This window comes from Rothia sp. P6271, assembly GCF_048512995.1.
Classification (GTDB): domain Bacteria; phylum Actinomycetota; class Actinomycetes; order Actinomycetales; family Micrococcaceae; genus Rothia.
Map to the genome: position 1 here is coordinate 57,672 of NZ_JBLXXV010000003.1, position 57,671 is coordinate 115,342.

Genomic DNA, 57,671 nt, shown 5'->3' on the forward strand with positions numbered 1-57,671 from the left:
CGAAAAAACTAAAGGTGAACTTGCCGAAGGCGTTAAACTAAGCCTTTGCCTCAATGATGATGACTACCGTGTTCGCCGTATGGTTTCACGTGCTATAACTCCAGTAACCTATTTTGGTATCGGAGCAAAGAACGAACAAGACGATCGACACTACGAACGTGTATATGCACAAGATCTCCGAACAAGTCATGACGGATGCCCAGAATTCACGATAGTATTCCCTAATAATGCCTCCTACGAAATATACTCACAACTTATCGGAGAGCACCACGTATATAACCTTCTCGCCGCCGCTAGCGTCGCATATCAGGCTGGAATCTCGACAGAGACTATCGCGCAAGTGCTTAACACTTCTAAAGCTATCTCACGTTGGCGTATGCAACGTACTGACCGTTCCGATGGAATTACCGTTATTAACGATGCCTATAACGCAAATCCTGAATCGATGGTGGCGGCTTTACGTACTTTAGCTCAGCTAGGACGCACCCAACAACGACGCACATGGGCTATTCTTGGTCCCATGCTTGAACTTGGCGAGGTCTCTGCTGAAGAACACGATAAGCTCGGACGCTACGCGGTGCGTATGAACATTTCTAAGATTGTAGTCGTCGGCGATATCGCCCAACCTATTTATAACGCCGCACACCTTGAAGGTTCGTGGGGGGAGGAAGCGACGTGGGTTGCTACTCAAGAAGAGGCATACCAGCTCATTAGTCAAGAAGCTAAGCCAGAAGATATTTTATTGTTCAAATCTTCTAATGCTGCTGGTCTCGGAAAACTTGGGGAGCATGTAGCAACTGTTGAAAAGCTACTCAGCGAAGAACGTGACACGAACACCATACAATGGTTGAGCGCCGGTGAGCCCTCACAACAGGTAAACTCAGATTTTGATATTCAGAACATTACCGAAGACACTTTTGTGCAGAACAAGCCGGAAGGCAACACCACAGCATGATTCCCATTCTTTTAGCTGCAACGTTTGGATTGACGATTTCAATTTTCGGCACTCCAATACTCATCAAATATTTAAGCCGTCATAGTTATGGTCAATTTATTCGGGAAGAAGGCCCCGCATCACATCAGAAGAAGCTGGGTACTCCCACAATGGGTGGACTGGTCATGATGTTAGCAACGGCTTTAGGATTCTTCCTTTCACTGTTTATTACAGCAGCATTTTTCAAAGCTTCTTGGATTCCTTCTGCCTCCGTACTTTTGGCTTTATTCTTGATGCTAGGAATGGCTGGAATCGGGCTGATTGACGATGCTCGAAAAATCTATAAGAAAGATTCTGAGGGTCTTAAACCTCGTGAGAAGTTTATTCTTCAGGGTCTAGTAGGAACAATTTTTACAGGTTTAGTTCTACTTTTCCCGAATGCTCAAGGGCGTACCCCTGCATCTAGTGCTATTTCTATTACAAGAGATACCGCTTTTGACTTTTTGACCTTTGGCCCAATAATTGGGATACTTCTTTTCCTGCTTTGGGGCAATCTGATTATTACCGGTACGAGTAACGCGGTGAACCTTACCGATGGTTTAGACGGTTTGGCGACAGGTGTTTCTATTCTGGTGTTTTCTGGATATTTAATGATTTCTCTATGGCAAACTCAGCACCTTTGTGCTGGCGCTGCAGGAGAGTCTGTCTGCTATGAAGTCCGTGACCCTCAGCAGCTGGCGATGCTTGCTGCTGCACTGATTGGTTCACTAGTTGGGTTCTTATGGTGGAATACTTCTCCCGCCTCAATCTTTATGGGAGATACTGGCGCTCTAGGCCTTGGCGGGGCGTTAGCAGCTTTTGCCATTTTGACAAGAACCGAATTGCTCCTTGTACTCTTAGCAGGGCTATTCGTCACTATTACCGTGACCGTCATGATGCAGCTGACCTACTTTAAACTGACAAATGGGAAACGTATTTTCCGTATGACTCCCTTACAACACCATTTTGAGCTGGGGGGGTGGCCTGAAATTCAGGTGGTTATTCGTTTTTGGATTGTAGCTGGAATCTTCGTGATGCTTGGTCTTGGTGTCTTTTATGGTGACTGGCTCATGGGACATGGGGGGATTGTAAACTAAGTTATGTGTGCAACGAACGAGAATCCTATTTATTCATCCTCACGTCTTGAAAGCCTCACCAGCTGGGATGCCTCGTGGGAGGGGCTACGTGTTGTTGTTGCGGGACTTGGTGTTTCAGGTTTTTCTGCTGCTGACACTCTGATTGAGCTTGGTGCAGAAGTATTAGTGATTGATAATGCTGATACTGAAGAAAATCGTTCAAAAGTCCAGACTCTTAAAATTGTTGGTCTATCTGATGCCCTTTTGTCCGATGACGCAATGGATCATTTACCTCTCGTTAACGGGCAACTTCCTGAACTTATTGTGACAAGCCCAGGGTTGCGTCCTCAGCTTGGCTTATTCGTAGAAGCTCAAGAACATGGTGTGCAGGTATGGGGCGATGTTGAACTTGCTTGGCGTTTGAACACTCGTCGAGGAAGAAAAACCCCGCAATGGTTATGTATTACCGGCACTAACGGTAAGACAACTACGGTAGGAATGACCGAATCTATTCTTCAGCAGGCAGGGTATCGTGCGGTTGCTGTTGGCAACGTTGGCATACCGATTCTCGATGCTTTGAGAGATCCCGTAGAATACGATTATTTTGCGGTAGAGCTATCTAGTTTCCAGCTGCATTGGTCGTACTCGATGTCTCCTCTTGCTTCTGTTGTGCTCAACGTTGCTGAGGACCATGTTGACTGGCATGAAGGATACGAAAATTATCTTGCTGATAAGGCACGTATCTATGAAAATACGCAGGTAGCGTGTATTTTCCATGCCGAGCATCAGAATATTATTCGTATGGTTGAAGAAGCTGACGTTCGTGAGGGTTGCCGTGCTATTGGCTTCCACGCAAATTCTCCGGCACTTTCTATGTTAGGTGTTGTTGAAGGATTACTCGTCGACCGTGCTTTTACTGAAAATCGTCAGCATGAGGCATTAGAACTTGCTGAGGTTGCTGATACGGGTGCGCTTCCGACAAAGCACACTGTCGAAAATGCTTTAGCTGCTGCGGCGTTGTGTCGTGCTGCTGGTGTGCCCCCTGAAGCCGTAAAACGTGGTTTGAAAAGTTTCGAACCAGGCGCTCACCGTATTCAACCTGTTGCTCACACACACTCAGTGTTGTGGGTTAATGATTCAAAAGCCACAAACCCTCATGCGGCCCATGCTTCTCTTAGTTCCTTTGACTCTGTTATTTGGATTGCTGGGGGACTCTCAAAGGGTGTTAACTATGAAGAATTAGTACGTTCTCATGTGCACCGGCTTAAAGCTGTTATTATCATTGGCACTGATACGCTCTCGTTACGTGATGCATTGTCCAAGCATGCTCCCAGCGTTCCACTCTATAATGTCACTGATGAGTTGGAAGAATCTGCCAGCGGTGCTCACATCATGTCTTGTGCCGTTGCTAAAGCCTATGAAATAGCATCAGAAAAAGACACCGTACTTATGGCTCCTGCAGCTGCTTCGATGGATCAATTTAAATCCTATGCAGATCGTGGTGACTGTTTCATTGAGGCAGTTACACAACTGGTAGAAAAACTTAGCTCAACAGAGAACGAATAAATCTGATAGATGTAAGATTGACTTTCTTGCCGAATTGGATGTGAAGACACGAACCCTAGCGATGATTGGTTGCTAGGTGAAGGGACAATAGTTTGAGCACGACAACTCCAGAACATTCTTCTGGTGCTTCAGAACCTTTATCAGAGCAGACGCGTAGAAGCTTTCGTAAACGTTTAGCCGCCTGGTATGTGGGTGTTCGTGGACGGGCTGAGAACTCTTCGATTAGTGATGTAGCCTTATTACTTTTTTTGATTGCCGTGGGGCTGACTCTCTTTGGCATCATGATGGTTCTCTCTGCTTCTAGCGTTGAAGCAATTGCTGCTCAGCTGTCACCTTTTAGCCAAGCAGTACGCCAAGCATTCTTTGGTGCTATTGGTTTTATTGCCCTGGGTATTTTTTCTTATCTTCCGGTGACGCTCTATCGTCGTGGCTGGATACTTCATGCCTTATTGGCCGTTATGACCGTTATCCAGCTTTTTACCTCTCAATTTGGTAAGGAAATCGGTGGTAACCGTAACTGGTTGAATATTGGTTTCATTCAAATTCAGCCTTCTGAGCTGGCAAAGATTGTTTTCGTGATGTGGATGGCGTGGACTCTATCCCAACGGAGACTTTCTGAGGAAGGTTCTAAATCACCTTTTCCGATGAAAGTTCTTTGGGGGCTTCCACTTATCGGTGCGATTACTTTAGGTAAAGATATTGGTACTGTCATTGTATATGCCATTATTTTCTTGGGTATGTTGTGGTTTTCGGGAATTACATCCAAATCTTTTGCGACTCTCTTAGGTATTTTTGCCGTTGCCGGCGTTGCTTCAGTTTTAATAAGTTCAAATCGTCTGCAACGCATTTTAGGGCTTTTCGGTAAATGCCAAGGATCGATTTGTGATCAGTCTGATGCTGGTTTAGCAGCTTTAACCACTGGCGGTTTTTGGGGCGTCGGATTAGGTCGTTCACGACAGAAATATAATTATCTTCCAGAAGCTCATAATGACTATATCTTTGCTGTTATTGGTGAAGAGCTGGGATTGGTCGGTACATTACTCACTATCATTTTGTACCTTGGGCTAATTTACTGTTGTGTACGTATTATGCTCCGCAGTGCTGATCGTTTTGTCATTCTTGCTACGGGTGGAATTATGCTGTGGTTGATTAGTCAAGCGACGATTAACATTGCCATGGTGACGGGAATTCTTCCGGTAATTGGTATTCCTCTACCTTTCATATCCTATGGCGGATCATCTTTGGTGACCTCATTGTTAGCAGTAGGCATACTAATTGCTTTTGCACGGCAGAGCCCGTTACTTTCGATTACTGCTGGTCAGGAGCAGCTCTTTTCTACTAAATCACACGAAAAGGATGCTCGACGTCGTGCACGTTTGGGAAGAATTGTTCGTGAAGAGGAACGTCAGCTTCGCCAGCCATTGGCTCCAATATCAGAACGGTATGAGAAATTTTTACGTGTATTAGGTTTCTTTGGGCTAGGACCAGCCGTAGCACCAGCAACTTCACCTCGTCGAGGTTCAGGAAGTTCTTCGCGTCCATCACCACAACGGACTCAACGGCGTCGCCCTCACAATGCGTCTACTCCTCAGCGTAGAAGAGGTCCCCAGAATGAGTCGTCTCCTCGGAATGAACGTCCTCCTACCTCCCGGAATAAGAGAGATAGACCTCTAAGACAAGGTGTTCCTGACGGTAACGGTAGGGGAGAAAGACCTCCTCATCGAAGAGAATCGGCTGAACAATTGCGTCGTAGAGAACAACGGCATAGTACTCGGGCCGTTTCTCGAGGTAAGGGCCGGTATGAGTCTCCAGAAAACTTACGACGTACCGCTTCACGTATGGGCGGGAAGCGTGAAGCTTTGAGACCAGAACAACGTCGTAGAAGAACACCTCGAGAAGAATAATCTTTGGGTTGTGAACGGATCCGGCGTAGAATTGAAGTTCACATAAATTGAACGGAGACTTAACTCATGACGATAAGCCCCTCCATCGTGTTGGCAGGTGGTGGAACTGCCGGGCATATTAACCCTATGTTGGCTATTGCTCGGGAAGTTACTCGACAAGCACCTGACGCAAAAATTCTTATGGTAGGCACCGAGGACGGTCTGGAAGCAGATATTGTTCCTAAAGCTGGATATAAGATAGATTTCATTTCTCGAGCTCCTTTTCCTCGTCGGCCTAATATTGCGGCAGTGAAGTTTCCTTGGAAATTTATGCAGGGGATTCAAAAAGCTCGTCAGATTCTAGTTTCTTCGGAAGCTGATGTCGTCGTTGGTGTTGGCGGGTATGTTTGCCCTCCCATGTATATTGCTGCGCGCTTGTTGTCTATACCTGTTGTGATTCATGAGGCTAACGCAAAACCAGGGATGGCAAACGTTTTTGGTGCGAAGCGAGCTGCTTTTGTCGGAACAGCTTTTGCTGATACTCAGATTGCGCAGGGGCAACATGTTGGTATGCCGATGCGTGAGAATATTGAGTCTCTTGATTGTGAGTCTTTACGAGAAAAAGCTCGAAAGCGTTTAGGACTTGACCCATCCTTGCCGACTTTAGTTGTAACGGGTGGTTCGTTGGGTGCTAAGAGTCTTAACAATACTATTGAGCAGATTCTTCCTAAGTTACCTCAGTGGAATTTTCAGATTTTGCATATTACGGGGCGTGAGAAGTCACTAAAAACTCCTGAGGGTATGCTCAGACAAACACCACATTATGTGCAACGAGAGTTTATTACCAGCATGGAAGATGTGTATGCTGCTGCTGATCTTTTAGTTGTTCGTTCAGGAGCAGCTACAGTCAGTGAGGTCGCTGCTGTTGGGCTTCCTGCAATTTTTGTTCCGTTGCCTATCGGTAATGGGGAACAAGAGATTAATGCTCGGTCTTTGATTCAAGCAGATGCCGGTATTCTTGTTCACGATGCAGATTTTACTGCTTCGTGGTTTGTAGATCATGTTCCTGCATTATTGGCAGATACGAATAGACTCCGTGAAATGTCAGAAAAATCCTATGCTCAAGGAATCCGTAATGCGGCTTCTACCATGGCAACTGAAGTACTAAAGGCGGCACAGCATGACTAATAATTTGATGAATCTTCAGCTAGAACTCCCTCATCCGTTAACTCCTCCTTTCCCAGAGCGTTTATCTTTGGGCTCTTTGGGTAAAGTTCATTTTGTCGGTATCGGCGGAGCTGGTATGTCTGCCATTGCTCGTCTTATGGTTCAGGCTGGCGTGAATGTTTCTGGTTCTGACCGCGCTGAATCATCGGCTACGGATAGTTTGAGAGAACTAGGTATTGAGATTTCTACTCCACAATCAGCTGAAAATATTGTGGGCGTAGATACTGTTGTGGTTTCTACCGCGATTACGGCTGATAATCCAGAACTTGTGAAAGCTCGAGAACTAGGGCTTCGCGTACTTCATCGTTCTGAAGCATTAGCTGCCACGATGGACACTTCTCGTGTTATTGCGGTGGCTGGAACCCATGGGAAAACAACCACAAGTTCGATGATTTCTGTGACGTTGGGTGCTTTGGGTGCTGATCCTTCTTTTGCGGTTGGTTCTACAATTGCTGGATATGATACGAATGCTCGTTTGAGTTCTTGCCAACAGGGTTCGTGGTTTGTTGCTGAAGCTGATGAATCGGACGGCTCTTTTGTTCGTTACCGCCCTGAGATTGCTGTAGTTACTAACGTCGAACCTGACCATATCGATTTTTATGGAACGGCGGATAAGGTGCATGAGGCTTTTGCCCGGTTCGTTGGTTCTATGCCTGATGATGGTGTTCTTATCGCCTGTATTGATGATGCAGGAGCTAGAGATTTAGCGTCGCGTACAAGTGACGCTGGTTATTCTGTGATTACTTATGGTGAGTCTGAGGATGCTCATGTCCGTCTTTCTGAAACTACCAGTGACGGTGTTGTTTGTTCTTCTCAGGTGACATGGGATTTTACGGTCGGAGAGCAGGAGTACCAAGGCACTGGACAGCTCGTATTGAATGTGCCGGGTAAACACAACCAGCTTAATGCTTTAGCTGCTTTTACGTGTGGTGTTTTGGCTGGTTATGATGCTGATTCCAGTCTTAAATCGGTTGCTCAATTTCAGGGTACTGACCGTCGTTTTACTCTGCGTGGAGTGGTTAACGATATTAGAGTTTTTGATGATTATGCGCATCATCCTACGGAAGTTTTGCGTGCGTTAGAGGCCGGACGAACAGTTGCTGCTGGACATAGTCTTTACGTGCTTTTTCAGCCTCATCTGTTTTCTCGTACTCAAGAGTTTGCTAAAGAATTTGCGCAGGCATTATCAACTGCTGACCGCTCATATGTTTTAGATATTTATCCGGCTCGGGAACTTCCGATTGAGGGAGTTACTAGTGAACTGATTACTGAGGCTGGTTTCTCTGAGGTTCATTATGCTCAGCCTGAAGAGGCTTTGGAGCAGATTCTTTCTCAAGCTCGCCCTGGAGACGTTATTATGACGGTAGGTGCTGGTGATGTGACTTCTTATGGGCCAGAGCTTGTTGAGCGTCTTTTAAAGCGTGCGAAAGTATAGGTATGTCAGACGATCGTACGCAGTTTTCTGCTTTGAAAGATGGAGAGTCTTTGAATGATGCTCCTGTCGTTCGTATTAATTCTTCTAAGGTCAAGCCTATAGAGGAAGATTCTTTGGTGAGTGCGCGTTCTCGTCGTTTTGCTCAGTGGCGTTCTGCTCGTTCTGCTGCGAAAGAGTCTTCTTCTGTGGGGCAACAGAATAGTTCTGATGCTATTTCTGTATCGTCTCAGTCTTCTTCTGGCGTGTTGTCGTTTTCTCGTGAGTCAGTTAAACGTTGGATTTATACGTTGCTGGGTCTTTTGGTGATTGCGGCGATTTTTGTGGGAATAGTTTTTTATTCTCCGCTTTTGGCTATTAAAACGATTACGGTGCAGGGGGCTTCTTTACTGTCGACTGCTTCGGTGGAGGAGAAGTTACGTGGTTTAGAGGGTGTTCCTTTGACTCGTGTGAGTGATCAGGAAGTTGCTGATTTGATTGGTCATCAGCAGGTTCTTCGAGGTGTTTCTATTTCTGCTCGGGCTCCTCACGAATTGATTGTTACTTTGCATGAACGTATTCCGGTGGCTGCGGTGCGGGAAGGTTCAGAGTATGTCTTAGTTGATAGTGAAGGTGTGATGCTGTCTCGGGTGGATTCTTTGGAAGCTAGTGGTGTTCCTTTGATTGCTGGGGGTAGTGCTATTGTGAACACTCCGCAGTTTAAGACGGTGACTCGGGTTCTTGAATCTTTGCCTCGTGATTTGTTATCGATGGTAACTGAGGCGAAAGCTGATTCTACTTCGACGATTACTTTGATGATGGGGGACGATCGTCAAGTTTTGTGGGGTACGACTGCTGATAGCGACCTTAAAGCTAAAGTTCTTATTGAACTTATGAAGGCATTGGGCGAGGACTCTCAAATTAAGGTTTTTGATGTCTCAAGTCCCTTGGTTCCTACGACTCGATAGCTCAACTTAAACTTGAACTTTGGGTGTAATTCTTATTTTTTCGAGAAAATATCCTGTTTTTTTGACATGTAGAGCGACAGAACCTCTGTAGTGTTGGTACGCTTCTAGTTGAAATACACGTAAGTCGAATAAATATCATTCAACATAAAGTTGAAGGTTTGGTGTTTATTCATCAATAATTCCTAAAAATCGTTAGAGGGACTTCATGGACGCAAATACCCCCCAGAACTACCTAGCAGTCATTAAAGTCGTCGGTATCGGCGGCGGCGGTGTCAACGCTGTCAACCGTATGATTGAGGTTGGTCTTCGCGGTGTCGAGTTCATCGCAATTAACACTGACGCGCAAGCGCTCTTGATGTCAGATGCAGATGTTAAGCTCGACGTTGGACGTGAACTAACCCGTGGTCTTGGTGCAGGTGCAAACCCTGAGGTTGGACGTCAAGCTGCAGAAGATCACGAACAAGAAATTGAAGAAGTTCTTAAAGGCGCAGACATGGTGTTCGTGACTGCTGGCGAAGGCGGCGGTACTGGTACCGGTGGCGCTCCCGTTGTTGCTCGCATTGCTCGCTCTTTGGGTGCTTTGACGATTGGTGTTGTTACCCGTCCCTTTACCTTCGAAGGACGCCGCCGTTCTAACCAAGCAGAGACCGGCATCGCAGCTTTGCGTGACGAAGTTGACACCTTGATTGTTATTCCTAACGATCGTTTGCTCTCTATTTCAGATCGTAACGTCTCCATGTTGGACGCTTTCAAATCTGCAGATCAGGTACTGCTCTCTGGTGTCCAAGGAATCACTGACCTCATCACCACCCCCGGTTTGATTAACCTTGACTTCGCAGACGTTAAGTCTGTGATGCAAGGGGCTGGTTCTGCGCTGATGGGTATCGGCTCAGCTTCTGGTGAAGACCGTGCCGTAAAAGCAGCAGAGCTTGCTATTGCTTCACCTCTTCTTGAAGCATCCATCGACGGCGCACACGGCGTGCTCCTATCGATTCAGGGTGGTTCAGATTTGGGACTATTCGAAATCAACGAAGCTGCTCGTTTGGTTCAGGAAGTTGCACACCCCGACGCAAACATTATTTTCGGTGCTGTTATTGATGACGCGCTCGGCGATGAAGCTCGTGTGACCGTTATTGCTGCTGGTTTTGATTCTGTCAATCCTGAAACGAACGCTAACGGAAATAGCTCATCTGCCCAGCAATCTGCACAGCAGAACTCACCATTCGGCGCGTCTGCAAAGACTCAGACCTCTCAGGCTCCTGCAGTAAACTCTTGGCAGTCTCAGGGCAACGACGTACCTAACAACGCTGGTTTTGATGTAGATCTTCCACCGGTCGTTGAAGAAGCTCCTCGTAAAGATTCTTTGGACGTTCCTGACTTCCTCAAGTAATCCTGTAAAAGGCAAAGCTCTTGGCATAGACATTTCATCGTATCTATCGCCGGGAGCTTTGCCTTTTTCGTATCCATTTTTCTTCTTAAGGACATCATGAGTTCACCGCTGATTGCACATACGATTGAAACTTTGCACGAACGTTCTATACATATTGCTTTTAGCTCTATATCAGCAGGAAACTTAGGATTACATGTAGGACAGAATTTCTTAGACGTTCTTAAAAACCGTGAACGTCTTGAACAGTATTTAGGTTTGGGTTCAGAACATTTCACGTATGTGAATCAGGTGCACGGTGTTGAGGTTATCGATGTCGATACACAGTACCTTCAGCCAATCATGCCTGATACTTTTCAGGAACGAGAACGTGTGGCATATGCACAGTCTTTGTTGGCGGACGCGCCTCAAGCCGATGCCATGTTTTCTGTTCAGGGAAAACCTCTCGCTATTATGGTGGCCGATTGTATTCCTGTGATTTTTACTGCTGAATGTTCTGCTACAAATTTTCCGTTGATTGCGGTTGCTCATGCGGGTCGACGAGGGCTACTCGATGGTGTCTTACAACAGACCGTAGAATCATTAGTGCGCCAAGGAGCAGAAAAACTGACCGCTTGGATAGGTCCTTCTATTTGCGGCCAATGCTATGAAGTTCCCCCAGCAATGCAGGAGGATTCTGCTCAGATTCTTCCTGATCTTCGATGTGAGAGTCGCTGGGGCACGAGTGCTTTAGATTTGCCGGCCGGAGCTGAACAAGCTCTACGCCAGATGCCCTATGAGATAAGAATTAACAGTTCGTTAGCCTGCTGTACTTTTGAAAACCAGAACTTATTTTCTCATCGTAGAGGGGACCCTCACGGTCGTTTTGCGGGTCTTGTGTGGGTTGAGAATCTTATGAAAAGGGGATTCTAATGTTAACGTATACTGCTGAACGCGCAGAAGAGCTAAAACACAATCTTATACGTGTACAAGAACGTATTAGCCGTGCTGAACAGGACTATTCGGGTTCTCGTAATGCCCAAAGCCATAAAGTTGAGCTCACTGTCGTAACGAAGTTTTTTCCTGTAACAGACGTTTTAGCTCTTTATCATGCGGGGGTTCGTTCTGTGGGCGAGAATCGCGACCAAGAAGCTCATGAGAAGGCGTATGCTATTGAACCGATGAATGATCCTCAGGATTCTTTGCGTTGGTCTTTTATCGGGCAGTTGCAACGGAATAAAGCAAAGTCTGTTGTGCGTTATGCGCACGAGGTGCATTCTGTTGACAGACTTTCTTTAGTGGATGCTCTGGCTAAAGCTAAAGCTCAATGTGCTCAGGATAGAGCAGAATCACGAGTTGCTGGGTCGCTATCTTGTTTTGTGCAAGTTAATTTATCTGCTGATTCTGGTGATAATTCTTCACGTGGTGGCGCTGTCGGAGATGATGTCTTTCGTATTGCTGAGCGTCTTGAACAGTGTGAGGGTTTATCCTGTGCCGGAGTGATGGCTGTTGCGCCTTTGGGGGGTGACGCCGAGAGAAGTTTTGAAACGCTCTACGGTATTTCTCAGGAGTTACAAGAGCACTTTCCTCAAGCATGGGAGATTTCTGCTGGTATGAGCGGAGATTTAGAAGAAGCTATTCGCTGGGGTTCAACCAGGGTTCGTATTGGTTCGGAAATTATGGGTTCACGTTGTTAAGTGGTGGGAGAATACGCTAGTTTATTGTTCTATTTTTTCTTTATTAGGCGCGTTTTCCTATCCTAAAGAACCCTAGAATTGATACTGTGAAACATTGAAGAAGCAACTACACCGGATATTGAGTTTTTGTAGCCGGTTACGTTATAGATGGAGTGAAAAATGGCAGGGCGTACATTTCATCAGGCGATGTCATTCCTTGGTTTAGGGGAACAGGCAGAACCTGCGCGAAATCGTGCACATGAGCGTTACGATGATTTCGATGATTATGCGGAAGAATATGACGATGACTACGGTCAGAATCGTGATGTTCTTTATAATTTTCCTGATGACGAGTACGACCAGTATCCTGTAGAAGAGGATACTTCTCGAGTTATGTCTCATGATTCAGTATCTGACCAGCGAGAAGATTTGTATCTTGCTGGTGAGGAGAAGGACGAGCAGAAGTACGAACCAACGTACGATATGTCGCCTTCAGAGCATCAAACTGAAAAACCTTTGGTATCCTCAAACGCTGTGGAGCGCACTCCTCAGCGTATTCAACCTCATGACGAAAGCGAAGAAGAATTGCGCCTCATCACTACTGTTCACCCACGCTCCTATAACGACGCTAAGACCATCGGCGAAACTTATCGTAGTAATATCCCCGTTATCATGAATGTCACTGAGATGACAGAATCTGATGCGAAACGCCTTATCGATTTTTGTGCCGGTTTAACTTTCGCTCTGCAAGGTAATTTAGAGCGGGTTACTGAAAAAGTATTTCTTCTGACTCCATCGAATGTTGAGGTTTCCGGTTCAAAGGGTACTGAAGTTCCTGTAGCGCTTGACAGTGAGTCTCTCGACTTCTTTAACCAAGGCTAAAACACATGGTTGGTTACCTCTTAGCTTTACTGAATATCCTTGTCTTTACCCTGTATTTTGCGTTGCTTTTACGGCTGGTATTTGACTGGGTACAAATGTTTTCACGTTTTTGGAGGCCTCAAGGTGTGTTCTTGGTGGTGGCCTCTGCGGTATATGCAATAACTGATCCTCCTTTAAATGCTTTGCGGCGTCTTGTTCCGCCGTTGCGAGTGGGAGGCATGTCGTTAGATTTAGGGTTTTTGATTCTTATCTTCGCGATTATGATTATCAATAACTTCCTTTTCCGATTAATCTTTATGTTTTCTTAAAGCAAACTCTCCTTAGATGAACTGGAGGATGCATAAGAGTAGTAGTCTGGTATAAAGAATGTTTTATGGTGGGCGGTTATAAGCTCGAGATTCTTATCCGCTAATATCGGCGACTAACGACGGTGCAACGCAGATGAAGATCTCGTGTTCAAAACAATGGTTCTCATATTTTTTGGGATAATTGAAGAATTTTCCACGATAAAACGGCAATTCTACGTGAACTCACGTGTATCCTAGTTGCTGAGTTTAAAAAACTAGGAAGAATTTTCAGAGAGTAGCGGTGTTTTAGGGATGATGCATCGCTACGTCGGGGAGTCCAGAAAAAGCTTGAATTTAGAGGTGAATATTTAGTGGCACTTACACCAGAAGCCGTCATCAACAAACGGTTCCAGGCAACCAAATTTAAAGAGGGGTACAACCCTGAGGAAGTTGACGACTTCCTCGACGAAATTGTTGTTGAGTTGCGTCGTCTTAACAGCGAAAATGCAACACTCAAACGAAACCTTGAAGAAGCCGAAAGTCGTTTGTCTCAGGCTCAAGAACAGCTAGAGCAGGCAGAAGCCCAAGGCAGCTCCGTTGTTGCTTCTACCGTTGAAGAGCAGACTGCCCCTGTTGCTGCCGCCGCCGCAGTTGCAGAACCTCAGGCTGCTACAAGCACAGACCCCGAAGCTACCGACGCAGCAGAAGCTGCTACTGGTGGTCTCGGCATGGGCACGAATAGTGCGGCTGGATTGCTTGCTATGGCTCAGAAAGTCCACGATGATTACATCTTCCAAGGCGAGACAGAGCGTGAGCGTCTCATTAGCGAAGCACGTGAGGAGTCTGCGCGACTACTGACCTCCGCCCAAGAAGAGCGTTCCAAAGTTCTGGGTGACCTTGAACAGAACAAAGTTAACCTTGAAGCTACTGTCGAGAAACTGCGCGGATTCGAGAAGAAATACCGTGAAGGTATGCGAAAGTACATCGAAGCGCAACTTCAAGATTTGGAGAGTGCTCCTTCTGTTGAGAGTAAACTTGACTCAACAGCTACTCCTACCGGTAGCTCCTTCATGCGCTAAAATCTTAGATTAGAGCTTTTGACGGGATAGTGGGAAGCATCATTATGATGCCTCACTATCCCGTCAGTTTATATAAAATAGTGATTCAGAGCTGATACTGAATCGGTAACAATCGATTACGTCAACTCGATATGCCGCTTGAGGACTTGTCACAGATGGGAAAAGAACACCGGATGTCCAAAGAACAGAATCATCGTGCCCATAGCTCAGGTCCGTCTGAACCCCGCCCATGTGTGCGTACCTTATCTGCCTTCCCTAAACTAATCGTGGTATTGATGACGGTGCTGATTGCCTATGGGGCAGATCAAGGTACCAAGTACCTTGTCGAAACGACGATGACTTTAGGGGAAAAGATTCCTGTCGTTCCAGGGGCTATTCGTTGGTATTACATTCTCAACTCTGGTGCAGCCTTCTCTCTTGGCACTGGCTATACCATGGTATTTACCTTGATGATGGTGGTTGCCGTGCTGGTATGCTTATGGTGTCTTGTCAGAGCACAATCAACAGTATGGGTTTTTTCCTTAGCGTTATTGTTAGGTGGCGTATTGGGGAACTTGACCGATAGACTTTTGCGCCCGCCAGGATTTGGTGTTGGGCATGTTGTAGATTTTATTTCTATCGGAAACTTCGCCATTTTTAACATTGCTGACTCATGTATTTGTATCGCAATGGCACTTATCGTCTTGCAGAATTTTCGTTCTATTCGTCTTGACGGAACGTACGATTATTCTCAGAAGAAGAATTCTCATACCATCGAGCAGGAAAGTCACGAAAGCAACGCATGAGCCAAAGAATTACGTACCAGAGTGTTGTTGAAGAGTTTGCCGGTTTACGTCTTGACGCCGCTCTGTCTGAAAGCCTTAACATCGCAAGGACCTTGGCTGCAAGCTGGATTAAAAATGGCGATGTTCAAGTGACTGATGCCTCCGGGCGTAGAGTTAAGGTCGCTAAAAGTTACAAACTTTCACGTGGTGACCATATACAGGTTGACGCGCCAACACCTCGAGATTTAAGCGATATTACCCCTCAGCTGGTTGATGGGTTTTCCATTATCTATGAGGACGAAGATATTGTTGTCGTTGATAAACCGGCTGGGGTAGCGGCTCATCCGTCTCCGGGGTGGCATGGGCCTACAGTGCTAAGCGCTTTAATGGGCTTAGGAGTGAGTATCTCTACCTCTGGAGCTGCTGAACGCCGAGGCATCGTCCATCGTTTAGATGTTGGAACATCTGGTGTTATGGTGGTAGCAAAGAATGAGCATTCATATAGTTTTCTTAAACGTGCCTTCAAAGAACGTACGGTTAAAAAGCTTTACCACACCTTAGTTCAAGGCATACCAGACCCTTTAGAAGGTACTATCAACGCTCCTATCGGGAGACACCCCGGACACGAATGGCGTTTTGCTGTCGTTGAGGGCGGCCGTGACTCTATCACTCACTATCAGGTGGTAGAGGCTTTTGGTCGAGCCAGCTTGGTGAACGTACACTTAGAAACAGGCCGTACCCACCAGATTCGTGTCCACTTTTCAGCGTTGAACCATCCTTGTTGTGGAGACCTTACCTATGGCGCAGATCCCTCGTTGAGCGCACATCTAGGGCTTACCCGTCAATGGTTACATGCTCATATTCTTGAATTTGAGCATCCTGTCAGCGGGAAGAACATGACATTCACCAGTGAATACCCTCAAGACCTTGAGTATGCTTTAGAGTCGTTAAGAGAAGGAACATTCTAGGATTATCCCTAGAAGAAGAAACCATCGAAGCTAGAGGAAAGAAGAATAACGTGAGCGGTAAAGGTTTTACTCATCTACACGTACACACCGAGTATTCTATGCTCGATGGTGCAGCGCGCCTGACGGAGCTCTTTAGCCGTGCTAAAGAGCTGAATATGGATGCCATGGCAACGACAGACCACGGTTTTCTCTTTGGGGCTTTTGACTTTTGGCAAAAAGCAAATGATGCGGGTGTTAAACCCATTATTGGTCTTGAAGCGTACGTCACCCCTGGTACTCACCGGACAGACCGTAGCCGTGTACGTTGGGGTGAACCAAACATTTCTGAATATGGTGACGTTTCTGGTGGTGGTGCGTATACCCATATGACGTTGTGGGCAGAAACCACTCAAGGTATGCATAACCTCTTTAGAGCGTCCTCTCTAGCCTCTCTCGAAGGCCACTTTTATAAGCCTCGTATGGACCGTGAGCTATTGCAGACTTATGGCAAAGGACTGATTGGGACAACAGGGTGCCCCTCTGGAGAAGTTCAGACTCGCCTACGCCTTGGACAATATCAAGAAGCTCTTCAAGCTGCCTCCGATTTTCGAGATATTCTCGGTGCTGAGAATTACTATTGTGAGCTCATGGATCACGGCATCGGCATCGAAAAAGTTGTTGTTGAAGATTTGATGCGTCTCGCTCGAGATTTAAAGCTTCCACTCGTCGCTACCAACGATTTGCACTACACTCATGAACACGACGCTCAAGCGCACGCGGCGTTGCTCTGCGTGCAATCTGGTACCACGCTGCAAGACCCTAAACGTTTTAAGTTCGACGCTTCAAACTTTTACCTTAAATCTCCAGAAGAAATGCGAGAACTGTACCGTGACTTCCCTGAAGCTTGCGATAACACTCTCGAAATTGCCGAACGTTGTAATGTAGAGTTCAACACCAACGCAAACTATATGCCAGCGTTCCCCACCCCAGAGGGGGAGAACGAGGAATCATGGTTCGTCAAAGAAGTTGAAAAAGGGCTACACTTCCGCTTCCCCAAAGGTGTACCAGATGAGGTACGTCGACAAGCAGAATACGAAGTTGAAGTTATCTCAAAGATGGGGTTCCCCGGCTACTTCTTGGTGGTTGCTGACTTCATTAACTGGGCTAAAAATAATGGTATTCGTGTTGGGCCTGGGCGTGGTTCTGGTGCAGGTTCAATGGTTGCATACGCGATGCGTATTACTGAGCTCAACCCCCTAGAACATGATTTGCTCTTCGAACGTTTCTTGAACCCTGAGCGTGTGAGCATGCCTGACTTCGACGTGGACTTTGACGATCGTCGCCGTTCTGAGGTGATTCACTATGTCACTGAAAAATATGGTGAAGATAAAGTTGCGCAGATTGTTACCTACGGAACGATTAAAGCAAAACAAGCTCTCAAAGATTCTTCTCGCGTGCTGGGTTATCCCTTCTCGATGGGTGACCGCCTGACCAAGTTAATGCCACCAGATGTTCAGGGTAAAGGCATGACGTTGAAAGAAATTATTGATGAGAAGTCAGCACGCTATGGCGAAGCCTCTGATATGCGCGCTCAACTTCGTGAAGACCCTGAATGTCAGAAAGTCTTTGACACGGCTCTTGGCTTAGAAGGACTTAAACGTCAGTGGGGTGTACACGCTGCAGGTGTTATCATGTCGAGCCATGATTTGCTAGATTTGATTCCTATTATGCGCCGTGAACAGGACGGGCAAATTATTACCCAATTTGATTACCCAACGTGTGAAACTCTTGGGCTCATCAAGATGGACTTTTTGGGTCTGCGTAACCTAACAATCATCTCTGATGCTATTGAAAACATTAAACTAAACCGTGACTTCTTCCTTGACTTGGATGCGTTGTCTCTAGACGATAAAGAATCCTATGAGTTGCTAGCGCGCGGTGAAACATTAGGCGTATTCCAGCTTGACGGTGGCCCGATGCGTTCTTTGCTGAAAATGATGCAGCCGGATAACTTTGAAGATATTTCCGCGGTTTTGGCTCTGTACCGTCCTGGACCTATGGGCGCAAACTCTCACACGAACTATGCGTTGCGTAAGAACGGACAACAAGAAGTCACACCTATTCACCCAGAGCTAGATGAGCCGCTGGCTGATATTCTCAATACCACCTACGGTTTGATTGTGTATCAAGAGCAGGTTATGGCTATTGCACAGAAATTAGCAAACTATACTCTGGGTGAAGCAGACTTGTTGCGTCGTGCAATGGGTAAGAAGAAAAAAGAAGAACTTGACCGGCAGTATGAGAGCTTCCATCAAGGAATGCTATCGAATGGATATTCTGAAGAAGCTATTAAAGCGTTGTGGGATGTCCTGCTTCCCTTCTCCGCCTACGCATTTAATAAATCCCACACTGCAGCTTATGGTCTAGTCTCTTATTGGACGGCTTATTTGAAAGCACATTACCCTCAAGAATATATGGCTGCTTTGCTTACCTCTGTGGGCGACGATAAAGATAAACTTGCCTCGTATCTCAACGAGTGTCGCCACATGGGTATTACGGTATTGCCTCCAGACGTTAACGAATCCGAGTTGAACTTTACTCCTGTCAATGACGATATCCGCTTTGGAATGGGCGCAATCCGTAACGTTGGTGCCCCTGTAGTCGCTGCACTAGTTAGTGCGAGAACAGAAAAGGGCCGTTTCGAATCTTTCCAAGATTTTATGAATAAGGTTCCTCTCACCGTGTGCAATAAGCGAACCGTTGATTCGTTGATTAAGGCTGGTGCATTCGATGAGTTCGGGCAAAGTCGGCGTGCATTATCTTCTATCCACGAAGAAGCAGTTGATTCTGCTGCTTCTGTTAAACGTCGTGAAGCAACCGGACAGTTTGACCTTTTCGGTAGCTTAGGGCTTGACGATGAAGGTTTAGGTAACGAGTCTATTCTGCAAATTCCTGATATCCCTGAGTGGGAAAAACGTGATAAATTGAATTTTGAACGTGAGATGTTGGGTCTATATATCTCAGATCATCCGCTCAAAGGTCTAGAAAATCAGCTTGATGCTTTGTCGACTTCGTCAATTTTGTCTCTTTTTGATGAAGAATCATCAGTTCAGGATGGGGCGATGGTCACTATCTCTGGCATGATTACCTCTGTTACTCGACGTATAGCAAAAAAGAGCGGTAACCCGTATGCTCGTGTTGAGTTTGAGGACCGTACTGGATCCATTGAAGTCATGTTCTTTGGGCGCATTTATGAACCGATTGCCCCTATTCTGGCCGATGATCTTATCTGCACCATTAGAGGTCGTTTACAACGTCGAGATGATGGTTCTGTCAGTATTAGTGCTCAAGAAATAAAGGTTCTTGAACTAACTGCCGGTGATGCGACTGGGCCTGTGACGATTTCTATCCCCGAATACAAAGCAACGGAAGAGATGTTGTTAGAGCTTCAGCAGATTCTCAAGAACCATCCTGGGGAAGCTGAAGTACGTATCGCGTTAGGTACCCGTACCGGTAAAACCTTGATGCGTCTTGGCAATCACTTGCGTGTGACTGCTGATTCGTCTTTCTACGGTGACATAAAAGTTCTTTTAGGCCCAACGTGTTTGGAATAAAAGCTACTGTTTGTGCACCGTTCTGATTTTATCTCTCTAACACAGTAGAATGAAACATATGAGCACATCTGCAGAAGACCAAAAATATTTGCCCCCTAAACTTTCTCTTTTAGATGTACGGGGGAAAGATTACAGCTATACGCAGTTGCGTGCTCTCATGCCTCGTCAAAGCTCTGAGTATGTTGGTAATGCTCAACAAACTGTTGAAGAGATTATTTCCGGTGTCAAAAATTCTGGTGCGGATTATATTCGTGAATTAGCGGAACGTTTTGACGGCGTGCACCAGCGTTCTCTTCGCGTGCCTGAATCAGCACTTGAGGATGCCTTGGAAGGTCTCGATTCGAAAGTTCGAGCAGCATTAGAAATTTCTATTGAACGCAACCGTATTTTTGCTCAAGCACAACGTCCTCAAGACACCACGATTGAAGTAGCTCCTGGCGCTCAGCTTACTAATAGGTGGACACCTGTTCGACGTGTTGGTCTATACGTTCCGGGAGGGTTGGCAGTATACCCCTCCTCGGTGATAATGAACGCGGTCCCCGCACAGGCTGCAGGGGTTGAATCTATCGTATTATGCAGTCCTCCACAAAAAGAATTTGATGGATTGCCTCATCCAACCATTTTGGCGGCTGCGGCACTGCTTGGAATCCGTGAGGTATGGGCTATTGGCGGTGCTCAGGCATTAGCTGCCATGGCTTATGGTATAGAAGACATTGACGACGAACTAACCTGTGTCGATACCATTACCGGTCCCGGAAATATTTTTGTTGCTTTAGCTAAGCGTGCCTTACAGGGGGTTGTGGGTGTTGACGGTGAAGCTGGCACCACTGAAATTGCCGTGATTGCAGATGAGTCTGCCCATGCAGAATACGTGGCAGCTGATTTAATCTCACAAGCAGAACATGACCCTAACGCTGGTTCTATCCTGATTACAGAATCCCTAGAATGCGCTGAACAGGTATCTCAAGCTATTGCCCGTCAATCATCAGCCACGAAACACCGAAAACGTGTGAAAACTGCTCTTGAAGGACCCCAATCAGGAATTATTCTGACAGATTCTTTAGAACAGTCCATACGTGTTGCTGATGCTTATGCTGCTGAGCACCTTGAAATTCACACAAAGAATCCCGAAGAGGTTGCTCAACGTGTTCGTAACGCTGGAGCTATCTTTATTGGCCCGTATTCTCCAGTTCCTCTTGGTGATTATGCTGCTGGTTCAAACCACGTACTACCAACCTCTGGTACAGCTTCTTTCGCATCAGGTCTTAACACCTCAACCTTTATGAAGGTTGTCCAGCTTATTGAATATTCTCAACCTGCGTTAGAAGACATTGGCGACCACATCGTGACCTTGGCACAGGAAGAAGACCTCCCTGCACACGGCGAGGCCATTACTATTCGTGCTGTTGATGATTCTTCTGAAGCAAGGAGGTAAAAGCTCTGATGAACTGCCCCTTTTGTCATGAGGAAGGTTCACGCGTAATTGATTCGCGCGTGATTGAAGACGGCAGCGCGATTCGTCGCCGCCGTTTATGCGATAACTGTGGAGACCGTTTCACGACGTATGAAACAACGGGTATATCTGTTGTGAAACGCTCGGGTGTGACAGAACCTTTTAAACGGGAAAAAATTGTGAATGGCTTACGTAAAGCCTGCCAAGGCAGACCTGTGAGCGAAGACGATTTAGCAAAACTTTCACAAGAAGTTGAAGAAAAAATTCGTTCTTTGGGAGATAACCGTGTAAAAGCTCATACTGTCGGATTAGCCATTCTTGAACCGTTATCGCGACTAGACGCTGTTGCTTATCTTCGTTTTGCCAGCGTATATCAGAACTTCGAGAGTCTAGAAGATTTTGAGAAAGCTATCGAAGGACTACGCGATACATATAAGAGTTATTCTGCTGATCTCTCACTCAATGACGAGATACCTCAAAGTGTTGATGGTGAAGGACAAAAAACATCTTCTCACCCTTCAGAAGATATCTTGTCTCAAGGGCAACACGATGAGGGACCAGAACAACCAACTCTTTTATAACGAACACATAAAAAAGAACCTTCTGAGAAAGAAAACGGTCTCCTCAGAAGGTTCTTTTTTTGTCCCAATCAATGAGGGAGCAAACGATGGCCTTTTAGCTCTCTTGTTCAGCTGCTAGTCTTTGGCGCTCGCCTTCAACAAACCCGAAAGCCCATAGTGCGGCTCCTACGATGCCGGCGTTATTCCGTAATGCGGCCATGACCATCGGGATATCAAGATCATCTTCGAAATATGGCATGAATTTTTCAGGATTTTTAGAGATTCCACCACCGATAATAAACAAGTCGGGGGAGAACAACAACGTTAGATGACTGAAATAACGGTGTAACCGTTTACCGTATTTCTTCCATGAGAGGTCATCTCGTTCACGTGCTCGCGCAGAGGCACGAGACTCTGCATTTTCTCCGTCTAATTCTAGGTGACCTAACTCCGTGTTAGGGATGAGCTGTCCATTGAGGATAAGGGCAGAGCCGATACCTGTGCCTAAGGTAATAACAGCGATGAGCCCTTGTTTGTCTCGTCCTTGTCCGTAGTATGCTTCTGCAAGTCCGGCAGCGTCAGCATCATTGAGAGCGTAGACTGTTCGTCCGCCGAGAGCTTCGGACATTAATTGTTCGATGTTAACGCCAATCCATGATTTATCTACATTAGCGGCTGATAACGCAACGCCGTTTTTGACGATAGCTGGAAAATCAACGCCGATAGGAGAATCTTCAGATGGTGCTACAGGCCGTGACTGAAGTTCTTGAACAATGTCAGCAACAACTTGTGCACATGCTGCTGGTGTTGCTGGAGACGGCGTGGGGATACGGAATCGATCTGAAACAAGCTCTCCGGTACGAACATTGACGATACCGCCCTTGATACCGGTTCCACCAATATCAATACCAATGGTGAGATCTTCACATAATACGTGTGTTGTGGCGTTCTCTGAAGTCATAGATTCTCCTGATAGAGGTTGAGGGGAGGCTAAATAGAAGGAAGGGTAAGAATATCTGCACCGTCTTCGGTCACCACGAGAGTATGCTCAAATTGTGCAGAGCGTTGACGGTCTTTCGTGACGACTGTCCAATCGTCTTTCCATAGTTCCCACTCAATTCCGCCGAGAGTGAGCATTGGCTCAATCGTAAAAATCATGCCCACTTCCATGACCGTGTTATACGCTGGTGCAGCATCGTAGTGAGGGATGATGAGTCCTGAATGGAATTCTCGCCCTACACCGTGTCCGGTGAAATCTCGAACGACTCCATACCCAAAACGAGCAGCGTATTTTTCAATTACTCGACCAATAACATTAATTTCTCGCCCAGGTTTTACAGCTTTAATTGCACGGTCAAGAGATTCCTTGGTTCGTTCAACAAGAAGGCGTGATTGCTCATCAACATCACCGATGAGTAATGTCACGTTAGTATCTCCGTGCACACCATTTTTATAGGCTGTGACGTCAAGATTGAGAATATCTCCATCTTCTAAAACAGTGCTATCAGGAATTCCATGGCAAATCACTTCATTGAGCGATGTACACACCGACTTGGGATACCCTCGGTATTCTACGGTTGATGGGTACGCCCCATGATCACAAATGTATTCGTGAACGATGACGTCAAGGACATCAGTTGTGACACCAGGGGCAGCAGCTTTTGCTGCTTCAGCAATAGCGTTTGCTGCAATAGTGCCAGACTCTCGTACTAGTTCAATTTCTTCAGGCGTATACATATTAGAGTCGTAGCCTTCACGAGCTTCGGCTTTTCCCACGTATTCGGGGCGTTCAATATGTGTAGGGACTGGTCTAATAGGTGTGACTACTCCTGGTGTTAAACAGCCGATAGGTGCTTGCCCTGGGGTTGCAGGAAGATTATGTGAAGTGGAAAATTTAGCCATAGATTTATCCTAACTTGTCAAAGAGCGAGGCTCGTTGTTCTACTCTTCTTTCATAGAACGGATATTTTGCCGTATCTTGGCAAATAACGGCAGAAAATATTACTCATGCCAAAAAAATAGAGAATCTATAAGGCATCTTAGAGAACGGTTCTAGAGTAGGCTGTGAGGTATACCTCCATCTTGTGAGAATATCTCACGTCATGATGCTAGAAGTGTCATATATATCATCAGAGAAAGGGACTCCTATGAGTAAAGACTACTTACCCGGACCAGAAGAAAATGAGTACTGGTATAACTTAAAAACACGACAGGTACAACAAGGAAACCTTGGACTAGGCACTGATTTATGGGGACCTTACCCAAGTTATGAGGAAGCCTTACACGCTATGGAAAAAGCAAAACAACGCAACGAAGAATGGGACGAAAACAACGATTCTTGGTAGTACCCTCCAGCTTGAACTTAAAGTGTGAAAGGTATTCTGAGATTCTGCTGAGGTAAATACAGGATGATAGCGGTAGACTTTTATCTATGAGTTCTACACCTGCTTCTGAAGAAAACGCGCCCTATAACGCTCAAAAAACCACGGAATCTTCCACACGAGAAGAACTAACATCTCACCAACCAAGTGTTTTTGACAACGTACGAAAGATTCGTACTGTTCACTTGAACGCGGCAAAAGCAGCTGGCGAAAAATTTGCGATGCTCACTTGCTACGATTACCTGACAGCACAAATTTTTGACGCCGCAGGAATCGAATTGCTCCTTGTCGGAGATTCAGCTTCAAATAATGTCCTCGGATATGAATCTACCTTAGCTATTACTGTTGATGAGATGATTCCACTTGTTGCTGCTGTATCTCGTGGAGCACAGCGTTCAATGGTTGTTGCAGATTTACCTTTCGGCTCATATCAGGCTTCCCCCGCTCAAGCAGTTGAGACAGCAAGCCGGTTCATGAAAGAAGGCGGTGCTCACGCTATTAAAATGGAAGCAAGCTCCGCCTACGCCGAACACGTAAAAGCCGTAACACAAGCGGGGATTCCTGTGATGGCACATATTGGGTTCACCCCACAATCCGAGCATGCCCTTGGTGGTTTCAGAATTCAGGGACGTGGCGAGAGCCGAGAAAAAATTCTTCACGATGCGCTAACCCTCACAGAAGCCGGAGCTTTCTGTCTCCTCATGGAAATGGTGACAGAAGACGTTGCAGAATCTGTGAACAACGCAGTAGGAGATATCCCCACCATCGGTATTGGTGCAGGATCCTCGACAACCGGTCAAGTTCTCGTATGGCAAGATGCTTTTGGGCTACGCCAAGGAAAAATGGCACGCTTTGTCAAACAATACGCACATATTGCTGAAGAACTCACTCATGCCGCAAAAACCTATCGGGAAGAAGTCCGTCAGGGCATCTACCCGGGGCCTGAACATATCTTTAAAAACTCATAGAGATAGACCGTTGATGATATCTCATCAACACCGCTACTGGAGTTTTAAAAAAGAACTCCACTCGTTCTCTGACATGATACGTCTAAAAGCGGAGAAAAAATGAGAGAACTTATACAGTGTAGACAGAAACCTATTACAGTCACCGACGACTAAAAATATTACGAGGAGTACCATGGACCGCCAACAAGAATTTGTTTTGCGCACTATCGAAGAACGCGATGTGCGTTTTGTCCGAATGTGGTTTACCGATGTCGTCGGAACACTCAAGTCAGTTGCCCTCGCACCTGCAGAAGTCGAAAGTGCTTTTGCAGAGGGACTCGGGTTCGACGGCTCATCCATCGAGGGGCTATCCCGTATCTACGAATCAGATATGCTTTTGCAGCCTGACCCCGCAACATTCCAAATTCTTCCCTGGCGTGGTGATGAAGAACCCACCTCCCGTATGTTCTGCGATCTTCTCACACCCGACGGCAAACCCAGCGCAGCAGACACTCGAGGCGTTCTCAAACGTACCCTTGAAAAAGCGGCAAGTATGGGTTTTACCTGCTACACCTCACCAGAAATTGAGTTCTACCTCCTCAAATCCAAAGAGCTAGGACCTAACGGGTTCCCCATCCCTGTAGACTCAGAATCCTACTTTGACCACACACCGGGGGGAGTCGTCCAAGACTTTCGTCGTAGAGCCGTGACCATGCTTGAAGAAGTCGGAATCTCCGTCGAATTCTCTCACCACGAAGCTGGTCCCGGACAGAACGAAATTGACCTCCGCCATGCGGATGCACTGCAAACTGCAGATAATATTATGAGCTTCCGCACCGTCATCAAAGAAGTTGCACTCGCCCAGAATATCTACGCAACATTTATGCCTAAACCTTTCACCGAACACCCCGGGTCAGGCATGCACACACACTTTTCTCTCTTTGAAGGCGATACCAACGCCTTCTTCGAAGCTGGAGCAGAATACCAACTTTCACGTACTGCACGGCACTTTATCGCTGGTATCCTCAAACACGCACCAGAGTTTACATCTGTCACAAACCAGTTCGTGAACTCTTATAAACGACTCTGGGGCGGGGGAGAAGCACCCAGCTACGTATCGTGGGGACACAACAACCGCTCTGCACTCGTGCGTGTGCCACTCTATAAACCTAATAAGATGCAATCAGCGCGCATCGAATACCGTGGTATTGACTCCGCTGTGAACCCTTACCTTGCATATGCTGTTATCCTCGGCGCAGGCCTTAAAGGTATTGAAGGCGAATACGAACTTGGGCCAGCAGTAGTAGAAGACCTACAAGCCATGAGTTCTGCAGAACGTCGTGCAATGGGATACCACGCATTACCGTTCTCCCTACATGATGCCATCCATAAAACAGAAGAATCTGAATTTATGGCAGAAATACTAGGAGAACAGGTCTTTGAACAATTTCTTCGCAATAAGCGCACCGACTGGGAAGCATACCGCGCTGAGGTAACCCCATACGAACTTAAAAACAATCTAGGAATCCTCTAAAAAATAGGGTAGAACCAGCATCCAACGTCTCATGCTAGTTCTACCCTATTCTTCTACTACTATGAGCAAGCACCGGCACCCCTTCAACTATGGGCAGGGAAAGGACACACCGTGCCACCTACACAACCGGCAACAGGAACGCTGAGTATTGAAGAACTCGAACGTCGCGCACAACTAAGCCAAATGGTCGCTATCGGATTCTTTGACGCACAAAAAAGTCTGCGCTGGCTTGACGCCCCCGAGCTTAAGAAGATTGACCGAGAAAAACTCTTTGAGGGACTGCGCTATAGTCCATCACCAGATAGCGCACTCATAAGTCTCGTGCGCCTACTAGAAAAAGCGCCACAACTAGAAAAAACCCTCAACGCAGAACAAACTCCTCTCGCAATATATCGCTTGCTTGGAGCATCTGAAGCTCTCGGAGATTTTTTGCTCCGGCACCCAGAACATCTTGACGTCTTAACCTCCCCTCAAGAACATTTACTTGAAGAACCCTGCCCGCCCACACTATTACCAGAGAAAGACCACGAACACCTCTGCCCACAAGCACCATTAGACACCCAATACCGCCGTTCTCTTCTCAAAGCTCTTGGCGCCAACCCCGAAGACGAAAACCCTACGGCTCAAAGCTACGACAAAAACGCGTATATTACACTTCGTACGCTCTACCGTCGTTACCTCTGCGAAATTGCTGTCTGCGACCTCGCCGCAGACAACCCTCAAAAAATTATGCCTCTGGTGAGTCGAAAACTCGCTGACCTCGCGTCTGCTGCCTTAGACGGAGCACTCGCTATTGCCCGTGCAGAAGCTAACACAAAGTGGGGGGAAAACAATACACAACAAGTACAACTATCTATTATTGGTATGGGAAAATGCGGAGCCCGAGAACTCAACTACATCTCTGACGTCGACGTTATGTATGTTGTCGATACTAAGACCCTACCTGAATCAGAAACACCACTAACCGATGAACAAGTCTCACGTATCGCCTCAGAAATCGTTCAGACTATCTCAAAAGTTATTATGTCCCCAGCCAGTGAACCTGCACTCTGGGAACTTGACCCAAACCTTAGACCTGAAGGGAAAGACGGCGCCCTCGTAAGAACCATCGATTCCTATACCTCCTATTATCAACGATGGGCAGAAAACTGGGAATTTCAAGCACTTCTTAAAGCACGCCCCATCGCAGGTAACGCAGACCTCGGCTACCGATGGATGCAAAAAATTACCGGATTCATCTGGGAATCCTCAAATAGAGAAGGCTTCGTCTCCTCCGTACAAAAAATGCGCGCTCGCGTGACCGAAAATATCCCTGCACAGCATCGGGAACGCCAACTTAAACTTGGGCCTGGCGGACTACGAGACATTGAGTTTACCGTACAACTTTTGCAACTGGTCCACGGGCGTTTTACCCCCTCCGTGAGAACTCAAGCCACTACAGACTCCCTGCAAGCGTTAAGTAAAGCAAGTTTTATCGGGCGTGCTGACGCACAGAGTTTTGAAGAACACTATCAGAAGATTCGTCTGATGGAGCACCGTCTGCAACTTCGGTACATGCGGCGGACGCACCTCATGCCCGAAAAAGATGAAGATATTAGGGTGCTGGCACGCGCTATTACTTCTCCTGAACATATCGGTGAACAGACCGCACAAGGACTCATCAAAGACTGGACAAAAACTAAACGTGCCATTCGTTCTTTGCATGAGCGTCTTTTCTTCCGCCCTCTTCTGGCGGCTGTCTCGCATTTATCTCAAAGTGAAGTTGCGTTAACACCTGAAGAAGCTCAGGCTCGTCTAGGAGCTTTAGGCTATAAAGATACACGAACAGCGATGCGACATATCCAAGCCCTCACCCAAGGTATTAAACGTAGCGCTGAGATACAACGTACACTCATGCCAGTGCTTTTAGGATGGTTCGCGCAAGGTGTAGACCCAGACGCCGGATTATTAGGTTTTCGTCGACTATCAGAGTCCTTAGGTACAACACCATGGTATCTGAGGATGCTCAGAGACTCTCCTGCAGCGGCTGAACGAGTCTGCCAGATTCTCTCGAGTTCCCGTTTCATCACGGACCTTCTTGAAGACGCACCAGAATCTATCGCATGGTTAGACCATCAAGAAGATTTACTTCCGTGTAGTGTTGAGGCGTTACAAGAAGTCTTGCACAATAGTCTGATACGACATGAAGATACCGCCGATGCAATCCGAAGTGTGAGGATGATTCGTCGCCGTGAAATTCTTCGTATTGCTATGGGTGAAGCCATCAATTTCTTGAGCCTCGAACAAACCATGCAGGCTCTAACGACTATCGACCAAGTTACGGTTGAAGCGGCACTGAACATTGTTCTTCGCGAACGTTACACTCGTACTCAACAAGAACCGAAAACTCAAGTGTGCATCATTGCGATGGGACGACACGGCGGATTTGAGATTGGCTACGGATCAGATGTGGATGTGATGTACGTACATGAGCCGTGTGAGGGGATTGATGAAAGTGTTGCTGCCTCTGAAGCAACAGAGATTATTCATCGAATGGTACAGATCCTCAAACAGCCGTGTACGCCACCTTTGAGAGCGGAAAAGATTCTTGATATTGATGCAAACCTCCGTCCTGAAGGAAAATCTGGGCCGATGGTTCGCTCATTGGCATCGTTTAGAGAATACTACGAGCGTTGGGCTGATACATGGGAGTATCAGGCGTTGCTTCGTGCTCGTCCCTTTGCTGGGTCTAAAGCACTCGGAGAAAAGTTTATGAACTTGATTGCACCGTATCGTTATCCTGCCACGATTACCATGCAGCAGGTGATGGATATTCGGCGCGTTAAAGCCCGCGTTGAGAACGAGAGGATGCCACAAGGTGCTGATAGAAACCGGCAACTTAAATTAGGCCGCGGTAGCTTATCTGACGTGGAGTGGCTGATTCAGATGATTCAGCTTTGCTGCGCCTCTAAAATCCCCACTCTTCAAGTGACCAGTACTCTACAAGCCTTAGAACAGGCGAAAATAGCTGGATTATTGAAAGAATCTGATGCGAGGATTCTTAGCCGAGCATGGAAACTAGCAACGAAAATTCGAGGATGCCAGATGCTCAGAACAGGACGTCCTTCTGACGTTTTGACGAGTACACGTATTGACCTTGAAGCGATTGCGAGATGGTGCGCCTACCCTTCAGGTCATACACGTGAACTTGAAGAAGATTATCTGCGAGCAACTAGGCAAGCCCGACAAGTTTTTGAACGCCTTTTCTTTGACACTGATTTTCGCCAGTTGTAGATGACTCTCATATTTTATGAGCTGTGCTTTTCTGCCTTCGAGATTTGCTCTGCAAGGTCTTCTGGAGAGAGATTCGCTTGAGAAAATTCTGGGGTGAGTGGTAACTGTAGCTTGAGAGAGGTTCCCGGGCATATCTCAACGTGGGCTTCTTTGAGCTTAAAATCGACAACGTGCCCACCTGCCTGATAGGTGTTATCGATGAAGTGTGCGTGGCATCCTGGAACCCCAATGCCTTGTTCATAGATAGGCGTCCTAAAACCGACAATGGTTCCTTCACAATGATCAAATTGGACGATATCTTCGTTCTCTGTGGCGTCTACCATCTTAGGGTACGGTTTGGATTGTTTGATGACGGTTCTGGTGCGAACCCATTCAAAAGAGCCAACAATTTTGATGGCATACATGTAGTTTTGTGAGACCGTGAAATCATCGAGCACTTGAGCGGCTGAACGTCGAAGAATGTTCTGTGGAAGCTCGCGCTTAATAACGGGTTTGAAATGAGTAACGACCGCAAAAGGGGTCTTTTGATGCATATGCGCAGGGCTGATAGACCCATCATGCCGCATTTGGTAGCATTTTCCGTCCAGAATGATCATTTCGCCGTCAAGCCCGTTAAACGTTCCGACACCGAAGTCTCCGTGCGTGAGAAGTTCTTCGATGTTCATCTCTCCCTCATAGACTCCATCGAGTAATTGCGCCATGAGCCCTGTTTGAAAAACTTCGTGGGGACGTAACAACACTTGAGATGAGGTGAAATCTGAGATTTGTTCCATAGTTTGATTCAACTCTCTAGACAATAGGGGACAGCTGAGACGGAATATTCTTCTCTACTATTCTAAAGCACTTATATACGTGATGAGCGCTGTACTTAAGCTACGAGAAAGGTCCTCCTCGAGAAGAACGAGGAGGACCTTTCGTGATATTCACCCTACAAGGAAATTAGACACCGTAGTACATGGCGAATTCAAGCGGGTGAGGAACAAGAGAAAGAGGCTCAAGTTCTTGGGTGCGCTTGTAATCAATCCACGCGTTGATGAGGTCTTCGGTGAAGACGTCACCTTGAAGTAGGAACTCATGGTCTGCTTCAAGCGCTTCAAGCGCTTCAGCAAGGCTTGCAGGAGCCTTCTTAATATCTTTGGCTTCTTCTGCCGGTAGTTCGTAGAGGTCTTTATCTACTGGAGCAGGTGGCTCAATACGGTTGCGAATACCGTCTAGACCTGCCATGAGCTGAGCAGCAAAAGCAAAGTATGGGTTGCAGGAGGGGTCTGGAGCACGGAACTCGAGACGTTTCGCCTTAGGGTTAGTGCCGGTGATAGGGATACGAATACCAGCGGAACGGTTACCCTGCGAATACACCATGTTAACAGGTGCTTCATAGCCGGGAACTAGGCGCTTATAGGAGTTGACCGTGGGGTTGGTGAATGCAAGAACTGCTGAGGAATGCTCAATCAGACCGCCAATATACCAGCGTGCAGTATCAGAGAGGTTTGCATAACCGCGCTCGTCGTAGAAGAGAGGTTCCCCATTGTTCCATAGTGACTGGTGGCAGTGCATACCAGAACCGTTATCACCAAAAATGGGTTTAGGCATGAAGGTGACAGACTTGCCGTATGCATCTGCGGTGTTTTTGACGACATATTTGAATTTTAGAAGGTCGTCTGCTGCTTGGGTGAGGGTGGAGAACTTGTAGTTAATTTCTGCCTGACCTGGGCCTCCAACCTCGTGGTGAGAGCGTTCTACCTCGAGCCCGACCTCGTCGAGTGCTACACAAATGGAGTCTCGCAAATCTGCTTGTTTATCAACGGGAGAAACAGGGAAATATCCACCTTTGGTGGGGGTTTTATTACCAAGGTTTCCGCCTTCTTCAACACGTCCAGTGTTCCACTGCGCTTCGTCAGAATCAACAGCATAGAAGGAACCTTGGGGCTGGACGTCGTATCGTACGTCTTCAAAGACGAAAAATTCTGCTTCAGATGCGAAGAATGCTGTATCCGCAATACCTGTAGATTTGAGGTATTCTTCAGCGCGTTCGGCAACACCACGAGGGTCACGGTGGTAAGGCTCTCCGGTGCGTGGATTAACGATGGAGCAGGTGATGACCAGAGTCTTTTCGACACGGAAAGGATCTACATACGCAGAATTGACGTCGGGGATAAGTTGCATATCAGATTCTGCGATGCCTTGGAACCCTCGAATGGATGATCCGTCAAAAAGCTGCCCATTGACGAAGAAATCATCGTCGATAGATTTAGCAGGAAGGTTGAAGTGCTGTTGTACGCCGGGCATATCGCAGAAGCGGATGTCGACGAATACGACTTCTTCATCCTTAATGAAATCTAGAACTTCTTGTGCGCTGGTAAACATGGTCGGTTGTTCTCCTTAGATGAGTTTTGAGGCGACCGTAAAAATTTAGGTAATCCCCTGTGGTTGTTGTTAACCATATTCTGGTATTTTTGCTCAAACGTATCTTTTATGTTTCGTGTTCGTAACATGAATGAGAGATGTAAGTCACCTCTAGGGTGTTCCTCTGACCATATGAGAAAAGTTAGATACTCTTAAACCGTGATGAAACGCGAAGATTTAGGGTCCTGGCTCAACGGCCCACCTACAGACCAAAAATACCCAGGCGAATACATGGGAAGACCTCAACAAGGTCCTGGTTCTATCGCCCGTTTTGGGCGAAGAATTATTGCTTTTTGTATCGACTGGTATCTTTGGTGGGCAGTACTGTATTTTTTGAACGTTCCACACTTACAAATATTCTTACTTCTTGTTGTTTGGGCGTATCAAAGCATCACCATTGGCTTATACGGGCATACTTTAGGGCATTTCTTGTGTGGGATGCAGGTCCAAACTCTTGATGGGCGTCCTGTCGGAGTGAAGAACGCTATCTTACGTTCAACTTTGGTAATGCTTGTTCTCCCCGTTTTTATGATGGATGCAGATACACGGGGAGTACATGACAGAATTCGCAATATGATTCTTGTACGTATCCGTTGATATATGGCAAAGATAAAAATAAGGGTGGTTGGTGACGCGTATACATCACCAACCACCCTTATTTATAAATACTTTTTATCGTCCGCGCATAGCCTGACGGTCAGGTCGCATACGACTTGGATCAATGCCTTTAGGAATAGGTAGCATATTATTTTGCAACGATGACAATCGGTTATTGATAGCGTGAACTTCTTGCTGAGTGAGTTGCTTAGGAAGTTTCTTCATCTGAGGAACAATTTTCTTCAGAGGAGTCTGCCCTTCACCATTGCCAGAATGAATAACATGAACTGGAACATTAGGAATTACTCGTTTAAGACGTTTCTTTTCCTGATTAACCAGTGAAGATACACGGGCAGGCGTACCTTCGGTAACCAAAACAATACCGGGACGACCAAGTGCGCGGAAGACAACATCTTGAGTTCGAGGATTAATAGCTACCGGTTGCTGTTCTACAATCCATCCTCGACGTAGAGAATTCAACGCTGCACCAGATGCGCCGGTCTGACCTTCAATCTGACCGAAAGCAGCTTTTTCTGCTTTTCGGGAAAGAATCATAACAGCAACAAGAAGAGCAAAAGGAACGCCGATAATAGTCCACGTAATCCAGTTCTTGAGCAGGATACCGAGGAGGACAAAGGCAATAAGAACAGCTGCTGCCCAGAAGAAAAGAATCCAACCAATACGAGGCTCAGATGTGCGAGTCATAGCATAGACTTGCTTCATCTGAGCAAACATGCCAGGACCTTTATTCTTTTTCTTTTTGTCTTGTTGTGCGCGCTTTTCGTCGCGTGATGAAGTCACTGTGCGTCCTTCGCTTAAGGTGTTGTGCTGGGGCACCCAACCACGCAGGCTGAGAGCGTACAAATATTTATTCTATATGACGTATCGGCTGAGACGATGTTGGGAGGAGAAAATATCCGTTACAGAGCAAAAGTCGCAGCCAAAATACGTGTTTCTCGGGCCTAATATCCTGCAGCAACTAAAGCGGAAGCTTCTTGCATTGCTCCGCCGTCATCGTCAATATGAGCAAGTTCGGGTGGAATAGGGTAACCGTTATGCTTCATAGCGCGTGCCCAGAGGCGTCCTGCACGGTAGGAGGAGCGGACCATTGGGCCTGCCATAACTCCAGCAAAACCGATTTCTTCTGCCATAGCAGAATATTTAAGGAATTCTTGGGGTTTAACCCAACGATCAATGGGATGGAAGAGCGGACCCGGCCGCAGGTATTGCGTCAAAGTGATGGTGTCACAACCGTAATCGTAGAGGTCGCAAAGGGCCTCGTAAATTTCTTCTTCGGTTTCGCCCATTCCAAGAATTAGATTCGATTTGGTGATGAGACCAGCTTCTTTACCCTGTTGGATGACTTCAAGAGAGCGTTCGTAACGGAATGCTGGGCGAATCTTACGGAAAATTCGTGGAACAGTTTCGAGATTGTGCGCGAACACTTCTGGTTTAGCGTCAATAACTTGCTGTACGTCTTCTGGTGTGCCTTTGAAATCGGGGATAAGGATTTCGACGCCTGTTCCAGGCGATACTTTATGAATCTGGCGGATGGTTTCTGCATAGAGCCATGCACCACCATCGGGTAAGTCGTCTCGTGCAACACCAGTAACGGTGGTGTAACGTAGCCCCATTTTTTTAACGGATAGCGCAACTTTAATTGGTTCAGTACGGTCTAGAGCTACAGGTTTTCCGGTTGCAATTTGGCAGAAATCGCAGCGACGAGTGCATTCTGAACCGCCGATGAGGTACGTTGCTTCACGGTCTTCCCAACATTCGTAGATATTGGGGCAGCCGGCTTCCTCGCAGACTGTATGTAGCCCAGAGCCACGAGCGAGGTTAATCATGTCTTTGTAGGCAGGACCGACTTTGGCTTTAGTTTTAATCCAGTGAGGCTTTTTCTCGATGGGGACTTCAGCGTTACGTGCTTCCACACGCAATAGCTTGCGTCCTTCGGTAGCTACGCTCATCTTTAGTGCTCCTTTTTCTTCCAATGACCTGATGAAATTCTAATGCTATACGGGCCATTCATTAATAATTTATTGCGTGTGTGATGCAATGAAGTCTGTGATGTTTATTGTGCTCGCGGTTCAAAAGACTCGGCTAGTTGGTCGCTGTACCTTAAAAGCTCAGCTTCGAGAGAATCTAATAATTCTTCAGGGGTGAAGCGTCTGCCGAGTTGTTCGCTAATGCTGGTAACACCAGCATCGCTAATTCCACAGGGAATAAATTGGCTAAATGGTGTTAAATCATTGCAACAATTAATGGCAAAACCGTGCATCGTAGTATTTTTAGCAACACGTATACCAATAGCAGCAATTTTGCGGTCTGGAGTATTGCCTTCTCCGAGAATCCACACCCCAGAGCGTCCTTGGACTCTATGTCCTTGTATCCCTAGTTGTGCAAGAACATTAATCATGATGTCTTCACAGATACGAACATAACGTACAACATCAAGGGGCTCCGGCAAACGAACAATAGGGTAGCCGACTAGTTGCCCAGGCCCGTGCCATGTAAGTTTTCCGCCTCTATCAATTGGAACTACGGGTGTACTGGTATCTGAGGGGTATTCATGTGCTTCAGTGCGTTTGCCAGCTGTAATAACAGCTTGATGTTCTAACAACAACACCGTATTTTGCTGTTCATAAGCGGAGACTTTATCGTGAATGCGCTGTTGTAAAGAAAGCGCTTTGACATAGTCTACGTAATCGGGGGCAAAACCAACCCGCTTAATCTCTAAGCTCATATCTTCTACAGTATCCTTGTTTTTCTCTGTTCGGAAATTCCTCAAACGTGAGATTCGTCCGAGACGGAACAAAGGGCATCCTAAGTTTTTCAAGGAACATGACAGAAATATTTCTTAGCTAACCTATTTATCCACATCTATATGACTAGGTGAAATGCTGTTGTGTGGATATCTTCTCTCATAAGAGTTCTCCCTAAGATATACCAGAACTATGAGTAACCAGCCAACGAACTATCCTCATACCATTCCCCTCGACCAATATGCTACGTTTCGATATTCTCTAGGCTCAACGCAACAGCGAAGCCTATGGGCGGTGAGTTACCTTCCCGAAGAACAGAACAACCCCTTATCAATTCCCGAAGGAAACTACACGCTCGAAGAGATACGAGATATTCCGCCAGAAGAAATGCGACCGGCAGAGAGACTATGCTCTCTACCAACCCATGAAGACATCGCAACTGTTTTCGCTATATCCTCCACTGGCGATAAAGAATATATTTGGTATGAACAAACTGATGCTGGAACTTTAGAGAACCTCCTCCTTGTGCGGAATAAAATTACCCCAGAAGAAGTGACAGGCATGGTTGAACAGCTCTGTCGTGGTCTGCGCTGGCTACACGAACAGCAAATGGCATATCATGCGCTGAACCCTCGAAATATTGGTTTTACCGGCGAAGGAAAATTGAAACTATATGCTCCAGAAAGAGAACTCCGCGGAGCAAACAGAACCGTCATCGACGAATATATTCGTCAGGACGAATCAGCCTTTGCCTCTATTATTTGGCGCTGTTTAACTGGTGAAGAACCTGCCACTACACATGAACGGACCCCTTTACATTTTCTGTACCCAACAATGAATACAGAATTAATGCAGCATCTGGAAGCAGCCATCGATAAAACCGAACAGATGCCTCATATGCACGAAATTTACCGTCTATTAGCTCATGAGTTCGTTCCTCGCCCGGTAAACCTTTGTGCCAGTGCCCATCCACAAACACATGGAACTCTACCTGCAGAAGAGCCCTGGCGAACGTCTTCTCCTGAACAGAAGAGTGGCTATCAACGATTCTTTGAACGAGGCTCTATCGAACTATCTTCCTCGGTTGACCTTAACCATGATGCATCACCTTATGGAATCAAAAAAGCTGTCGCTGATGTGATAGCGAAAATCTCTCAGTCGTTTTCACGAGGCAAGATCTTATGGGGGATAGGAGGGATTATCTGCTGTACTGTAGCCATGATACTGACATATGGAGTCACAGAATCATCTCACTCACCCTTGGCAGAACTTCGCCACGAAAATATTCATGAAAGTTCTTCTGCAAAGAGCGGCATGACACCAGCACCATCACACGGTAGCTTTGCCCGTGCCGAAGACGAGGAACGTTCTGCTATCGAAGATGAACCTACGTTAGAAGGAGAAGACCTTGTTGAGCTATTAGGAACGTTATTGCATAAACGTCAGGAATCCTTCTCTCAACAGAACCCTCAGATACAAACTTATGCCATCGAGAACTCTCCACAATACCTAGCTGATATGGACTTACATAAACGCGACACTCAGAAAGAACTTGGACGTCAAGAAGTAAAAATAGCTCATATACAGAAGGTAGATAACAGCCCAAAACGTATAGATGTCCAAGCTGATGTTATCTCTCCGTCTCAAAGTGCAGAACTTTTAACAGAAGAAGAAAAACAACGTTACGGAATTAAAAATATGGGAGAAAACGTTCAGCAAACAGTACGTTTTACGCTTCTGCCTGACGAGACAACCTGGAAAATCTATGAGGCTGTTCCTGTGAATGAAGAATAAAGAACATACAATGCGTATCGAAAACGCGGTGCAAGTATCGAAAGTTTAATCGATACCCACACCGCGTTATGTAATCCTGTGTGTAGAAAAATCTTTTAGTGCCAGAGCGTTGCTAGAGCAATATTAATTAAAGCAAGTCCGCCAACAGCATGTGCTAAGGGGATATTGCGTGCTTTCTCAAGAGTACCTGCAGCTTGTGCCATTTTGTATTGACGTTGACCAACAAACGCCGCTACGCAGATAACGATTGCCAAGAGAATCTTGATACCAATTTTCATGTGGTTTAGCTCTGCATGTTGAGATATCTGAATGAAATACAGGGCAAAGCCTGTAGCTAGCTGCAAAAGTGATGCATAAAATTGTCCGGGAAGAACGATAGCTTGTTTGAAGTATGCTACCCAGATTCCGAAGACTAATGCTGCTCCGACGATATGTAAGAAAACTAAGAATGCAATAACCGTGCTCATGTCTCTAGTCTACGGAACAAACAAATATTTTGCAGACACATTGACACTAAAACTCTGTTCAGTGCTCAAAAACACGCACTCAAACAAGAGTGGGTGTAAGCCGCATTATATATGCGACTTACACCCACCCTGTTCTAGCTACAGACTTATACCTAGAAAACTATCACTAGTTTTTAGAGACCAACCTCAGCCTCAAATGCAGCGCCTTCAAGGCGAGTCTGCAAGAAGTGAAGGAAACGACCAGCGTCTGCACCGTCAATAACACGGTGATCGTAGGTCAAAGAGAGGTATGCCATGCTACGGATAGCGATAACATCGTTGCCTTCTGCATCCTGAATAACTGCAGGACGCTTAACCGTTGCACCAATACCCAAAATAGCCACGTTAGGCTGGTTGATAATAGGAGTGAAGAATACGCCACCGGTATTACCAATATTAGAAATGGTGAAAGTAGAACCGGATAGCTCTTCTGGGTTAATCTGACCGGTACGTGCGCGAGAAGCAACATCACCAATCTTCTTAGCCAAGCCAGCTACGTTCAAGTTTCCAGCATCCTGAATAACAGGAACGAGTAGACCCTTAGGAGTATCTGCTGCAATACCAATGTTCTCAGTATTGTGGTAGGTGATTTCCTTAAGATCTTCAGACATAGAAGCGTTGAATTGAGGGAACTGCTGAAGAGCCTCAGTAACTGCCTTAGTGAAGAATGGCAAGAAGGTGAGCTTAGCTCCCTCACGTGCAGCAAAACCATCTTTCGCTTTGTTGCGAAGAGCAACAAGGCGAGTCAAATCAACTTCAGCAACCTGAGTAAGCTGAGCAGAAGTTGCCAAAGACTCCACCATACGCTTTGCAATGGTCTGGCGAATACGAGGAGCCTTTTCAGTTGTACCGCGCTTTGAAGATACCTTAGGTGCAGCCGGAGCAGCCTTCTGCTCAGCAGCTGCTGCAACAGGTGCAGCCGCAGCTACAGCTGGGGCGGTAGCAACAGGTGCGGCAGGAGCAGCAGACTTCTTAGCCTCTACAGCTGCTTGAATATCCTGCTTGCGGATACGTCCACCAACGCCTGTTCCCTTAATCGTTGAAAGGTCAATGCCTTCTTGCTTTGCCAACTTGCGGACAAGAGGAGTGACGTATACTTCGCCCTGTGCAGCAGGAGCCTCTTCAGTAACAGGAGTTGCAGGAGCTACTGTCTCAGCAGCAGGTGTAGCTGCAACAGCTGGAGCCTGTTCTGCAGGTGCGGAAGGTGTAGCAGGTGCAGCAGCAGAAGCGCTACCGATAACAGCAAGAACCTGGCCAACTTCAGCTTCTTCATCTTCTTGAACACGAATCTCTAGGAGAGTACCTGCAGCAGGAGAAGGAACCTCAGTGTCAACCTTGTCGGTGGAAACTTCCAAGAGTGGTTCATCAACCTCAACGGTTTCGCCGACTTCTTTGAGCCAACGAGTGACCGTACCAGAAGAAACAGACTCACCCAGTGCCGGAAGAACAACTTCTTGTCCTTCTGCAGAACCGGCAGCTGGCGCCTGCTCAGCAGGTGCAGCAGGAGCCTCTTGCTGAGAAGCAGCTGGAGCTGATTCCTCCGCAGCAGCTGCAGGCGCAGCAGGAGCTGCAGCGCCAGAACCATCGCCAATCACGATGAGAGGAGCGCCAACCTCAACGTCAGCATCTTCTTCAACAAGAATCTGCTCTACAACACCAGCTACGGGTGAAGGAACCTCAGTATCAACCTTGTCGGTAGAAACTTCAAGAAGGGGATCATCAACGGCTACGGTATCGCCAACTTCAACGAGCCAGCGGGTAACGGTACCCTCGGTTACGGATTCGCCCAATGCGGGCAGTTCTACTGTGTGGGACATATCTTCCCGTTCTCCTTGTGAATTCGGAAATTATAAAAAGTGGAGGTGAAGGCGTAACAACCTCAGCTGATACGCCAACACAAAATACTGAGAAGTATTAGCCGTGTAGGGGAGCACCAGCAAGTGCCATAGCAGCTTCGCCAAGAGACTCGTTCTGAGTTGGGTGCGCATGGATGAACTGTGCTACATCCTCAGGGAAAGCTTCCCAAACAACCCACATCTGAGCCTCGCCAATCTGCTCGCCCATACGCTTACCAATAGCATGGACACCGACAATGGGGCCATCTTTCTGACGAACAACCTTAACAATACCGCCAGTGCCCAAAATTGCAGACTTACCGTTACCAGCCAAATTGTATTCAGTGGTTTCGATGTTTTCTGCACCGAATTTCTCTTCAGCCTTAGGCTGAGAATAACCCACAGAAGCAATCTCAGGTTCGCAGAAAGTAACTTTAGGAATATTGACGTCCTCAACAATTTGAGGGTTCAAACCAGCAATCTCTTCTGCAACAAAGCGGCCCTGCTGGTAGCCACGGTGTGCCAACTGAACACCAGGAACAATATCGCCAATAGCATAGATATTACCAACACCGGTATGTAGACGCTCGTTGGTAATTACGAAACCGCGATCCATCGTAAGACCCTGCTCTTCGTAACCGAAACCAGCAGTATTGGGGCCACGACCAACAGCAACAAGAACGATATCTGCTTCAAAAACTTTGCCGTCAGCTAATGTGACTTTAGCGCCGTTAGCGTCCTGTTCAACCTTCTCAAAAAGAGTTCCGGTATTGAACTTAATACCACGCTTTTTGAATTCACGTTCTAGAACTTTAATGATGGAAGGATCTTCGTTGGGGACGAGGTGAGGTAGACCCTCAACGATAGTAACCTCAACACCCATTGAGTTCCACATAGACGCAAACTCAGAACCAATGACACCGCCACCAAGAACGATAGCGCTCTTGGGCAGATAATCCATCTGAAGTGCTTCGGTAGAAGTAAGAACACGGTCACGAATCTCTAGACCAAAAGTTTTGGATACAGAACCAGAAGCCAAGATGATGTGCTTGCCCTTATAAGCAGTTCCATCAACAGTAATGGTATCGGTAGCGGTCAGCTTACCTTCACCAGAAATAACGGTGACTTTTTTCATCTTCAAAAGACCAGAAAGTCCCTTGAACTTTCCTGCAATGATGCCGTCTTTGTAATCGCGAACTTTACCCATATCAATGGATTCCACAGTGGCATTAACGCCATACTTGGACGCTTCACGAGATTCCTCAGCCAATTCTGCCGCGTGCAAATACGCTTTGGTCGGAATACAACCGGTGTGAAGACAGGTGCCACCGAGCTTTTCTTTCTCGATAAGACCGACGGTGAATCCTAGCTGAACTGCACGAAGAGCTGCTGAATAACCAGCGCTTCCGCCGCCGAGGATGAGAATATCAAATTCTTGAGCTGTTGCCGTATCGGGCACTTTTGCGCTCCCTTGCGTAGATTGGAATAAATCCATTTTGCTTAAGGTTTCGGTTCATTGACCTAAAACACTGCTCTCTAACAATGATTGTAGAAAGAGCGCAGATAGCCTATGAACTCTCCTCTCTACCGTACCGCAACTCAGATGTGTGGAGTGTACAAAGGTGAAAGTGTTACAGATGTTTTAGGAAGAACACATCACACTAGGGTAGAGGTCACGTTTAAAACCGCACCCAAAGAACTCCATGTATTAACAAAGTCGGGCTTTCTGCTTCTGCAGAAAGCCCGACCCTCGCCTTTGACTATAATCTCACCCTTAAGAAGCTAGAGACTCCACAAAAGTCAAAAGCGTTGCCACTGACATGCCAGTGCCTTCTTTCGGGGTAAACCCATAAGGTGATTCCTCGTTAAAAGATGGACCAGCAATATCTAGGTGCGCCCAAGGAATCTGATGTTCATCGGTAGAACCGACAAACTCTTTGAGGAATAATCCAGCGCTTAGCATTCCGCCATAACGTCCACCGATATTTTTCAAATCAGCAACGGGGGAGTCCAAGCTTGCCCGAAGATGCTCTGGCAAGGGCATGGGCCAGAACGTCTCGCCTGCCTCACGTGAAGCCTTAACAATATCTTCACGTACTTTTTCATCACCCATAACCGCAGCATAACGGGCACCTAACGCAACCAGCTGAGCTCCAGTTAGTGTTGCAACATCAATAAGAACATCAGGCGCTGATTCGGAAGCGTAGGCTAGACCGTCAGCCATCACAAGGCGACCCTCTGCGTCAGTGTTGAGAACTTCAACAGTTTGTCCATCGCGCATCGTTAAAACATCTTCAGGGCGGATGGCTGTACCACCTGGCATATTTTCTGCCAAGCACAAGATTGCTGTGACAGCAACCGGCAACTCAAGCTCGGCAGCAGCTGCAACAACGTTCAAAACTGTTGCTGCGCCAGCCATATCGCTTTTCATGGTCATCATCGCGTTGCCTGGTTTAATGGAGTTGCCGCCAGAATCAAAAGTAATACCCTTACCAACTAGCGCAACATGTTTTTGGGCGCCTTCGGGAGTGTATTTGACCTCCACCATACGTGGTGGACGAGCAGAACCTTGTCCGACACCGGCGATACCACCAAAACCGCCGTCTTTGAGCTCTTGCTCATCAAAGACTTTAACCGTTACATTTTTGAGATCGCCAACACGCTCTGAAGCTTTCTGTGCAAAAGTTTCAGGGTAAAGGGAAGACGGCGGAGTGTTGACCAAACGACGAGTTGAATCTACTGCCTGACCTAGAATCAAAGCACGAGTAAGGACGTCAGAAGCTGCATCAGATTCCACATCAGTCACAATGGTGATGTTCTCAACTGCAGTTTTAACAGATTCTGCAGTGCGAACCCGTAACTGCGGGTCGCTGAAAGCGCCTAATGCTGCGCCCTCAGCAATTGCAGCGACTTCAGCAACGTTTTGTGCTGGTAGAGCAAGCGCAACATCTGAGAACCCTGCAAGCTGACGGATAGCAGAACCCGTAGCGTATCGTAATGCGTCAGCATGTGCTTGGGCGTCGTCCTTACGTGCTCCTAAACCAATCAGGGCAAGGACATCAGCGTTGGTTTCATCAATACCGGGTAAACGGTGTAGCTGATCTGGTGCACCGGTTACTCCCAAGTCTTCAAGAATTGCCTCAAGGCCTTGTGCCGTTTCTTCGCTTAACGGTCCACGTTCAAGAACTGGACCTTCTGTAGAAGAATAAACTCCTAGGACAAGAACCTGAGCCTCAATAGCTTCAAGGTCGGGGGATGCCACTGAAAAAGTAAGATCGGATGAATCAGACATTATTCTCCTCATCAAGATAGATGGTAGTTTAGGGACTCTTAGACATCTATAAAATATACGATGCGCCTACCGTGTATAGAGACGTAATCAAAGGCGAGATATATAAGAGCTGTATTCCCATACTATCTTGCACTGTGACTAGAAAACAGCTGTTCGGAGTAATACACGATGGGCGAAAAACAAAGAGTTTAACTTTTTGCCGCGTTACGCTAACTTAAGACATGCCCAATACAGAACGTGGGCAACGTTCTTTAACGTACAGATATACTAGAGTATTTCAAGAGCTTAAGAGCACCACAGCACGAGAACATGAGGGAGGGAATATGCTCAGGCCAGAAGACCTATATGAAGAAAAATCTGGGATGCTTAGCCATCCGCGTATTCAAGGGCTTCCTTTGCTCGTATCTCTAGAACCTCCACAAGATATCGGGGGAACCGCCTACGGTGTGGCCGACGTATTACGTAAAGAACTAGAGCATATTAAGCTTGCTGAGTTCGATTTCGACCAACTATGCAGGTACAGGGAACGCAGCTTACATTCTCTATTTCGCAAGGGTCTTTTCAACGAGATGTCTTTACCCGAGGTCAACTTATACCTCATGGAAGATCATCTTAAACAGCCGTTTTTGCTTCTTGCCGGCGCTGAACCTGATTATCAATGGCAACGTTTCGTTCAAGCTGTACTAAAAATAATTCGTCAGGTTAAAAGTTCTTATGTCATGTTGGTGTCGGGATACGCCATGTCTTTTCCTCACACTCGACCCATCGTGGTAACGATTCGCGGCTCCTATGAAGAATTGGTTGCCCCCTTGCGCACCGTCAACCATGTTTTCGAGATGCACCAATCGCACACTGATTTCTTGGAATATATGCTTGCTCGCCAGAACATTAAAACAGTGAAATTTAACGTGCACGTGCCACGGTATTTAGGAGACAACCTTCTACCGCAAGCAGTATTACGTGCCATGGAACATATAACTTTGGTTTCGAAATTATCTTTACCTCTTGAAAAATTGGTAGTTGCCTCAGGGCAAGCTCAAAGAAGTATTAACGAGATGTTCAAAGATAATCACGAAATTGCGTTCCTCGTTAAAAAATTTGAAGAAGAGTACGACAAATATATGCAGCATTATCCTTTCAACATGCTGGAGTTAGATATTCAAGAAAATGATTCTTTACTTGATCGTGAAATAATAGGACAAGAGATTGAAAAATATCTTGAAAATTTAGGGGAACGTTCTTCTTCTGACTCGTCGAACGCCGATAAGCCGGATTCGCCGAGAACCTCATAAATGACACCTGCTCTCGTGCGCATAAAGTGAAAATATCGCTTATATGGCTGAGGCTTTGATACAAAAAATTTGTGGTGCTCTAACGATACAGAACTCTAAAATTTTTCCTTAACTCCCCTTCGGCATTGGGTATGATGCGAGGGCTAGTGACTGCGCTTAACGCATTCTTGTTACCTCTCCTGCCCGACCGTAAACCACCATCTGGATTATCGAAAAGACAGCGAAGGCTGTTTGTATTCTCAACGGATGGATAACGCCTCACCTCTGAACTGTTATCCACAGTTTTCTTATCTCTAGCGCATTTACGTACCTATCTCGAAGACCATGGAGACATGGCATCTTCACATAACACTCACTTTTTAGAATCTTTAGCTCCACATCCTGGGTCCGCTGCCCATACCGTGGCATATATTGTGCATCAACTAGGCTATTGGCCCGAAGACTCCCTCGTATTAGTCCTCGCTGACAAAACACTTGGCCCGTTAGCTCGCGTCGACCACAAGAAAAAACGCACTCACAAAGAATCCGTTTCTTTGATATCTCATCTATTTCAGACGCTTTCTGAAAACTCATTATCTGAGGGAAACGTACCGCATTTTTTGTTAGCTATCTTCGGACCAAACACCCCTACTCGCAGAAGACAGTTAGAACATCATCTGAATCAACCTCCACATATCGATGAAATTGAATCTGACCAAATAGCATCTACACAATGCGCATACTGGGAACAGGCAGGTTTAGAATCTGCTTCTACGCATGGAAAAACCCTCTTAGACGTCCTCTACATTGGCGAAGTCTCATACTGGTCAATTCATCCTCTGACCCAAAAACTGACATTAAGCGGGCTCATTGATGAAGTGCAACGAACCGACGTCTACCTTAACCTCTTACTATCAGGCTCTTCTGTTGCACCTTGTGAATCAGAAGCACAAAAATACTATTTACCCTCTTTGGAACACAGCTGTGACCTCGAAACTAAGAACTGGTGGGAAGGAGAAATGGTGCTATGGCTCAATGAATACATTCGGTATATCAAAGCTTCAGATAGTACTTATGCAAAAGATTTTCTATCACAAAAATACTTTGAAAATGTTTTGTGGAATCATGCCCTCCAACAAGTTATAGAAGTCTCCACCCAATACCAGCACAGAAAAACAGCCGAGTTTGCTGATGCTATACGAAAAACACTGGACCCACATCTGATCGCTTTCCTCGGCGCAACACTAACGTCGGAGCTGAGCGCACAATCCGTTATCTATACAGTCGCTTTAGGCCTTGAAGAAACAACTTCTTTCTATCACCAATTATCCAGAGCCTATAAGAACTCCTCTGATCACGATATTCTGTGCCCGCTTGGGTACGAACAATACCTTGTCTCGGCTCAAAAACTCATGGTACAGAGGAACGAATCTTCTCAAACCCAGAATACCGACACAATAGACCGTTCACTTAAAAAATTTGCTTCGGTACTCCTTGGAAAGCATCCTGTAAGACCCGATACACAAAGAATTGCTGCTGCAGAAATTATCTGCGCTCTCATTCTTCGCATCTACGAACAGCCAGAGACGGCACAAGCCTATATCGTTTTAGGGTGGGGGAGTTGGGCTACTGGACAATGCAGTAAAGCCCGCGAATACGTCCGGAGGGCCAAAGAACAGCTTCCTTACGAACAGGTATTTCTTAAAAATATAGAACAACTTCCACCATGGCTAGGAAAAGGAATATAGAAGAACGTTAAAAACTCTTGACAATAGAGCTGAAATCTGAGTTTATGTGGTGCGAATTATGAAAAACAGAATCAACGCCACACCGATAACCTACCGCAAGGAGCCATAAATATCTGACATACTCTATTACTGACCCCGTACGAGTCTGCGATAAGACAGTATCAACGAGTTGGAATAATCTACAGATAATCATTGTTATCTAAAGTAGAACTCTCGTTCAATGTTGCTTATCATTATGAGCAGACTTGACAGGGTCTTAGGTGTTTTGACTGCAAGGCACTCCCACTGTCTGTAGTCTGTCAAATAGAAAGGTACTCTGTGTCACCTGCTGCACGTAAGAAGGTTGATGAAGCGGAAGAAAACGCTACACAAACCGCTACTGCTCAAAAGAAAAAAACTACTCGGACTAAAACAACCGCTAAAACTGCTAAGGCTGCTCAAGAACCTAACGAAGCTACTGCTGTAGAAGAAACTAAAAGCACTAAACCTAAAGCTCAGCGCAAAACTAAGAAAACTTCTACTACAAAGAGCGCAAAAACCAAAGCAACTTCTAAAAAAGCTGCGAACGAAGAAGACGAAATTCTTGATGAAGACATCGACGCCGAAGAACTCGATATCGACGTCAGCGATGAGATTCTAGACACCGATGACCTCGATGAGGACGTCGATGATGAAGAGAACGCCAAAAAAGAAGAAAAGAAGCAGACCGAAGAAACTGCTGCTAAGCGTAACGGCTTTGTTCTTACGTCAAATGATGAAGACGACGCTCCTGCCCAGCGCGTTATCGCACCCGGCGCAACCGCTGACCCCGTCAAAGATTATCTCAAACAAATTGGTAAAGTATCTCTTCTGAACGCTGAGCAAGAAGTAGACCTTGCGATGCGTATTGAAGCTGGACTTTACGCAGAACATAAGCTCAAAGAAAACCCACAAATGGACCGTGAGCTTAAAAAAGAACTTCGTTGGGTCATCCACGATGGACGTCGTGCCAAAAACCACCTTCTTGAAGCAAACCTACGTTTGGTTGTATCTCTAGCGAAACGTTACACCGGACGAGGAATGCTGTTCTTGGACTTGATTCAAGAAGGAAACCTCGGTCTAATCCGTGCTGTTGAAAAGTTTGATTATTCTAAAGGTTTTAAATTCTCAACATACGCAACATGGTGGATTCGCCAGGCTATTACTCGTGCAATGGCTGACCAAGCGCGCACCATCCGTATTCCTGTACATATGGTTGAAGTCATTAATAAATTGGCTCGTGTGCAGCGTCAGATGCTTCAGGACTTAGGTCACGAACCTACCCCTGAACAGCTAGGTAGAGAACTCGATATGGCTCCAGAGAAGGTTATTGAAGTACAGAAGTACGGACGTGAACCTATCTCCTTGCACACGCCTTTGGGTGAGGACGGAGACTCAGAGTTTGGCGATTTGATCGAAGATTCAGAGGCCGTTGTACCTGCTGATGCAGTGTCCTTTACACTATTGCAAGAACAGCTTCATTCTGTCTTAGACACTTTGTCTGAACGTGAGGCAGGAGTAGTTGCCATGCGCTTTGGTATGACAGATGGGCAGCCTAAAACTCTCGATGAAATCGGTAAAGTTTATGGTGTAACCCGTGAACGTATCCGTCAGATTGAGTCTAAGACGATGTCTAAACTTCGTCACCCATCACGTTCTCAGGTACTACGAGATTACCTAGACTAGGAAGAAAAGATGAAGCTCTAGCAAACTGCTAGAGCTACGAAACATCAAGTACTTCATAGCTGAGCACCTTCAAACCTCTTACCTCATTGAGATAGAAGCCGGTGGCTATCCTATTCGTGGATAGCCACCGGCTTTTATCCATATACGAAAAGAGCACACAAATCCGAAACGCCTAAAAAATTTCAAGGTGCATAGAAAGAATAAAGAACCTAAAATGGGTAGGTCAGTAACCACTCTGCTCAACTAGGGAGAACACCGTGGCAACCTCTTCATATACCGCTCGAAACCTTTCCGTCCTCGAAGGGCTCGAAGCCGTACGTAAACGCCCCGGTATGTATATCGGTTCAACCGACTCTCGTGGTTTAATGCATTGCCTCTGGGAAATTATTGATAACTCTGTAGACGAAGCTCTTGCCGGATACGGGCAATCCATCGACATTGTTCTGTACCGTGATGGCTCAGTAGAAGTTCGTGACGACGGGCGAGGTGTCCCGACCGATATCGAACCTCGCACCGGACTGAGCGGTGTGGAAGTGGTGTACACCAAACTCCATGCTGGCGGAAAATTCGGTGGAGGTTCCTATGCTGCCTCTGGCGGTCTGCACGGTGTTGGCGCTTCCGTTGTTAATGCTTTATCAAGCCGGTTAGATGTGCAAGTAGACCGTGGTGGGAAAACCTACCAAATGAGTTTCCGTCACGGCATCCCTGGAGTGTTTAAAGACGGGCGGACACCAACACCACAAGCGTCTTTTACCCCTTCACAAAAAGAAAACGATTCCTTAGTTGTTATTGGCAAAGCTAAACGAGGTGTGACCGGAACCCGCGTACGCTACTGGGCTGATCCACAGATTTTTACACCAGATGCAAAGTTCAGTTATCAGGAACTTGCTCAGCGTGCTCGCCAAACCTCATTTCTCATTCCGGGTCTACGCATCGCCATTCGTGATGAACGTCGGCTAGCTGGCACTCCAGGCGAACACGACACCTACGAAGAAGTGTTCCACCATGATGGTGGTATTTCTGAATTTGTTGAGTATCTTGGGCATGATTCATCTGTGACAGATATTTGGCGTTTTCAAGGGCGTGACACCTTTACTGAAACTGTTCCTGTTCTGGATGAAGAAGGGCATTCTCAGCTTCAAGAAGTGGAACGTGAATGTGAAGTTGATATTGCCCTGCGGTGGGGGATTGGATATGACACGACTGTTCGTTCTTTCGTTAACATTATTTCTACCCCTAAAGGCGGCACTCACCTAACAGGCTTTGAACAAGGGCTTTTGAAGACCTTTAGAAAACATCTGAGTGATAATGCCAGAAAATATAAAGTTGGTGCTCAGGATAAATTTGAAAAAGACGATATTCTTGCTGGACTAACAGCGGTACTCACTGTTCGTTTAGCGGAACCGCAATTTGAAGGACAAACAAAAGAGATTCTTGGTACCTCTGCGGTGCGTCAGATTGTCTCGAAAATTGTGAGTACTCAACTAGCCCAGAAACTTAAAGCGACAGCTCGTGCTGATAAACAGCAGGCTCATTCCTTAAGCGAAAAAGTTGTGGCTGAGATGAAATCACGTATCTCAGCGCGAGTTCATAAAGAGACTCAGCGGCGAAAAAATGCTTTAGAAACCAGTTCTATGCCCGCGAAACTTGTGGATTGTCGTTCTCACGATGTCGCTCGTTCTGAACTTTTTATTGTTGAGGGAGACTCTGCTCTAGGAACAGCGCGTCTGGCTCGTTCGTCAAGTTATCAGGCTCTTTTGCCGATTCGCGGAAAGATTCTGAACGTTCAGAAAGCTTCACTGACGGATATGTTAGCTAATGCTGAATGTGCCGCAATTATTCAGGTTCTTGGTGCAGGCTCTGGTCGAACCTTTGATGTCGAAAGTATCCGTTATGGCAAGGTCGTGATGATGACGGATGCTGACGTTGACGGCGCACATATTCGTACTTTGCTTCTGACCTTGTTCTATCGTTATATGCGCCCTATGGTTGAAGCCGGTCGGGTCTATGCTGCGGTGCCTCCGTTGCATCGAGTTGAAGTCATCCATCGTGGACGGGCTAACGAGATGATTTATACGTATTCTGAACGTGAGTTAGAAGAACTGTTGCGCCGTTTAGAAGATGAAGGAAAGAACTATAAAGAGCCGATTCAACGATATAAAGGGTTGGGTGAGATGGATGCTGACCAGCTCGCAGAGACGACGATGGATCCTCGCCATAGAATGTTGCGTCGTATTCGTATTGAGGATGCGCAAGCTGCTGAACAGGCTTTCTCTTTGTTGATGGGTTCAGAGGTTGCTCCACGTAAGGATTTCATTATTAACAGCGCCCATAAATTATCTGATGATCAGATTGATGTTTAGGAGATTCTGGTTAGAAGGACTTGGCGAGGTATTTAACCTCAACCGCTATGATAGTGAGCTATAACACTATAGTATGGTGTTATGCTTTCTTCATATTCTGACAACGTCGTCACAGTAACACTTACTGGAGCTGCTGGGAACATTGGGTACGCCGCACTTTTTCGTATTGCTTCAGGGGAGTGGCTCGGCCCTAACACAAAAATTCGGCTCAACCTCTTAGACCTACCTCAAGCGATGTCATCGCTTGAGGGTGTGGCTATGGAACTGGAAGATTGTGCTTTTTCGCATCTTTCTTCTATCAACATCTATGATGATCCTTATCAAGGATTTGACGGAACAGATATCGCTTTATTGGTAGGGGCACGCCCTCGTACTCAAGGTATGCAGCGGGCTGATCTTCTAGAAGCTAATGCCGGTATTTTTTCGGTGCAGGGTCAAGCGCTTAATGAACAGGCTTCTTCTCAACTTCGGGTAGTAGTTGTGGGGAATCCTGCGAATACTAATGCTTTGATTTGCTCTTCTTTTGCTCCAGATATTCCGCTCAGCCGTTTTAGTGCATTGACTCGCTTAGACCATCAGCGTGCGCAGTCAATGATTGCGAAGACGTTAGCGGTTGAAGTGCAAAAGATTGCTGGTGTAAGTATTTGGGGTAATCATTCTGCGACGCAATATCCAGATATTTTTCATGCGACGGTTGACGGCATAGCTGTAGTTGACGCACTAAAACAGCAAGGTAAAGGAATGCAATGGATTGAGGAGGAGTTTATTTCTCGCATTGCTCATCGTGGTGCGGAGGTTATTCAAAAGCGAGGGTCTTCTTCAGCCGCTTCCGCTGCTTCTGCAATGCTTGAACATATGCGTCTTTGGCTGGGTTCAGAGCCTGTTCAAACGTCTATGGCTGTTGCTAGTGACGGCTCTTATGGTGTTGCTCCTGGGGTATTTTGTTCTTTTCCTGTGTTGTGTTCTCGTGGGCAGTGGCAGATTATTCCGGGATTGTTAGAAGATGAGTTCTCGAGAGAGTATGTGCGTCGTTCTGTCGATGAATTATTTTTAGAGCGTGAAAGTGTTGCTCGTTTAGGGCTTCTTGGTCCGCGTGGATGAGTGCTTGCGTCCTTTTGCTTTGCGACACGCTGGTGTTTGAGTAGAGATAAAGTGTAATAATTTTTATGAAAAAAATCACCACTATTCTTTATGGTGTTTCATGACAGATTGTATAAAGGTGTCAATATATGGCTGGAAAATCTTTACGAGATAGTTTCAAATCTACTTTTTCTCATTGGCTAAAACTTTTTGAAACACCTAAATAACACTATTTGACTAGGGAAAATGTTGATACTTAGGGGAGCGCTGTCAATTGTTGAAAAAAGCCTAAAACGTAAAAAGTGCTTACTGTGAAAATAACCTTTAGAGCAACGTCAAGTCCCCAACCTAAAAGAGTAAATGACAGGGTGTAAACGACTATAAGACAAACCTTGCAACACATCGTAATCTAAATGTGATAAAGCGTGAGTCTCAACAACTCACGGCTCACACATTAAGGTTTATAAAAGGATACAAGCAGTGGATCCACTACTTATAGCACGGTGGCAATTTGGCATCACCACCGTATACCACTTCTTCATGGTGCCTCTGACACTAGGTCTCGGCCCTCTTGTCGCGTACTTCCACTGGAAATACGTCAAAACTGGAAGTGAACGATTTAAACGTCTCACCAAATTCTGGGGAAAACTCTTCCTCATTAACTTTGCTATGGGCGTCGCAACAGGCCTCGTCCAAGAATTCCAATTCGGCATGGCATGGAGCAACTACTCACGATTCGTCGGCGACGTCTTCGGTGCTCCCCTAGCAATGGAAGGCCTCTTCGCTTTCTTCTTCGAATCCACCTTCATCGGACTGTGGATCTTCGGCTGGGGTAAACTCTCACCTAAAATTCACGCATGGACTATCACCATCGCCGTTATCGGTACCTGGATCTCTGCATACTTCATCCTTGTAGCAAACTCTTGGATGCAACACCCCGTCGGCGTAGAAATGGTTGATGGACGCCCCGTCATGACCGACATTCTCGCCGTGCTCTTTAACATCACCGCGGTACTCACCGTCCCACACGTTATTACCGGTGCACTACTCGTTGGTGGAGCCTTCCTCATCGGTATCTCTTGGTGGCATCTTTGGAAACGCCGTAAAGACGGAATTGACACCGTCGTTGACGGAAAAGTCGTCATCGGCGAACGCACTGAAGGCATTCGCGACAAAGAAGATTTTCACGCTTGGCGCTACGCCCTACGCTTCGGCGCAATCGTAGCCCTCGTCGGATTCCTCGGAACCGCCTTCACCGGCCACGCACAAGCCCAGCTGATGATTCAACAACAGCCACTTAAAATGGCAGCTGCAGAAGCCGCCTGCGAAGACACCACAGCGTTCTCCCTCTTCTCCTACAGCACCAACCCCGGTAGCCAGAACTGTGCAGATATCCATACAGTCCTAAAAATTCCTGGTCTGCTCTCCTTCCTTGCTCACGAAAACTTCACAGAAGAAGTACCCGGCGTCGAAACCCTCCTCAAGGAATACCGCGAACAGCTAGGAACTCACTACCCTAACCAGCCAGAAGTCTACGGCGAGTACGCAGGACAAGAAATTCAATACACACCGCTGGTTGAAATTACCTACTACGGCTTCCGTGGCATGTTCACCCTCGGTGGTATGAGCGCATTGATGGCTATCTACGCGCTATGGATAACCCGCAAAAACGGTACCGGCACAGTTCCCGCATCCAACGGCATCAAGAACCTACAGCTTGTAGCACTATGGTTCCCATTCCTTGGCAACGCCGCTGGATGGATTTTCACCGAAATGGGACGTCAACCATTCGTTGTTGCACCAAACTTCCAAGGCGACACCGCCGTGATGATGTTCACCGCCGCCGGTGTCTCGCCAGAAGTATCAGCAGGAACCATCCTCTTCTCGCTGATTACACTAGGACTACTCTACGGAGTCCTCGCAATCGTTGAGATATACCTGCTCACCAAATACGTCCGCTCCGGTATCGTGGCATCCATGCCTGAACTACTCGAAGACGACGAAGACACCAACCACGATGAAAAACGCGACGTCCTCGCGTTTGCATACTAAGAAGAGAGGACGAACACTATGAACATCTTCGCTGACCAGCCTCTGCTTCCTACCATATGGTTCATTATCATCGGCGTATTCTGGATTGGATACCTCATCCTCGAAGGATTTGACTTCGGTGTCGGCATGATGATGTCAAAAGTCTTTTCAAAAAACGAAAAAGAAAAACGACTTCTTCTCAACACCATCGGCCCTGTTTGGGACGGAAACGAAGTCTGGCTTGTAACCGGAGGTGCCGCAACCTTTGCAGCCTTCCCCTTCTGGTATGCCTCACTCTTCTCCGCGCTATACATCCCACTCACACTAGCGCTCGTATTCCTTATCCTACGAGTGGTAGCTATCGACTACCGCGGAAAACAGAATACCGAAAAGTGGATTAACTTCTGGAACGCATCCATCTCCGTATCCTCCTTCTTCCTCGCCTTCCTCGTCGGTGCACTCCTTGGAATCACCTCAACCGGACTGCCCATCAACGAAAACGGCGACGTCGTTGGAGCATTCACTTGGATATTCAACCCCTTCACCTATATCGGTGGACTCGGAATTGTCCTCTTCTCGTATCTACAAGGGCTTGCCTTTATCGCCCTCAAAACAGACGGAGAAGTGCGTTACCGTGCGAGTAAAACACTAGTACGGCTCATGCCATTAGGTATTCTGCCCTGCGTTATCTGGGTGCTTTACCTACAATTCACCGGTATTAGCGCCGGAATACTCTCTTGGGTTATGGTTGTTTTTGCTGTCATTAGCTGCGCATTTGCATACCTCAAAGCACGTGCAGGACGTGAAGGTTGGACCTTTGTCGGAACTTCACTGTTCATCACGACTGGTGCTCTAGCTATCTTCCTAGCGCTATACCCCAATGTCTTCCCCTCAACATTGGACCCAGCCTACAGCCTGAACATCGCTAACGCCTCAAGCTCTCCCTACACATTGACTATCATGACGTGGTTAGCATGTCTGATGTTGCCTTTCATCATCTTGTATCAGGCATGGGGATACTACATGTTCCGTAAACGTCTTACCGTAGAACATATCCCCGATGCACATGACGCTACTGACCTAGCAACCATGTCTAAAGGAAGCCACTAAAACACTGCTGGCTCAGAAGTAGCGCCTAAAACGCTACTTCAAGATTAAGCGGGTGCGTCTATGAATCATAGGCGCACCCGCTTTTATCTATCACTCATCACTGACATCACAATAAAACCTTCTGCCCATTCACCAGAAAAATATATTTTTCAAAGGTAGACTTCAAAAAGAACATCTATCGAAATCTTCATACCTGAAAGTTCATCGTTATCTATGGATAAGCGTCCTCCACTGGGGCCTAACGCCACAACCAACCTCGGCATCTTTGCGCTCATCACCATCATAAAAACGAGTGCTACAGTCCTTTTTGCCGCTGTCCTCGGCACAGCCATCGCCTATATGGCTAGGCTCACCTATGCTGCAATACACCGGAATCAAATCTTTACCAGCGACTACGACCGTCAGCAAGCAATCTTTGGTGGTAATGCTGAGGCACACCTAGATGGCATCTGGCTCGCAACTTTCGGGCAAAAACCAACCGTTATGATGCTGTTACTCGTTGCTTTCATCGCACTAGTATTACGTGCAGCAAGCGACTGGGCGCTGAGCTATTTCGCGCAACGTGCAGCCACCGGAACAAAATCAACTATCCGTGCACAACTGATTGAAAGAGTCCTTGCCACCGGAGGAGTAGACACTCCAGACGGTACTGGCGGAACAGCAGTGCTCATCTCTCGAGGCCTCGACGCTATCGACGACTACTACACAAAAACTCTTACCGCACTTGTTAGCACCGCGGTAACGCCGATTATGATTCTTTGCGTCTTAGGGTTCTACGATTTAACCTCCGCAATAGTTATCATCGCAACATTGCCCCTAATACCAGTATTCATGGTGCTCATCGGCAAAACCACGAAAAAAGATACTGAAAAAGCTCAACAAGAACTACTGCGTCTGTCTGACCATATCGTTGAACTCGTTAAAGGCCTACCCGTTCTCGTTGGGCTTGGACGTGCTCGTGCCCAGTCAAAAGCTCTAGCAGAACTAGGGGAGCGGTACCGTAAAACAACAGTATTCACACTACGCTCAGCGTTTCTTTCATCTTTTTGGCTTGAACTACTCACCACCATTTCTATCGCGGTCATTGCGGTACTGATTGGTGTCCGACTAGTCCATGGAAATATGGGTCTGGATGTGGCACTACTAGCATTACTTTTAGCTCCCGAATGCTATCAGCCATTACGCGACGTAGGTAGCGCCTACCATCAATCTGAGGATGGCGTAGCTGCTCTACGACGTGCCCAGAGTATCATCGACCGTCCTCTCCCCGAAGAGAAAACGTTCTTTGACGGAGAAGAACTAAGCATCCAAAACGTCTGCGTCACATATCCCGGACGAAGCCAAGTTCTACACGACGTGAGCTTTACCGTTCCGCATGGAAGTACCGTCAGCATTACCGGACCTTCTGGCTGCGGAAAATCTACCTTATTGGGGGTTATCAACGGTGCCGTAGCTGACGGGCTAATCCCTACTGGCTCTCGCAAACCCCTACAGGTCAGCGGTGAAGTACGTGGCACCGGATCTATCGTATGGGTGAGCCAATCACCGGCCTTTATCGCAACCTCAGTGATTAACGAAGTTGCACTTTACGGATTCCCCGCCGTCGTTGATAGCGAAGAAGACTTTGCCGCCGTACTCAAACTTTTGAGCGAAACCGGCCCTCTCTCTCTATCCGCACGCGGACGTGAACGATACCGTCAATACCTACGAGTGGTGGGGTTAGAAGATTTCGCCGACCTCGCTCCAGAATCTTTGAGCGCCGGCCAAATGCGCCGTCTAGCCATTGCGCGAGCACTGGCTCGTGTGGACGCATTAGAACGAATCGGCGAAAAGGTTACCGTTCTCGTTGATGAACCAACAGCCCATCTTGATGCAATCGCATCAGACCGCGTCAATATCTCGTTAGCTGCTTTAGCTACCACGGGGGCTACACTACTTATCGTCACTCACGACGAAGACCTTGCACGACGCACCGATTTCCGTCTTGACGCCACAACTGATGAACGAGGAACCGCAACATCGTGGACTATGAGCCGTAGCACCTCTATGGGATGGGACGTCGAAAGCTTTAAAGAATCTTTGCGGCAACATTCAGCTGAGAATCCTCAGGCAGCACCCGAGAAGAAAACTCAGCGACCCCATTCTTTAACGTACCGACAGCCACGTGGTTCGGTTCTTCAAACGCTCAAAGATATACGTTCCTTGACAGGTATCACCTTCAAGCAGAGCTTGATGCCTATTATCTTATCTGCTTTAGCTCTATCATTTTCTATTATGCTGACGGCACTTTCTGGCTGGCTCATCGTACGAGCCGCAGAACAGCCTGCCATTATGTACCTCATGGTCGCCATCGTCGGAGTACGCTTCTTTGGACTTGGGCGAGCTTGCACTCGTTATGTAGAACGTTTACGCACACATGACCTTGTGCTCAAAGCAGCGAACTTTTTAAGAGTGAGAGCTTGGGACTCTGCCGGACGAACCGTACTATCTTTACGTTCGCTTCTTCGCGGAGACCGAATTCTTAACCGTCTTGTTGGCGATATTGACGAACTACGAGACGCCTTACCACGAGTCATTCTTCCTGTTGGCTCTCATGTGACGGTGATGATTTTGGCTGTTGTCGTTACGTTGAGTGTTGCTCCTATAGCTACTCCCATCGTTCTGTGTGCAGCAGTTATTTCTACGCTGGTCATACCAGCATTGGTTCGATACACTGATCATCGCGCTGACGCTATTGCCCGATTCTCAACCTCAGAATTATTACGTTTAGGGGTCTCAACTCTTGACGCTGCGGCAGACCTTCGCGCTAACGGCCTGAACTATCTAGCTGCTGCAGCATTCAAAGAAAAAGACCAACGTAACGTCGAATCAATCCTTGCAGGGTCAAAAGCTAGCGGTTTTGGGCATGCCTTGACCATCGTGACATGGTGGGGTGCTGCGATAGGAACCATCGTCATCACCTGGGCACAAGTTCGTTCTGGAGAACTAACTGGGCCGCTAGTTGCAATTATCCTTTTGATGTGTACTGCCATGGGAGAAAGCACTGCCGGACATATCGAAGCAGTCCGAGGATGGCCCGCATTAGCCGAACTCGTACGACGGATGCGCCCCCTCGTCGAAACAAACTCAGCGGAGCACACTACCACAGATGTTGCCCAAACTCGTCAACGTTTAGGCACCCCGATTACCTTGTCCATGGAAAATGTGGCAACCCGTTGGCCTGGCATGAAAGAGCCTGTCTTCACGGGACTTAATGCCTCCATCCGTTCTGGGCAATGGCTTGGTATTACTGGTGTCTCTGGTGC

At 46.7% G+C, this 57,671-nt stretch carries 43 protein-coding genes (2 of these 43 cut by a window edge); 32 read left to right on the forward strand and 11 right to left on the reverse strand.

All coding sequences use genetic code 11. From position 1 onward, the window contains the following. The 18 genes from ACN08X_RS04035 to nrdR form a co-directional block, all read left to right on the forward strand. Positions 1–955, forward strand: partial view of a UDP-N-acetylmuramoyl-tripeptide--D-alanyl-D-alanine ligase gene (locus tag ACN08X_RS04035; protein WP_419107962.1) — the 3' portion only. 635 nt of this gene lie to the left of the window's left edge; the window shows 955 of its 1,590 coding nt (coding positions 636–1,590); the start codon falls outside the window, past its left edge; it ends in the stop codon at positions 953–955. Continuing rightward, positions 952–2,070: a phospho-N-acetylmuramoyl-pentapeptide-transferase gene (mraY, locus tag ACN08X_RS04040; RefSeq protein ID WP_419106301.1), complete on the forward strand. Its 1,119-nt coding sequence runs from the start codon at positions 952–954 to the stop codon at positions 2,068–2,070. The genes ACN08X_RS04035 and mraY overlap by 4 nt, the downstream gene beginning before the upstream one ends. 3 nt (positions 2,071–2,073) lie before the next feature. Beyond that, positions 2,074–3,615, forward strand: coding sequence for a UDP-N-acetylmuramoyl-L-alanine--D-glutamate ligase (murD, locus tag ACN08X_RS04045; protein ID WP_419107963.1), 1,542 nt, complete (start codon positions 2,074–2,076; stop codon positions 3,613–3,615). 92 nt (positions 3,616–3,707) lie between these two features. Then, the gene (locus tag ACN08X_RS04050) at positions 3,708–5,519 is read left to right on the forward strand and encodes an FtsW/RodA/SpoVE family cell cycle protein (RefSeq protein WP_419107964.1); all 1,812 of its coding nucleotides are present in this window, start codon (positions 3,708–3,710) and stop codon (positions 5,517–5,519) included. 66 nt (positions 5,520–5,585) lie between these two features. After that, positions 5,586–6,686, forward strand: coding sequence for an undecaprenyldiphospho-muramoylpentapeptide beta-N-acetylglucosaminyltransferase (gene murG / locus ACN08X_RS04055; RefSeq protein ID WP_419107965.1), 1,101 nt, complete (start codon positions 5,586–5,588; stop codon positions 6,684–6,686). Further along, positions 6,679–8,160, forward strand: a complete 1,482-nt coding sequence (murC, locus tag ACN08X_RS04060) for a UDP-N-acetylmuramate--L-alanine ligase (RefSeq protein WP_419107966.1) — start codon at positions 6,679–6,681, stop codon at positions 8,158–8,160. The genes murG and murC overlap by 8 nt, the downstream gene beginning before the upstream one ends. Positions 8,161–8,162: 2 nt before the next feature. Further along, positions 8,163–9,104 carry a cell division protein FtsQ/DivIB gene (locus tag ACN08X_RS04065; RefSeq protein ID WP_419107967.1) on the forward strand — a complete coding sequence of 314 codons (942 nt, stop codon included), beginning with the start codon at positions 8,163–8,165 and terminating at the stop codon, positions 9,102–9,104. 205 nt (positions 9,105–9,309) lie between these two features. Continuing rightward, entirely contained in the window at positions 9,310–10,494 is a 1,185-nt protein-coding gene (gene ftsZ / locus ACN08X_RS04070; protein ID WP_419101883.1) for a cell division protein FtsZ, read from the forward strand. Between the two features lie 96 nt (positions 10,495–10,590). After that, positions 10,591–11,403 carry a polyphenol oxidase family protein gene (locus tag ACN08X_RS04075; RefSeq protein ID WP_419107968.1) on the forward strand — a complete coding sequence of 271 codons (813 nt, stop codon included), beginning with the start codon at positions 10,591–10,593 and terminating at the stop codon, positions 11,401–11,403. Next, complete coding sequence (locus ACN08X_RS04080; protein ID WP_419101881.1) at positions 11,403–12,167, forward strand: YggS family pyridoxal phosphate-dependent enzyme; 765 nt, start codon at positions 11,403–11,405, stop codon at positions 12,165–12,167. Before ACN08X_RS04075 ends, ACN08X_RS04080 begins: the two co-directional genes overlap by 1 nt. A gap of 159 nt (positions 12,168–12,326) precedes the next feature. Beyond that, a complete protein-coding gene (locus ACN08X_RS04085; protein WP_419107969.1) occupies positions 12,327–13,028 on the forward strand; it encodes a cell division protein SepF in 702 nt (233 codons plus the stop codon). A 5-nt stretch (positions 13,029–13,033) separates the two neighbouring features. Beyond that, positions 13,034–13,336 carry a YggT family protein gene (locus ACN08X_RS04090; RefSeq protein ID WP_419101879.1) on the forward strand — a complete coding sequence of 101 codons (303 nt, stop codon included), beginning with the start codon at positions 13,034–13,036 and terminating at the stop codon, positions 13,334–13,336. A 350-nt stretch (positions 13,337–13,686) separates the two neighbouring features. After that, a complete protein-coding gene (locus ACN08X_RS04095) occupies positions 13,687–14,394 on the forward strand; it encodes a DivIVA domain-containing protein (RefSeq protein WP_419107970.1) in 708 nt (235 codons plus the stop codon). A gap of 155 nt (positions 14,395–14,549) precedes the next feature. Then, positions 14,550–15,179, forward strand: coding sequence for a signal peptidase II (lspA, locus tag ACN08X_RS04100; RefSeq protein WP_419101877.1), 630 nt, complete (start codon positions 14,550–14,552; stop codon positions 15,177–15,179). Beyond that, positions 15,176–16,126, forward strand: coding sequence for an RluA family pseudouridine synthase (locus ACN08X_RS04105; protein WP_419107971.1), 951 nt, complete (start codon positions 15,176–15,178; stop codon positions 16,124–16,126). Before lspA ends, ACN08X_RS04105 begins: the two co-directional genes overlap by 4 nt. A gap of 50 nt (positions 16,127–16,176) precedes the next feature. Continuing rightward, entirely contained in the window at positions 16,177–19,719 is a 3,543-nt protein-coding gene (dnaE, locus tag ACN08X_RS04110; RefSeq protein ID WP_419107972.1) for a DNA polymerase III subunit alpha, read from the forward strand. A gap of 58 nt (positions 19,720–19,777) precedes the next feature. Next, positions 19,778–21,154: a histidinol dehydrogenase gene (gene hisD, locus ACN08X_RS04115; RefSeq protein WP_419107973.1), complete on the forward strand. Its 1,377-nt coding sequence runs from the start codon at positions 19,778–19,780 to the stop codon at positions 21,152–21,154. An 8-nt stretch (positions 21,155–21,162) separates the two neighbouring features. After that, positions 21,163–21,753, forward strand: a complete 591-nt coding sequence (nrdR, locus tag ACN08X_RS04120; RefSeq protein ID WP_419107974.1) for a transcriptional regulator NrdR — start codon at positions 21,163–21,165, stop codon at positions 21,751–21,753. Between the two features lie 94 nt (positions 21,754–21,847). On the opposite strand, the gene ppgK is transcribed toward nrdR, so the two are convergent. Continuing rightward, positions 21,848–22,693, reverse strand: a complete 846-nt coding sequence (gene ppgK, locus ACN08X_RS04125; RefSeq protein ID WP_419107975.1) for a polyphosphate--glucose phosphotransferase — start codon at positions 22,691–22,693, stop codon at positions 21,848–21,850. Between the two features lie 29 nt (positions 22,694–22,722). Then, on the reverse strand, positions 22,723–23,634 hold the full coding sequence (gene map / locus ACN08X_RS04130; RefSeq protein ID WP_419107976.1) for a type I methionyl aminopeptidase: 912 nt from the start codon (positions 23,632–23,634) through the stop codon (positions 22,723–22,725). A gap of 245 nt (positions 23,635–23,879) precedes the next feature. Here map and ACN08X_RS04135 point away from each other — a divergent pair, with 245 nt between their 5' ends. The 4 genes from ACN08X_RS04135 (at position 23,880) to ACN08X_RS04150 (ending at position 29,867) form a co-directional block, all read left to right on the forward strand. After that, positions 23,880–24,077 (forward strand): SPOR domain-containing protein, encoded by a 198-nt coding sequence (locus ACN08X_RS04135; RefSeq protein WP_419101870.1) that lies wholly within the window; start codon positions 23,880–23,882, stop codon positions 24,075–24,077. An 86-nt stretch (positions 24,078–24,163) separates the two neighbouring features. Beyond that, positions 24,164–25,081 carry a 3-methyl-2-oxobutanoate hydroxymethyltransferase gene (gene panB, locus ACN08X_RS04140; RefSeq protein ID WP_419107977.1) on the forward strand — a complete coding sequence of 306 codons (918 nt, stop codon included), beginning with the start codon at positions 24,164–24,166 and terminating at the stop codon, positions 25,079–25,081. Between the two features lie 172 nt (positions 25,082–25,253). Next, a complete protein-coding gene (gene glnA / locus ACN08X_RS04145; RefSeq protein ID WP_419101868.1) occupies positions 25,254–26,594 on the forward strand; it encodes a type I glutamate--ammonia ligase in 1,341 nt (446 codons plus the stop codon). A gap of 111 nt (positions 26,595–26,705) precedes the next feature. Beyond that, entirely contained in the window at positions 26,706–29,867 is a 3,162-nt protein-coding gene (locus ACN08X_RS04150; RefSeq protein ID WP_419107978.1) for a bifunctional [glutamine synthetase] adenylyltransferase/[glutamine synthetase]-adenylyl-L-tyrosine phosphorylase, read from the forward strand. A gap of 14 nt (positions 29,868–29,881) precedes the next feature. On the opposite strand, the gene budA is transcribed toward ACN08X_RS04150, so the two are convergent. Next, the gene (budA, locus tag ACN08X_RS04155) at positions 29,882–30,640 is read right to left on the reverse strand and encodes an acetolactate decarboxylase (protein WP_419101866.1); all 759 of its coding nucleotides are present in this window, start codon (positions 30,638–30,640) and stop codon (positions 29,882–29,884) included. A gap of 166 nt (positions 30,641–30,806) precedes the next feature. Beyond that, positions 30,807–32,231 carry a type I glutamate--ammonia ligase gene (glnA, locus tag ACN08X_RS04160; RefSeq protein WP_419101865.1) on the reverse strand — a complete coding sequence of 475 codons (1,425 nt, stop codon included), beginning with the start codon at positions 32,229–32,231 and terminating at the stop codon, positions 30,807–30,809. A gap of 201 nt (positions 32,232–32,432) precedes the next feature. On the opposite strand from glnA (ACN08X_RS04160), the gene ACN08X_RS04165 reads away from it, so the two are divergent. Continuing rightward, positions 32,433–32,867, forward strand: coding sequence for an RDD family protein (locus ACN08X_RS04165; RefSeq protein ID WP_419108006.1), 435 nt, complete (start codon positions 32,433–32,435; stop codon positions 32,865–32,867). 75 nt (positions 32,868–32,942) lie between these two features. Here ACN08X_RS04165 and ACN08X_RS04170 read toward each other — a convergent pair whose 3' ends face one another. From ACN08X_RS04170 to lipB, 3 genes are all read right to left on the reverse strand, one after another. Next, complete coding sequence (locus ACN08X_RS04170; protein WP_419107979.1) at positions 32,943–33,668, reverse strand: DUF4191 domain-containing protein; 726 nt, start codon at positions 33,666–33,668, stop codon at positions 32,943–32,945. A gap of 161 nt (positions 33,669–33,829) precedes the next feature. Next, the gene (gene lipA / locus ACN08X_RS04175) at positions 33,830–34,837 is read right to left on the reverse strand and encodes a lipoyl synthase (protein ID WP_419101863.1); all 1,008 of its coding nucleotides are present in this window, start codon (positions 34,835–34,837) and stop codon (positions 33,830–33,832) included. 104 nt (positions 34,838–34,941) lie between these two features. Next, positions 34,942–35,613, reverse strand: a complete 672-nt coding sequence (lipB, locus tag ACN08X_RS04180) for a lipoyl(octanoyl) transferase LipB (RefSeq protein WP_419107980.1) — start codon at positions 35,611–35,613, stop codon at positions 34,942–34,944. 211 nt (positions 35,614–35,824) lie between these two features. Here lipB and ACN08X_RS04185 point away from each other — a divergent pair, with 211 nt between their 5' ends. Beyond that, the gene (locus ACN08X_RS04185) at positions 35,825–37,426 is read left to right on the forward strand and encodes a protein kinase (RefSeq protein ID WP_419107981.1); all 1,602 of its coding nucleotides are present in this window, start codon (positions 35,825–35,827) and stop codon (positions 37,424–37,426) included. Between the two features lie 95 nt (positions 37,427–37,521). Here ACN08X_RS04185 and ACN08X_RS04190 read toward each other — a convergent pair whose 3' ends face one another. The 4 genes from ACN08X_RS04190 to ACN08X_RS04205 all read right to left on the reverse strand — a co-directional run bounded on the left by ACN08X_RS04190 (position 37,522) and on the right by ACN08X_RS04205 (position 43,059). Further along, positions 37,522–37,893 carry a hypothetical protein gene (locus ACN08X_RS04190; RefSeq protein ID WP_419107982.1) on the reverse strand — a complete coding sequence of 124 codons (372 nt, stop codon included), beginning with the start codon at positions 37,891–37,893 and terminating at the stop codon, positions 37,522–37,524. Between the two features lie 173 nt (positions 37,894–38,066). Continuing rightward, the gene (sucB, locus tag ACN08X_RS04195; RefSeq protein WP_419107983.1) at positions 38,067–39,749 is read right to left on the reverse strand and encodes a 2-oxoglutarate dehydrogenase, E2 component, dihydrolipoamide succinyltransferase; all 1,683 of its coding nucleotides are present in this window, start codon (positions 39,747–39,749) and stop codon (positions 38,067–38,069) included. Between the two features lie 97 nt (positions 39,750–39,846). After that, a complete protein-coding gene (gene lpdA / locus ACN08X_RS04200; RefSeq protein WP_419107984.1) occupies positions 39,847–41,226 on the reverse strand; it encodes a dihydrolipoyl dehydrogenase in 1,380 nt (459 codons plus the stop codon). Between the two features lie 315 nt (positions 41,227–41,541). After that, the gene (locus ACN08X_RS04205; protein ID WP_419107985.1) at positions 41,542–43,059 is read right to left on the reverse strand and encodes a leucyl aminopeptidase; all 1,518 of its coding nucleotides are present in this window, start codon (positions 43,057–43,059) and stop codon (positions 41,542–41,544) included. 323 nt (positions 43,060–43,382) lie between these two features. Here ACN08X_RS04205 and ACN08X_RS04210 point away from each other — a divergent pair, with 323 nt between their 5' ends. The 8 genes from ACN08X_RS04210 to cydC all read left to right on the forward strand — a co-directional run. Continuing rightward, positions 43,383–44,351, forward strand: a complete 969-nt coding sequence (locus tag ACN08X_RS04210) for a PAC2 family protein (RefSeq protein WP_419106127.1) — start codon at positions 43,383–43,385, stop codon at positions 44,349–44,351. Between the two features lie 332 nt (positions 44,352–44,683). After that, complete coding sequence (locus ACN08X_RS04215; protein WP_419107986.1) at positions 44,684–46,078, forward strand: hypothetical protein; 1,395 nt, start codon at positions 44,684–44,686, stop codon at positions 46,076–46,078. A 318-nt stretch (positions 46,079–46,396) separates the two neighbouring features. Then, positions 46,397–47,782, forward strand: a complete 1,386-nt coding sequence (locus tag ACN08X_RS04220; protein ID WP_419101854.1) for an RNA polymerase sigma factor — start codon at positions 46,397–46,399, stop codon at positions 47,780–47,782. Between the two features lie 257 nt (positions 47,783–48,039). Beyond that, on the forward strand, positions 48,040–50,145 hold the full coding sequence (locus tag ACN08X_RS04225) for a DNA gyrase/topoisomerase IV subunit B (protein WP_419101853.1): 2,106 nt from the start codon (positions 48,040–48,042) through the stop codon (positions 50,143–50,145). A gap of 81 nt (positions 50,146–50,226) precedes the next feature. Next, entirely contained in the window at positions 50,227–51,246 is a 1,020-nt protein-coding gene (locus tag ACN08X_RS04230; RefSeq protein WP_419107987.1) for a malate dehydrogenase, read from the forward strand. A gap of 459 nt (positions 51,247–51,705) precedes the next feature. After that, on the forward strand, positions 51,706–53,277 hold the full coding sequence (locus ACN08X_RS04235) for a cytochrome ubiquinol oxidase subunit I (RefSeq protein ID WP_419107988.1): 1,572 nt from the start codon (positions 51,706–51,708) through the stop codon (positions 53,275–53,277). Positions 53,278–53,295: 18 nt separating this feature from the next. Continuing rightward, positions 53,296–54,366, forward strand: a complete 1,071-nt coding sequence (gene cydB, locus ACN08X_RS04240) for a cytochrome d ubiquinol oxidase subunit II (protein ID WP_419107989.1) — start codon at positions 53,296–53,298, stop codon at positions 54,364–54,366. Between the two features lie 213 nt (positions 54,367–54,579). Further along, a protein-coding gene (gene cydC / locus ACN08X_RS04245) for a thiol reductant ABC exporter subunit CydC (RefSeq protein ID WP_419107990.1) crosses the window boundary here: on the forward strand, positions 54,580–57,671 show its 5' portion. 574 nt of this gene lie beyond the right edge of the window; the window shows 3,092 of its 3,666 coding nt (coding positions 1–3,092); its start codon is at positions 54,580–54,582; its stop codon lies off the right edge, out of view.

Bases quoted from the DNA above. Each gene is read 5' to 3' on its own strand.
- nrdR (WP_419107974.1), top strand. From the start codon at position 21,163: ATGAACTGCCCCTTTTGTCATGAGGAAGGTTCACGCGTAATTGATTCG.
- ACN08X_RS04165 (WP_419108006.1), top strand. From the start codon at position 32,433: ATGAAACGCGAAGATTTAGGGTCCTGGCTCAACGGCCCACCTACAGAC.
- murC (WP_419107966.1), top strand. From the start codon at position 6,679: ATGACTAATAATTTGATGAATCTTCAGCTAGAACTCCCTCATCCGTTA.
- cydB (WP_419107989.1), top strand. From the start codon at position 53,296: ATGAACATCTTCGCTGACCAGCCTCTGCTTCCTACCATATGGTTCATT.
- ACN08X_RS04075 (WP_419107968.1), top strand. From the start codon at position 10,591: ATGAGTTCACCGCTGATTGCACATACGATTGAAACTTTGCACGAACGT.
- ACN08X_RS04080 (WP_419101881.1), top strand. From the start codon at position 11,403: ATGTTAACGTATACTGCTGAACGCGCAGAAGAGCTAAAACACAATCTT.
- panB (WP_419107977.1), top strand. From the start codon at position 24,164: ATGAGTTCTACACCTGCTTCTGAAGAAAACGCGCCCTATAACGCTCAA.
- glnA (WP_419101868.1), top strand. From the start codon at position 25,254: ATGGACCGCCAACAAGAATTTGTTTTGCGCACTATCGAAGAACGCGAT.
- hisD (WP_419107973.1), top strand. From the start codon at position 19,778: ATGAGCACATCTGCAGAAGACCAAAAATATTTGCCCCCTAAACTTTCT.
- ACN08X_RS04085 (WP_419107969.1), top strand. From the start codon at position 12,327: ATGGCAGGGCGTACATTTCATCAGGCGATGTCATTCCTTGGTTTAGGG.
- ACN08X_RS04205 (WP_419107985.1), bottom strand. From the start codon at position 43,059: ATGTCTGATTCATCCGATCTTACTTTTTCAGTGGCATCCCCCGACCTT.
- map (WP_419107976.1), bottom strand. From the start codon at position 23,634: ATGGCTAAATTTTCCACTTCACATAATCTTCCTGCAACCCCAGGGCAA.
- glnA (WP_419101865.1), bottom strand. From the start codon at position 32,231: ATGTTTACCAGCGCACAAGAAGTTCTAGATTTCATTAAGGATGAAGAA.
- ftsZ (WP_419101883.1), top strand. From the start codon at position 9,310: ATGGACGCAAATACCCCCCAGAACTACCTAGCAGTCATTAAAGTCGTC.
- lspA (WP_419101877.1), top strand. From the start codon at position 14,550: ATGGGAAAAGAACACCGGATGTCCAAAGAACAGAATCATCGTGCCCAT.
- murD (WP_419107963.1), top strand. From the start codon at position 2,074: ATGTGTGCAACGAACGAGAATCCTATTTATTCATCCTCACGTCTTGAA.
- budA (WP_419101866.1), bottom strand. From the start codon at position 30,640: ATGGAACAAATCTCAGATTTCACCTCATCTCAAGTGTTGTTACGTCCC.
- sucB (WP_419107983.1), bottom strand. From the start codon at position 39,749: ATGTCCCACACAGTAGAACTGCCCGCATTGGGCGAATCCGTAACCGAG.
- ACN08X_RS04090 (WP_419101879.1), top strand. From the start codon at position 13,034: ATGGTTGGTTACCTCTTAGCTTTACTGAATATCCTTGTCTTTACCCTG.
- ACN08X_RS04185 (WP_419107981.1), top strand. From the start codon at position 35,825: ATGAGTAACCAGCCAACGAACTATCCTCATACCATTCCCCTCGACCAA.
- ACN08X_RS04135 (WP_419101870.1), top strand. From the start codon at position 23,880: ATGAGTAAAGACTACTTACCCGGACCAGAAGAAAATGAGTACTGGTAT.
- ppgK (WP_419107975.1), bottom strand. From the start codon at position 22,693: ATGACTTCAGAGAACGCCACAACACACGTATTATGTGAAGATCTCACC.
- ACN08X_RS04105 (WP_419107971.1), top strand. From the start codon at position 15,176: ATGAGCCAAAGAATTACGTACCAGAGTGTTGTTGAAGAGTTTGCCGGT.
- murG (WP_419107965.1), top strand. From the start codon at position 5,586: ATGACGATAAGCCCCTCCATCGTGTTGGCAGGTGGTGGAACTGCCGGG.
- ACN08X_RS04215 (WP_419107986.1), top strand. From the start codon at position 44,684: ATGGCATCTTCACATAACACTCACTTTTTAGAATCTTTAGCTCCACAT.
- lipA (WP_419101863.1), bottom strand. From the start codon at position 34,837: ATGAGCGTAGCTACCGAAGGACGCAAGCTATTGCGTGTGGAAGCACGT.
- ACN08X_RS04210 (WP_419106127.1), top strand. From the start codon at position 43,383: ATGCTCAGGCCAGAAGACCTATATGAAGAAAAATCTGGGATGCTTAGC.
- ACN08X_RS04230 (WP_419107987.1), top strand. From the start codon at position 50,227: ATGCTTTCTTCATATTCTGACAACGTCGTCACAGTAACACTTACTGGA.
- lipB (WP_419107980.1), bottom strand. From the start codon at position 35,613: ATGAGCTTAGAGATTAAGCGGGTTGGTTTTGCCCCCGATTACGTAGAC.
- mraY (WP_419106301.1), top strand. From the start codon at position 952: ATGATTCCCATTCTTTTAGCTGCAACGTTTGGATTGACGATTTCAATT.
- ACN08X_RS04190 (WP_419107982.1), bottom strand. From the start codon at position 37,893: ATGAGCACGGTTATTGCATTCTTAGTTTTCTTACATATCGTCGGAGCA.
- ACN08X_RS04065 (WP_419107967.1), top strand. From the start codon at position 8,163: ATGTCAGACGATCGTACGCAGTTTTCTGCTTTGAAAGATGGAGAGTCT.